We start from the raw sequence: 57545 nt of genomic DNA on the forward strand, positions 1-57545 counted from the left end.
TGAGGTAGATAGGTCCGGGGTGGAAGCGTGGCGACACGTGCAGCTGACGGATACTAATCGATCGAGGACTTAACCTAAAGCGAAATGCCGAAGCGGTCGTCTAGACGCGACAGGCATAAGACAGAATGGCGAAGCGGCGCTTTTTGCCGCACAGCCAGGCTGGCTTATGACCCGAGCGTCTGACCGCTGAGGCTGGACAGTTTTAAAGTGCACGGTTGAATGTGATGCATTCACAACAATGTCTGTTTTATCCGGTTTTGAGCGAACAAAAATAAACATTTTTGTAAAAAACGCTTGCAATTTAGGCTGGATTTGATATAATAAATCTTGTCTTGTGAAAAAAGTCTGGTGACGATAGCGAAGAGGTCACACCCGTTCCCATACCGAACACGGAAGTTAAGCTCTTCAGCGCCGATGGTAGTGGGGGATTCCCCCTGTGAGAGTAGGACGTCGCCGGGCTTGCATTCACAAAGTGAATGAAATAGGAAAACAATTACTTTCCTGAATTATTCCGCAGTAGCTCAGTGGTAGAGCAATCGGCTGTTAACCGATCGGTCGTAGGTTCGAGTCCTACCTGCGGAGCCAATTGGAGAGCTGTCCGAGTGGCCGAAGGAGCACGATTGGAAATCGTGTAGACGGTTTACGCTGTCTCAAGGGTTCAAATCCCTTGCTCTCCGCCAGATTTATCTTAGTTAGGCCCCTTGGTCAAGCGGTTAAGACACCGCCCTTTCACGGCGGTAACACGGGTTCGAATCCCGTAGGGGTCACCATTTAACTACCATTCTTACTCTAACATCGTGAATCCCGTTTAAAGTGGGAGAAGCGAGTAGAACAAGGAAGCAATACAGAGAAGGAAGAAGCGTACAAGAATACGTGACTGACTGATCGAATGAAGCTGACGCAGTAATGCGAAGCTTATCGCAACTCTCGTTAAAAGTGGGAGAAGCGAGTAGAACAAGGAAGCAATTGAGAGAAGGAAGAAGCGTACAAGAGTACGTGACTGACTGATCGAATGAAGCTGACGCAGTAATGCGAAGCTTATCGCAATTTTAACCCGGAGGATTAGCTCAGCTGGGAGAGCACCTGCCTTACAAGCAGGGGGTCGGCGGTTCGAGCCCGTCATCCTCCACCATCTTTTTAAGTGACAACTTTATAGTAAGTATTATTATTATCGCGGGGTGGAGCAGTGGCAGCTCGTCGGGCTCATAACCCGAAGGTCGCAGGTTCAAATCCTGCCCCCGCAACCAAATGGTCCCGTGGTGTAGCGGTTAACATGCCTGCCTGTCACGCAGGAGATCGCCGGTTCGATCCCGGTCGGGACCGCCATTTTTATTGTGGCTCAGTAGCTCAGTCGGTAGAGCAAAGGACTGAAAATCCTTGTGTCGGCGGTTCGATTCCGTCCTGAGCCACCATATTTATTTTTACACCGTGCCGGTGTAGCTCAACTGGTAGAGCAACTGACTTGTAATCAGTAGGTTGAGGGTTCAAGTCCTTTCGCCGGCACCATGAAATTTCCTAGGTTGGTGGGGTAGCGAAGTGGCTAAACGCGGCGGACTGTAAATCCGCTCCCTCCGGGTTCGGCGGTTCGAATCCGTCCCCCACCACCATTTTTACAGGGGCATAGTTTAACGGTAGAATAGAGGTCTCCAAAACCTTTGGTGTGGGTTCGATTCCTACTGCCCCTGCCATTACTGTTCTAATCTAATATTACGGCGGTCGTGGCGAAGTGGTTAACGCATCGGATTGTGGTTCCGACACTCGGGGGTTCGATTCCCCTCGTCCGCCCCATTCTAATCTGTTAGCAATTATAAAATATAGGTATCATGGCGGTCGTGGCGAAGTGGTTAACGCATCGGATTGTGGTTCCGACATTCGGGGGTTCGATTCCCCTCGTCCGCCCCATTTATTCTTTGGGGTATAGCCAAGCGGTAAGGCAACGGACTTTGACTCCGTCATTCGTTGGTTCGAATCCAGCTACCCCAGTTTCGCGGAAGTAGTTCAGTGGTAGAATACGACCTTGCCAAGGTCGGGGTCGCGGGTTCGAATCCCGTCTTCCGCTCCACTTTTCTAACGGCGGCATAGCCAAGCGGTAAGGCATGGGTCTGCAACACCCTTATCACCGGTTCGATTCCGGTTGCCGCCTCCAAATTTTCATATGCGTTATGTAAGTTATTATTATGCCCGAGTGGTGGAATGGCAGACACGTCGCACTCAAAATGCGATGCCGCGAGGCGTGCCGGTTCAAGTCCGGCCTCGGGTATCCACTAAAAATACAACTTCGGTTGTATTTTTTTCGTTTAGATGCTTATTGATAAGGTTGATGAAAAACGCTCCTCTCCTGTGGTTGAAGGAGGGAGCGTTTTTCTATAACTACATGTGTCACCGGACTAAATCTATATGTGGCTGACTACTTGTTAAAACGTAGGATGCTGAGTCCCCACCACTGATGCTCGTGAACATATTACCACTAGCTGTAGTGAGCTTATGAGCTTCTTCTTCACTCATGGATGGGCGAAGATATATTACTTGTAAAATTTCTGTCGTTTCTTCAGTTACAGCACATCTTATGGAATCTACATAAGGACTTCCGAAAGGGCTATATTCGTCTCTTAATAACAAGATATTGTTCAAATCATTGACTTGTCCATTTAAACCATTGTAACGGTCATCTTCTCCGCCTAGCGTCAGTTGAATGTTGCCGACAAGATCATTGAAATCGTAAATACTTGTCGGGATTTCATATTGGAGAGAGAAAAAAATGTTTAAGTCCACGGCGGTTTGGTTTGATTGATGGTAGTTCTGCTCTTTTATATTTTTATATAGGTATTCGACAGATGGCGGAGATTGATTATGATCAGAACCAAAAGCTTTCCAAGTTTCACGCCAAGATTGGATGCCAGGGAAATTCGAAAGTGGCTTTCTATCCAATTCGAAAAAGAGTTGTTCCTGGAATAGCTGCAGTCTTCCTTTTAACATTTGTGGAGATTCTGATACAGTAATATTGGTATAATGGTTAATGCCTAATTTTAATTGAGGAACAGTAGTAAATAATCCTTTATCTATTTCTATTTTCAAGTGAATCCCCCTTAGTCTTTTTTTTATCATATCATAAAGGAGGCGGAGCGTAATGAAGGTCGCTCAGGTTCAACAATCGATAAGAGAATATGCAATTTCCATCGGTATTGATAAGATTGGCTTTACGACAGCCGCTCCTTTTCTTGAGTTGAAAAACCGCCTACGACGTCAACAGGAGTTGGGTTATCAATCGGGGTTCGAAGAGAGTGATATTGAGAAGCGTACTGAGCCTATGTTGCTCTTGGATCGTGCTGAAAGCATCATTGCGATCGCTGTTGCGTATCCTTCCAAAATGGAGGATTCCCCTAAAGGAAAGAAGGGGGAGCGGCGTGGGATTTTTTGCAGAGCTTCATGGGGAACTGATTATCATATCGTTTTACGGGAAAAACTCCAACTGTTAGAAGCATTCATTGTTGAATTGGTTCCAGAGGCTAAGATGCGTTCTATGGTAGACACAGGTGAGCTGGCTGACCGTGCTGTAGCGGAACGTGCAGGGTTAGGCTGGTCGGCTAAAAATTGTTCCATCATCACTCCGGAATACGGCTCTTACGTCTATTTGGGCGAAATGATTACAAATATCCCATTTGAACCTGACACGCCGATGGAAGACCAGTGTGGAGATTGCACACTTTGTATGGATGCTTGTCCAACCGGAGCACTGATTCAAGGAGGTCAATTGAACGCCCAAAGATGTATTGCGTTCCTCACACAATCTAAAAAACCGATTCCGGAAGAGTTCCGAGCAAAAATCGGAAACCGTGTGTATGGATGCGATACGTGTCAGACCGTTTGTCCTAAAAATAAAGGCATGTACAATTTACATCAAGAAGCTTTCAAACCTCAACCAGAGTTAGCTAAACCACTTCTACTCCCGATGTTAACTTTATCAAACCGACAGTTCAAAGAGGACTATGGACATATGTCCGGTTCATGGAGAGGTAAGAATCCTATTCAAAGAAATGCTATTCTTGCCATAGCTCATTTTAAAGATGAAGCATCTGTGCCTGCGCTTGCTGAATTACTTTTGTCGGATCCACGCCCTCTAATTCGTGGAACAATTGCATGGGCACTTGGCCAGATTGACAGTAGCGAAAGTGTACAAGCAATTAAAGATGCCTATCAAACGGAGTTAGACGAAGATGTATTAAACGAAATGAAAAAAGTGTTGGATACTAAATGAAGGAAGTGCTGTAATGGCTATACATGTTGTCTTATATGAACCACTCATACCTGCAAATACAGGTAATATTGCTAGGACATGTGCAGGAACCGGTACAAAGTTGCATTTAATCAAACCGCTTGGATTCTCTACGGATGATAAAATGCTTAAGCGAGCAGGACTTGATTATTGGGAGCATGTGGATATTACATATCATGAAGGGATACAGCAATTTTTTGATGCATATCCAAGTGGTGAGTTTTATTTCATTACGAAGTTTGGAGAAAAAACGTACTCTTCCTTCGACTTTTCGGTGCCATCAAAAGATATCTTTTTCGTCTTTGGTAAAGAAACGACCGGTTTACCGGATGATATCGTACAATCCAACAAAGATACATGTCTGCGCATACCAATGAACGATCATATCCGATCGTTGAATTTGTCAAATACTGCTGCAATTCTAATCTACGAAGCATTGAGGCAACAAGAATTTCTTGACTTACAATAAAAAAAAGACAGCCATTTGACAGGCTGTCTTTTTTTTACTTAGCGCTAACTCTTTTAGTTTTACCGGGTTTGTCATCGTATCCACCTGTAAAAATAGCAGAAAGGAATGCGAAGCAGACACCCATGATAAGGATTAGTCTCATTAGATGTACCTCCTGTAAAAATCATTAGTTCTTTGTACAGTATACCCTAAACTTAAGTTAAATGAAATGTCTGTCCTATAAAATTGTGTCATTCTGATTAACAATAACGACATCACCCATTTCCAATATTAGATAAATTGGTTGTATGAATGTACAATAGGGTAATTATCATTGCGAAGGAGTGAAAGAATATGAACTATTATAATGAGACATTCAGGTTGGCAAATGGCATAGAAATGCCTCAGTTCGGACTTGGCGTATATAAGATGACGGATACGGAAGAAACGATTAAGGCAATCAGTTATGCATTAGAAGTTGGTTATAGAGCAATTGATACCGCGGCAATTTATGAGAATGAAGAGGAAACAGGGGAGGCTATACGCAACTCTGGCATTGCAAGAAGTGAATTGTTCATCACATCTAAAGTTTGGAACACCGATCAGGGATATGATGAAACGTTGCGTGCATTCGAAATATCCCTCGAAAAATTAGGAATGGATTATTTGGACTTATATTTAACCCATTGGCCCGTTGCAGATAAATTCGTCGATACGTATCGGGCGATTGAAAGATTGTATGATGAAAAATTAATTAGGGCGACAGGTGTATCCAATCATCACGAACACCATTTGAACAAGCTTTTTCAGACAGCCAATGTTAAACCAATGGTAAATCAGATTGAGCTCCATCCAAGGCTCTCACAGGAAGCTTTGCGCAACTTTTGCCAGCGTCATGATATTGCAGTGACTTCATGGTCTCCTTTAGCTAGAGGAGTTTTACTGGACGATCCAACGCTAATGGAGATAGGTGCTAAATATGGAAAATCACCTGCGCAAGTAATTATCCGTTGGCATTTGCAACATCGGTTAATCGTCATTCCAAAATCAGTGACGCCTGAGCGGATTCTTTCAAATATCGATGTGAATGATTTTGAACTGACAATACAAGATATGATGAAAATTGATTCGCTGAATCGGAATGAAAGAACAGGAACGAACCCGGAAAAGTTTGACACAATTTAAATAGTTCATAGGTATCTAGGTCTATTATCATATTAAGTATAAAATTATGATATACTAGATTTATCTATACTGTAGGGGGAATTTCTGTGTTTAGAAATAAGAAAAAAGAACTGACGGATAATCGTTTGCAAAATGAAATGGATGAACTGAAGTTGGAGTTCGATGCAAAAGAACAGAAAGAGCTATCACGTTTGCAAGGTATCCGCGAAGAGTTGACTGCGGCCGTACATCAGCATGAGAAAGTGAATTCTCAACATAATGTATTGGGACAAGCAGTCAATCAGATAGAACAGAAGTTTGAAAATGTCGGAGAACTAAGTGAGCAGACATCTAAAAAATCAGGTGAACTTTTTGATAAAGGTCGTTCTCTGGAAGAAAAGTCTCATAGGATGGTGCATGAAGCGACTGAAGGGACAAAGGAAGTGCAAACGACTGCTGATGTCATTAAGGAGCTCGGAACTCAAATTCAAGCTTCTGAGAGAAATATGTCAAATCTCAGTGATCGATCAGTTGAAATACAATCGATTGTTGGTGTAATTGAGGATATCGCTGACCAAACAAACCTTTTGGCTTTGAATGCATCTATTGAGGCTGCTCGTGCAGGTGATTCCGGAAAAGGATTTGCAGTCGTTGCACAGGAAGTGCGTAAATTAGCAGAAAGCACATCCAATAGTACAGCGAATATCCAGACACTGACGACTTCCCTACGTGAAGAGATTGAACAGGCGCTCACTGCGACTAGGAAGAGTGCAGCTCTTGTAGAAAAAGGTATTTCAGTTGGTATGGAGACTGCGTCTAAAATTGAGCGTATCCTTGGAACTGTAGAAGAGAGCAAAATGGATATTACAAACATACAGGATATGATCGAAGAACAAAAGAAGCTTTCCGAAGCAGTTAAACAGGAATTATTGGAAGCGAATAACTTATTCAAAGAAGCGCATGCATTAATTGTAGAACATATTGAAGATGCGAGAGAAGTGGATTTACGGCTTGAAAGCGGAATACGTAAATTATCCTAAATAAAACCGGAGAGATGGATTAATTCCACTTCTCCGGTTTTTATTACATTTCAATCGTTATCTGTTCAGATGTAAAAGGATGTATGAATGATACTTTCTGTGCAGTCAATCGATAGTTACCATCAGTCGTTTCGCTGCCTCCATATAATTCGTCGCCCTTAACAGGATGTCCGATATGGGAAAAGTGCACACGGATCTGATGTGTGCGGCCTGTTTCTAAGCTGGCTTCAACCAGAGTAGCGTCATCAAGCCTCTCAATCACTTTAAAACGAGTAGCCGCATCTTGTCCAGCAGGAGACACTCTTCGTCTTGTCGGATGATGTCTGTCTCGTCCAATTGGATATTGAAGTGTCCCTTTTACGCGCTTCACTTTGCCGTCCACTTCTGCTTGATAGACACGTGTAATTTCACGCTCTTCAATCATACGGTCGAACATTGCTTTTGCGATGGGATGCTTAGCGACAAGTATTATGCCTGCCGTCCCTTTGTCTAACCGATGGATATGTTCAGCATATGTCCCCTCATTCATAGCGACATGTGCCATGATGCCATTCATGAATGTGCCACCGTTATCTGTATCATCAGGATGTATAGGTACACCAGCAGGTTTCACAGCAGCTAAAATGTGTTCATCTTCGAATAAAACTAAGGGTGTAACATTCTTATCAAGCTTGTATGTCGAATGAGCATCCTTGAAATGGAATACTAACTCTGTGCCTGAAGGTAGTGGATTTCGCCATTCCAATTGTTCGCCTTCAATATCCGTCACCGCTTTGTCCATCCGCATTTGGTGAACGGTTTTCTTTCCAGCTTGCCAACGGTTACGAAGAAGCTCTTCAATCGTCAATCCTTCTTCAGGTGTAATATACGTAAAAGAGGTCATCTGTTTCCTCATTTCTCATCATATTTATCAAAGAAAGCTTGAATGTCTTCTTTTGGATTGTCTGGCAGACCTACTGTGCGGGCGACTTCTTTTCCGTCTTTGTAGTGAACGAGTGTTGGCCAACTAGTTATTCCGTAAGGCTGAGACTCCTGTGAGAACTCAAGCATATTATATTGATACACATGGATGTCGTTCTCTTTTGCAATTGGCATGAGTGTCGGTGTCATCTTCATGCAATACTGACATTCAGGAGAAAAGAAATAGGCTGTAACAGATTCACCTGATGATACTTTTTCGTATAAGTCATCTGGCATTACGATGTTGCTATAGTTTTCATCACCTATCAAATCGATCGTAGACTGTTTCAAATCATTTGTTCCATAGGGATTATCTTGTAACTTCGTTTCGTTGGCCTGCAAGTTCAAGAAGACAATTAGACCAAAAATAATGATGATAATTCCGCCAATTATTAATAGTTTTTTCATTTCATCTGGACTCCTTCTGCCATTTCATTAAGAATAGGCTTGTAATGAAAATTAATACGAATGCAATGAGAGCCATAAACGGTATCGTAATGAAACCTAGATAGTTCACATACTGTCCTGTACATGGGACAGCACCACATGCGGGTGCATTTTCTTGCAAAAAGCTGAGTTTTTGGATGCCGTAATGGTATAGTGAAATAGAACCGCCAATTACGGAGAAAATTGCTGTGGTCAATGCAATCCTTGCATTTTTCTGAAACAGAGCTATGCCTGAAATGAGAACGACAGGGTACATAAGGATTCTTTGGTACCAACATAAAGTGCAAGGCTCATACCCGCGGATTTCTGAAAAATAAAGAGAACCGAACGTGGCAATGAGGGAAATTGTGAAGATAAATACTAGACCATTTTCCGAACGTTTATTCATCATGTCAACTCCAATTTCAAAGACTCATCTATGATTATAGTGTGTGGGGAGATTCATGTAAAATAATCGAGACGAAATGATATGTAAAAGTAATTATTGGGTATTAAATATAGAAGAGGTGAATGATTTGAGTGAAGAATTTAATGATGTATCTTCTTTTGAAATGAGTATGGTTATTCGGGAACTTGAAAAAGAAGATATTAGTAAGATTTTACAAATGCAGAAAGTATGTTTCCCGGGGATGGAGCCTTGGGAAGAAAGCCAATTACTAAGCCATCTGTCCGTTTTCCCGGAGGGCCAGTTCGTCGCGGAGCTTGATGGGGAGATCATTGGATCGTGTTCGAGTCTGATCGTCAACTTTGATGAATATGACGATCGCCATACATGGGATGATATATCAGCAGAAGGTTATATTACGAATCACAATCCTGAAGGTTTTAACTTATACGGTATAGAAGTGATGGTACATCCCGATTATCGACGGATGAAAGTCGGTCAGCGGCTGTATGAAGCAAGGAAAGAACTCGCCCAAAGATTAAATTTGAAGTCGATTATAATTGGCGGCAGGATTCCGAACTATCATGTCTATGCGAATGAAATGAGTGCAAGGGAATATGTTGCTGCGGTTTCAAGGCATAAAATTTATGATCCAGTCCTGACGTTCCAAATATTGAACGATTTTACATTGATGCGTGTCAATCCGAATTATCTACCTGATGATAAAGCTTCGAGAAAATATGCGACTTTAATGGAATGGAATAATATTGATTATAAAGCGACAACAAAACGTCATTTTAAAACTAGCTATCCTGTTAGAATTTGTGTCGTGCAATATTTGATGCGTAAGATATCATCGTTCGATGAAATGGCGTCGCAATGTGAATACTTTGTAGATGTAGCATCAGATGCGAGTTCTGATTTTGTCGTCTTCCCTGAAATTTTCACAACACAACTTATGTCTTTCCTGGACGAGCCGTCACCTAGCCGAGCCGTGCGTAAAATGACGGAGTACACACCTCAATACATCGAGTTGTTTACGAACTTGGCTGTCCGCTATAACGTGAATATTATCGGAGGATCACACTTTGTTGAAGAAGAGAATGAGGAAATCTATAACATTGCCTATCTTTTCAGACGTGACGGTTCTATTGAAAAGCAATATAAAATCCATATTACGCCGAACGAACGGAAGTGGTGGGGAATTAGCGCAGGTGATTCCGTGCGGGTCTTTGATACGGACTGCGGAAAGATCGCCATTCAAATATGCTACGACATCGAGTTCCCGGAACTTGCTCGAATCGCTACCGACAAAGGTGCTAATATTATTTTCACACCGTTCTGTACGGAAGACCGTCAAGGCTATTTACGTGTACGCTATTGTGCACAGGCGCGTGCTGTAGAGAATCAGATATACACTGTCATTTCAGGTACAGTCGGCAACTTGCCTCAAACAGCCAATATGGACATCCAGTATGCGCAATCAGCGATCTTCGCACCATCAGATTTCGAGTTTGCACGTGACGGGATTGTTGGAGAAACGAATGCCAATCTTGAAACGGTATTAATCGGAGATGTGGATTTGGAGATTTTACGTAGGCAGCGAATAGACGGGACGGTCAAACAATTGAAAGATCGGCGTCATGATGTCTATCATGTGGAGTATAAAAAAGATTGACGATAAAAAGTAGAATCAAAAAAACGAACTTCAAAAAAGACATCTTCCTATTTTAGGAAGATGTCTTTTCGTTATTAGGATTCAAATTGTAAATCAGCAGTTCCATTCTCTTCTTTGTTTTCGTATTTCATCGCTTCCAAATAAAGAATATGGTGTCCTTCGACGTCCTTTACAGTGAATTCATATCCTTGTTCGATAATCTTTTCACCAGGCACGGCTTCAAATCGTTCAGACATGAACCAACCACCTATTGTATCGATGTCCTCTTCGTCAATATCTATATTTAATACGTCATTAACGTTCTCAATAAGCATCTTAGCATCTAAGATATAATGATCTTCGTTGATCATCTGGACTTCAGGTACTTCATCCGTATCGAACTCGTCTTGAATTTCTCCGACAATTTCTTCTAGAATGTCCTCGATTGTTACAAGTCCGGAAGTACCGCCATATTCGTCCATAAGGATAGCCATATGGATTCGTTCACGTTGAATTTTCAGCAACAGATCTCCAATAGCCATTGTCTCAATGACACGGATAATAGGTTGCATATGTTCATGAACAGATTGACTTCCAGCCGTTGGATCTTTGATGAATGCCGTTAAGAGGTTTTTCATGTTGATCAACCCGATGACATGGTCTTTATCGCCATCTGTTACAGGATATCTTGTATATTGTTCGACACCAGCCATTTCAAACATTTCTCGTAATGTCATATCTTTTTCGACGGTCATCATTTCTGTCCGTGGAACCATGATTTCTTTTGCGACCCGATCATCAAATTCGAAGATCTTGTTCACAAATTTATATTCTGATTGATTAATTTCTCCACCTTTTAAACTGTCTGTAAGAATCAGACGAAGTTCATCTTCGGAGTGGGCGACATCAGACTCTGAAATGGATTTAAACCCGAACATTCGGATGATGAGTCTTGCAGAACCGTTCATACCTTTAATGACAGGGTACATGAGCAGATAAAATACAATCAACGGTTTAGAGAAGCTCAGAGTAATGGACTCTGCCCGCTGGATTGCTATTGTTTTAGGTGCCAATTCGCCTACAACTACATGCAGGAAAGTTACTATCGTAAAAGCGACTATGAAAGAAATGGCAGTTGCGATATTTGGCGCAAGATCAAGATGAGTGAATACCGGTTTAAGTATCAACTTTACGGTCGGTTCACCGAGCATACCTAGCCCTAGGGCGGTAATCGTTATACCTAATTGACAGGCGGAGAGGTACTCATCCAAATTATTAATGACTTTCTTGGCGGTGACCGCCCTACGGTTTCCTTCCGCGACAAGCTGATTGATTCGCGTTGTACGTACTTTCACTATTGCAAATTCACTCGCTACAAAAAATGCGGTGAGAGCGATCAAGGCAGCAAATGCTGCCAATCGTATGGCAATTTCCAAATAAGTTTACTTTGCTCCGCACCCGAATGAGGGGTAGAACAAAGTGCACACCTCCTGTAAGATTAAAATCGTTAGTTAATATAATGATAATTTATTTGCAAGAGAAATACAAATGGTATTCATGAAAACATAAAGAAAAAAATACCAGGAGAAATCTCCTGGTAAAAAGTCGTTCAATATACGTAAATTTGCCGTGGGGTATATATTGGAAGTCTTAACCAAACATCGGGAAAACATACTTAAGCAAGAACCATAGCAAGCCAAAGAAAATAATGATGTAGGCTGCATATTTAATGAATGTAGCACCGACAAGGCTGTTATCGGTTCTCTCTTCACGTTTCACTTCAATATTCTTTCTTTCTTCCATTTGAAACATCCCCTGTCTTATTAAATACTATGTTTCTTAGATACCCACATATGCATTCTTAAAACAAATTGTTGAAATTGTGTTGACAAGGACAAAATGGCAATGGTACTGTATAATTATTCGAAAATCGAAATAATGAAGGAGGCGCGGACAATGCAAACGATCGTCATCACGGTAGAAACGAATAATTGCATAGATTGTCTGTTCCGCATCCGAACTGATATTAACGTAATTTAAACTCGGACGGGGCAAAGAATATCCGTTCTAATAGTATGAGCACACGCTTATCTTATGAAGCGTGTGCTCATTTTTTTTGGATGAATAGTCGGTATTTTCACGCTATGCGTGTGAATATATATAGTGAAAATTGAAGGAAGGAGTGCTGATGATGAACAATGTAATTCAGCAAAGGAAACTACTAAAGAAGGAATCTCTGGAAAGCGGTTAGCTGATTTACTAGCTATCGAACGATGAAGGAAGAAGGTTGAGAACATGTTTTCAGTATTATTCAAGTTGAAATGGTTTTTTAAAGAGAATCGGAAAAGGTATACGATTGCTCTTATTTTGATGACATTGGCAAATTTACTTGTCATTTTACCGCCATGGCTTATCGGTGAAGCTATCGATGCAATCTATACACAAACAATGACGACGAGACTATTAGCATTATTCATAGGTGCAATGTTGCTCATCATGGGGCTTGCCTATTTAGGGAACTTTGTATGGCAATACCAGCTGTTTGGGGGAGCGTATGTCATTGAGCGTCAATTGAGGACGCGTTTAATGCGTCATTTCTTAAAGATGACACCGTCGTTCTACGAGAAGAATAAGACAGGTGATCTGATGGCTCGCTCGACAAACGATTTGCGGGCCATTTCAGAAACAGCCGGTTTTGGTATTATGACGCTCGTCGATTCGACTGTCTATTTAGGAACACTGATCATTACGATGGGCTTCCTTGTTTCATGGAAATTGACATTGGCGGCAATTATTCCGTTGCCTATATTAGCTTTCATACTACAATATTTAGGGAAGAAAATTCACGAACGCTATATGACAGCTCAACAGGCGTTTGGAGATTTGAATGATAATGTCCTTGAAGCTGTTGCGGGAGTGAGAGTTGTCCGGGCATATGTGCAGGAGAGGGCTACTGAGCAACGTTTCGCGGATATGACAGAAGATGTTTACAAAAAAAATATGCATGTTGAAAAAATCGATGCGCTGTTCATGCCGTTTTCGAAAGCGCTGACGGCATTGACTTATATGGTAGGTCTCGGTTATGGTGCTTATCTCGTATCAATTAATGCGATCACTCTTGGAAATCTTGTAACATTCAATGTCTATCTTGGCATGATCGTCTGGCCAATGTTTGCAATAGGTGAGCTGATCAACGTCTTACAACGGGGGAATGCTTCACTGGACCGTGTTATGGAAACGTTAGACTATGAAGAAGATGTCAAAGATCCAGACACACCTGAACAGTTGACGCAACCGGAAAATGTAGGATTCAGAGATGTTAGTTTCACGTATCCGATGTCACATGCTGTGAATCTCGATAAGATCGAGCTCACGTTAGACCGTGGTCAAACGCTTGGTATCGTCGGGAAAACCGGTAGCGGAAAAACAACATTCGTTAAACAACTGCTGCGGGAATATCCTGCAGGTGAAGGAGAAATCGTGTTTTCTGATATTGCTTTGCAGTCATTTAAAAAAGATCAGGTACGTGATTGGATCGGTTATGTGCCGCAAGATCATGTGCTGTTTTCAAGGTCTGTCCGCGACAATATTCTGTTCGGTCGACCTGAAGCAACTGAAGCGGATATCGCGGAGTCCATCCGGCTTTCCTATTTTGAAAAAGATTTGCAAATGCTTCCTGCAGGTCTGGATACACTTGTCGGTGAGAAAGGTGTCGCATTATCAGGTGGACAGAAACAACGGATATCCATTGCGCGTGCACTTGTAAAAAATCCGGAGATTCTTATTTTGGATGACTCCCTTTCAGCAGTGGATGCTAAGACCGAGTCAAAAATTATTGAAAACATCCAGGCAGAGCGCTCGGGTAAAACGACCATTATTACAACGCATCGTCTATCTGCGATACAACATGCGGACTGGATCATTGTGCTGGATGACGGGCGTGTCATTGAAGAAGGAAGACATGAAGAGTTGCTTGCGAAGAACGGATGGTATAAAGAGCAATTCGACCGCCAGCAAATTGGGGAGGTTGAATAATATGGGTACCGGTAAAAGATTAGTGCAGTATGCACTTGAGTATAAGAAGTTATTAATAGCAGGTTTGGTGTTACTGGCTTTTGCTGTCGGAGCAGATTTGATGGGCCCGATGATTGCTAAAAGAATCATTGATGATCATATCGCGACATCGATTGACAGCGCGATTAATTTTACGCCGATCGCCAAGCTGCTAGCAGTGTTTTTCGGTTTGGCACTAACGACTGCAGTACTGCGTTATTTTCAGTATTTATTATTGCAGAAGGCGGCAAATAGGATTATTCAAAAAATGCGTAATGAATTGTATGCACATATTCAAACATTGCCGATCCGCTACTTTGACAATTTGCCTGCAGGTAAAGTTGTCGCAAGAATTACAAACGATACAGAAGCTATCCGTAATCTTTATGTAACGGTCGTTTCGCAGTTTGCGATAAGCGGCATGTACATGATTGGAATTTTCATAGCCTTGTTCTATCTCGATCCGCGAATGGCGGCTATTACATTGTTTGTCGTTCCTGTGCTCTACGTGTGGATGAAGCTCTATCGAAGATTCGCTTCGAAAGTGAATCATATTATCCGTAGCAAAAACAGTGAAATGAACGCGATGATTAATGAATCCATCAATGGGATGACGATCATACAGGCATTCCGCAGGGAAAAACAGATGGATGCCGAGTTCAACGAGTTGAATGAAGAGCACTACACGTATCAAGGGAAACTGTTGAAAGTCGAATCTGCCACTTCACATAACTTGGTCGATATAATGAGGTCTCTAGCTTTCGTATTTCTTATTTGGTATTTTGGTGGTGCCTCAATTACGACGGAAAGTGTCATTTCAGTCGGTATGTTGTATGCGTTCGTTGATTATATAACGCGTCTGTTCAATCCAATTACGGGTATTGTTAATCAGTTTGCCCGACTTGAGCATTCCCTAGTTGCGGCTGAACGTGTCTTTAGTTTGATGGACCGGGAAGGTGAGCCGGTTAGTGATGATAAAATTGCGCGTTATCGCGGAAATGTTCGTTTTGAAGATGTCTGGTTCGCGTATAAAGATGAGGAATATGTATTGAAAGACATCGCATTTGAAGCAAGGCAAGGGGAAACTGTTGCACTTGTTGGTCATACGGGATCCGGTAAAAGTTCGATTATGAATTTGCTGTTCCGTTTCTATGATGTGTCAAAAGGTAAGATTACGATTGACGGAACCGATATTTCTACAATGTCTCGTCAAACAGTCCGAGAACATATGGGGATTGTGCTGCAAGATCCGTATTTGTTCAGTGGTACTGTTGAGTCGAATATCAGTTTAGGTGATTCACGCATATCGAGGGACAAAGTTCAGCAGTCACTTGATGCCGTAGGTGGAGAACGGGTGTTAAAGCATTTGCCAGGTGGCATTGACGAGCCAGTTGTTGAGAAAGGAAGTACGTTATCTTCAGGACAGCGTCAGCTCATTTCATTCGCCCGTGCTTTGGCGTTCGACCCAGCGATTCTCATTTTGGATGAAGCGACATCCAATATCGATACCGAAACAGAAGAAATCATCCAGCATGCGATGGACGTCCTGAAAAAAGGACGTACGACATTCATCATTGCGCATCGTTTGTCGACGATTAAAAATGCGGATCGCATTCTTGTTTTGGACCACGGAGAAATTGTTGAACAAGGAAATCACGATGAATTGCTTGCGCTCGGCGGGCAATACGCTCAAATGTATAAACTGCAAGCGGGAACGTCAACGAATGCAGGATAATAATGTATATTGTAGGGATCGATAGGCATTGCCTATCGATTCCTTATTTTTATTGCTTTAGCTCATTGCATAATTGTTTAACAACCCGTATATTTAGAGTGACGAAACATTAATTGTATGGAAAGTTGGAAACTCGATGAAATGGGCTGGGGAATGGAAACGGCAATTCTCTTCATTCAATAGAAATGTCAGACTGTATATGCTTGGAAATGTGCTTATTCAAGTGGGGATGGGCATTTTCATGGTCATGTATAATTTGTATATTAGAGAGCTTGGCATGCCTGAAACTGTAAACGGGAAAGTGATATCGATGACTGCTTTGGCACTTGCGATCGTGCTTGTACCAGCAGGATTTTTAAGTGATAGAATCGGTCGTAAGTGGCTTATAGTCGGTGGCTCGGTATTGACAGCATGTACATTATTCTATCGCGGAATCGCTATTACTGAGACGCCAATAATCTTTGCCGCATTATTGACGGGTCTTTTTATGGCATTTGTACAAGTTTCAGGTATTCCATTTCTTGCGGAAAACTCTTCACCTGGTGAGCGTGTTCATCTGTTCAGCATAAATTTCGCCTTCGTAACGATAGCCAATGTCGTCGGTAGCTTATTAGGCGGCATCATTGCGGATATAATGGAAACAGTAGGTTCACTTTCTACTGTAGATGCAATCCGTTGCTCATTAATAGCAGGGGCTACAATTTTTACTATTGGGTTATTGCCTTTCTTTAAACTTCAGGAAAAGTCAGCTAAGCCAGCAGAGAAACGCTTAAAAAAACCTTTGACTGAAGTGAGCGGCATGGATGATACGTTGAAGAGGAATCTGATCGTCATTTTCCATTTCTCTTTCGCCAGCTTATTGATCGGATTTGGTTCTGGTCTTGTCGTGCCCTATTTAAATCTTTATTTTGCCAACCGGTTTGATGCATCTAATAGCTACATCGGATTTGTTTTATCATTAGGTTCTGCTATGACTGCTATCGCGGTAATGATTGGTCCGGCATTATCCAAGCGTGTCGGTAAAGTGAAGGCGCTCATCCTGTTTCAGATGTTGTCCATACCCTTTTTATTATTGACGGCTTATACAACGTCAATATGGCTTGCTTCTCTTGGTTTCTTGCTAAGGCAGGCATTGATGAATGCGGGTAATCCGCTTCAGAGCGCGATTGCGATGGAGGTCGTGTCAGACAAATATAAAGGCCTTGCCAATTCGATGAATCAAACTGTGTTCAATATTGGATGGGCGACGATGGGACCGGTTGCAACAGGTCTAGTCGTTGTTCAAGGGGCATATTGGGGCTATGCTTTGGCGTTCACGATAACCGCGGGACTATATGTATTATCTTCGCTTTATTATTACTTCATCTTTGGAAGACGTAAATTGGCGAGTGAGTAAAAAGAGTGCGATTTCCGTTAAGGAATCGCACTCTTTTCTATTTACGTCTCGTGAACTGGGTTTCTTTCCAAGCATTCTGCTCATTCGGTACATGACTTTTATCTTCAAATACATTTTCGGTTTTTTCGTTCTGGATTTTCATCTGTTCTTTTTCTTTCTCTAGTTGTTCAGGGGATTTCTCTTTATCCACAATACTCGCCTCCTTAGTTTCGAAGCATAGTATATGCGGAAAAGAGTTGTTCATTCATAAACGTGAAATGTCATTAGTTCATGGATCATTTTTTTGACTTGATCTTCATCAGCAGGCGTTTCACCCGTCCAGTTAATGACACCATCGGGCATGTAGTCGCCTGTATAACGTTGATTTTTGTAAAAAAACGAAAATGTCCAACCCGGAAGACTTCCACCTGCGAACATCGGTTTGAAACTAAAATGTTGTAACATTGGACTGCTCCTTTCATATGTAGAGGCCCGAGTGCATAAAGTGTAAAAAACATGCAAAGGGGTGCTGACGTGTTTGTCGATAAATTAAAACAAGCGATCGAAAGTGAATATAAAGACTATCACTTCTATAAATCGATGTATGAGCAGACGAAGGATCCGCTTTGGCGCGATTTCATCCAACATGTGTATGAAGATGAAAAAAGTCATTATGAAATGTTCCAACAGCTCTATTATATGATGACAGGTACATTTGTTCAAAATCCGAAGAAATCGATTCCTTGTTACAACTTCAAAGAGTGTGTCAAGCAAGCGCTTGTGGATGAACTGGAGGGTGTGGAACTGTACAAGGAAATGTTACTCACTATACCGATGCAACAGGCTTACAATCCGCTCTTCATCGCAATGCATGATGAAATGGAGCATGCAATACGAATGTCCACAATCTACAATTCCTTAAAGTGATTCCGAACACGTGACCATCACTCTGATGATCCCGTGTTTTTCTATTGGAATTTGCTTCGTAAATAGCCTGCTGCTTCTAATATTCGCGGACCATACCAGAACATTTCCCCATCAACTAAAATAATTTCTGTGTCAGGGAGGAAGCTTTTGAACTCCGGAATATGCTTTTCTTTATAAGGGAACGGTTCTGATGCTAACAAAAGGCAATTAAGTTCTGCTTGTTGAAACTCTTCGACGGAAACTGCAGGGTATCTTCCTTCAGAATGGATGAACGGATTAATGAACCCCATCCGATCAAGCATGGACTGTATATATGTGTCTTTTCCTACGACCATGTAAGGTTTTCTCCAAATAACGTAAGCGGTACGCATTCCTTCGATGTTAGGTAACTTTTTAAACTGTTCACGGATTGCATTGACGAGTTGAGATGCAGGCTGTATACGATCAGTCAACGCTCCCATATCTTCGATCATCTGAAAGGCGTCATCAATTGTCTGTACTTCCGCTACATAGACTGGAAAATACTGTTCCAGCTCTTCTACAATTTCTTTTGTATTCTCTTCTTTTTCAACGATGATGAGGTCGGGTTTGACGGCTTTAATCGCATCTAGATTTATGTCTTTTGTTCCGGCTACCGCTTGCACGTTCTCTACTTTTCCTTCTGGATGGATACAATATCTAGTTCTACCGACAATCTCGTCTTTAAGATCGAGTCCAAATAGCGTATCGGTTATGCCTGGACATAGTGAAACGATACGTTTTGGCGGGAACGAATATGTGACACTTCTCCCTAATTTATCAACTACTGTTTTATTCATCAGATATACCTACCTTCTTGTAAAACTGTTGTTCCAATCATACCGTTAATAAAAAGAAAAGTCAGTAGCAGTGAACAAATGAGTAGGCAACGATGATTTTGAAAGTTATATGGTAAGATGAAGGGGAGAATGAAAAATACATCACGATAATAATAGAACAAAAGGGATAGGGGAAAGTTCATATGATTAAGAGTGCAACGTTATATACGGATAAACTGAAAGCAATGAAACGTTTCTATGGAAATCTTTTAGAGCTGGACATGATTGAGTCGACTGATGAGCACTTTACTATCCGAATCGGAGAGTCACTACTGACATTCAAACATACCGAACAGCCAGCTTATTATCATTACGCGATTAATATTCCAGGGAATCAATTCTCTATGATGAAGTACTGGGTTCAAGACCGAGTCACATTTAACCGGGAAGAAGGTCGGGATGAAGTATATTTCCCTAGCTTTGACGCCGATTCAATGTATTTTGAAGATCCGGCTGGCAATGTTGTTGAGTTAATCGGAAGAAGGAAACGTGATTTATTTGGGGATTTAACAAAAGAATCATTTTTGAATATTAGTGAAATCGGTGTTGTTACACCATATGTGGCAGAAGTAGGAGACCTCTTGCAGGATATGGGTTTGCCGCTTCGTAGCGGAACGGATGTAAATCCTGATGATTTGAATTTTCTTGGACGGGGAGATACGTATATTGTTTTAGTGCCACCAGGCCGGCGTTGGTACTTCTCAAAAAAGGTATCAGAGACCTATCCGTTGGAACTCACTTGGAAGGATGCAAAGATTTCATTGGATGCAGATGGAAAACTTGAATCTTAATGGGTAGAGGTAAAAGCGAAGATAGCTAATACTTTTTCGAAATAGGACTGTTCTGTTATAATTGGAACGGAACGAAACAGGAAAAGGTGAAGCTATTGAATTTTATTTGGACATTGCTTTTCATGGCATTGATCGGAGCATTGATTGGTGGATTTACAAATCACCTCGCCATCAAAATGCTGTTCCGTCCCCATGAAGCGAAATATATTGGAAAATGGCGTCTTCCATTTACACCGGGATTAATTCCGAAAAGACGTGATGAACTTGCGGTTCAACTCGGTAAAACGGTGACAAATTACCTTGTGACACCAGATATGTTCCGTAAAAGATTGTTAACACCTGAAATGGAAACGAAAGCGGAGGCGTTCGTGCAACGGAAAATCGAAGAATACGTACTTCAATCTGATAAGACGTTGAATGAATGGATCAAGAACGCGGGCGCAACTGAACTTGTTATGAAAACAGAGCACAAGATAACTGAAACGCTGGATTCACAGCTTCAGAAAGTGAAAGTGAAATTAACTTCAGGTACAATAGCGGAAGTCGTTCCGATTGCCTGGCAAGAGCAGGCAAAGTCCCATATTCCATCCATTACGAATTATGTCGTCCAAAAAGCAGAACTTTACGTGGATTCCTACGAAGGGAAAGTGATGTTCCAGAAGCTAATTAATGATTTTCTGGAATCTAAAGGGACTTTAGGCGGCATGTTGAATATGTTTTTCGGAGACTCAAACTCATTAGTTGAAAAAGTGCAGCGGGAAGCGTTAAAATTCATCAAGGCGCCAGGGACTTCAGACTTGATCACTTCAATAATCGATAAAGAATTTGTGAAGCTTCAACGACGCCCAATGGATGAATTAGTTGGCGGCTTTGATTGGGACGGTCTATTCGCTTCGATTCATACGTATGTTAAAAGTGAGTTGGCGATTGAAAGTAGACTGGATAAAACGCTTTATGATTACTGGCCAAAAGGATCTGAATGGACTGCAGCCAACGTTACACCGAAGTTAGTGGACTTTGCTTTCATCCAAGCTGAAAAGCAGCTGGATCTTTCCTTGAAGAAATTAAAGTTAGATGAAATTGTAAAAGAGCAGGTTGATACATTCCCGGTAGCCGTATTGGAAGATCTCGTTTTAGGTATTTCAAGGCGTGAATTTAAAATGATTACCGTGCTTGGCGCCCTATTAGGTGGTGTCATCGGAATCGTACAAGGTTTAATCGTCTTTTTTACAACTATAAATTAGGGGGACTGAACGATGACAGTGAATATTTATGATGATTTGAACAAGTTGGAGTCAACTTTCAGAAAGACTGAGGAATTTGCGGAAGTGACAAAAGCGATTGAAGCGGTTAAAAATGATGAGCAAGCATCCGAGCTGTTCAAGAGTTTCCGTAAGATCCAAGTGACGTTGCAAGAAAAACAGATGCAAGGAGAAGAAATTGCACCTGAAGAACTTGAATATGCTCAAAAAACTGCACAATTAGCACAACAGAATGAAAAAATCATGGAAATGCTGCAAGCGGAAATGAAGCTTAGCGGTCTGATTGAAGAAGTGAATCGTGTGCTTATGAAGCCGATTCAAGAATTATACGAAGCTTTGTAATGTGAATATGGACGTTTATAGTTACGACTTGCCACGACTATTTCACTAAATTAGATTTTAAAATAAGTAAGAGCCCAATTCGCATTGAATTGGGCTCTTTGTTTATTGCATCTCGGACAAAGCGTGTGCAGAAGCGCTTATTTCTTCAGTACTATGCTCAAAAGATTTAATAGAAGCAAAAATCTTTTCAATATCCGTGTGAAGCTGTGCATTCCTCTCCTGCATTGTCACCATAGAGTCAACAATGGAAGCGAACGAATTGCTCGAAAGTGCTATCTGTTCATGCTCTTTATCTACGAGTAGACGGAGCTCTTCGACTTCCTTCACAATCAGGTTTGTTTTCTTTTCGGTTTCATCTAAAATGACTCCGATCTCTTCAACGGAAGCTTTAGTATTTGCCGCCAATTTACCTACTTCCCCTGCAACGACTGCAAAGCCTTTACCATGCTCACCTGCACGGGCAGCTTCAATGGAAGCGTTCAATGATAAAAGATTTGTCTGGTTTGCTATACCGGTAACGATTTCTGCAATCGATGAAATTTTCACATTCAACGTTTTTAGTTCTTCTGCACGAACACGAATGGAGTCCATATTGGATTGGATCTCAACTGACTGACTTACAGTAGAATGAAGTGCGTTTTGCTCTTTTTTGGAAGCATTTGAAATTTCATCTGCTAATACCGTATTATCATCTGCCAAACTATTGAGAGTTTCCAACACTGTCGTCATGTCATGAACTTCAGAAGTGGTTTTATCAATGACTTCATATAGGACAAGGGAACTTTGTTGAATTTCTTCCATAAGCGCGGTTTTTTTATCGTTTTCATCAATCAATTTCTGTTCGTTTTCCTGCTCATATACTTCAAGTACAAGCTGTTGTTCGAAGTTAAGGATTTTGGCGATACAATTGATAGCAATTACTTTATCCCCAGCTACTAGTGAGGACGCATCGATAACCGCAAAAAAACTATTTAGCAAATCTTGAAAAGAAGATAAGTACCATTTCGGTTCGAGGCCGATGCGCGCATGAATAACGGCGATCCGATGGCGTGCTTCCACATATTGTTTATCAATCTTTCCATCAAACATTTCAGAAATATGTTTTTCAAGTGTAATACGCAAACGATCGACTGTGCTATTGTTCGAAATAATTTTTCTTAATGACTCTTCATTTTCGAGATTGACGTAAAAATTTGATACAATAGATTCCGCATTGGTTTTAACTTCAGGAATTAAAACACGTAATATCGCTAAATCGTTTTCGGTTAAATTGCTCATCGTCAATTGTGATTTTATGTCTTTCGGCAAGTCTTTTGCAATGGTGACATTCGTAAGTTCTTGTTTTGCGCGTTCAAGCAACGGAAGTTCCGTCACGTCTCTTTTCTTTGTAAATAAAGCCAAAGTATTTCCCCCTAGAAGTAATGTAGAAAAGTTATTAGATGAAAGTTGGAATGTCTATGCAAAAAATATATATCACTGGCCATTACGAACAAGACTGGATTCGTATGTTCACACATTTGGCCAATCTTTTCTTTGAACAATCCAAGCTCGTATCGGAAGATCAAGAGGATACACTCACGGTTAAAATGGATGTAAAAAAAGACTCGGGAAATGTGCTATCGGTACATGCTCAATTGCTACATGCCGATAACATATATCATTCATCTTTTAGTGAGCACGAAATGGCGGATAGCTCCGAAAAAGAGAAAAGCCGTCAACTGAAGAGGATTTATTCACATGTATTTCTTGATGTGCTAGAACAATTTACGCACACGAACCAGTCATGGGGTATCCTTACAGGTATTCGTCCTATGAAACTCTATCATAAGTATCGGCAACTTGGGCATGATTCTGAAGGGATAACTAAACTTTTAATGAAAAAACATCGTATTTCCAAGGAAAAGGCAAATTTATTAGGTACGATTGAACAAGTGCAGTTACAGGCAATACCTGATTTACATAACCTTCAAGATGAAGTAAGTATTTATATTGGTATACCATTTTGTCCGACAAAATGTGCTTATTGTACATTTCCCGCATATGCAATACATCGTAAAAACGGCAGAGTAGAATCCTTTTTGGATGGTCTTCATGAGGAAATTAAAGAGATTGGTGCTTGGCTAAAGAAACGCAATAAGAAAATCACGACAATCTATTTTGGTGGTGGAACTCCGACTTCCATAGAGGCTGAGGAAATGGATGCACTATATAAGACGATGTATGAGTCGTTTCCTCATATGAAAGAAGTGAGGGAAGTGACAGTGGAAGCTGGACGACCTGATACAATTACGCCAGAGAAAATAGAAGTGTTGAAAAAGTGGAATATTGACCGCATTAGTGTGAATCCGCAATCGTATACGGATGAAACATTAAAAGCGATCGGCAGACATCATTCCGTACAGGAGACGATTGACAAGTTTTGGCTCTCAAGAAATATGGGCATGAAAAATATTAACATGGATTTAATTATTGGATTGCCGAATGAAGGAATGGAAGAGTTTCAGCATTCCTTGGATGAAACGGAAAAAATGCAACCTGAATCGCTTACAATCCATACGCTTTCTTTTAAAACTGCTTCTGAGATGACTAGGAACAAGGACAAATACAAAGTGGCTGACAGAGAGATTGCCGAGCAAATGATGCACCTTGGAGAATGTTGGACTAAAGAAAATGGATATTTGCCTTATTATTTATATCGTCAGAAGAATATTTTAGGTAATCTTGAAAACGTGGGCTACGCAAAACCTGGGGAAGAAAGCATCTACAACATTATCATTATGGAAGAAGTACAGACGATCATTGGAATAGGTTGTGGTGCATCTAGTAAGTTCATGGACCCCGTCACTGGCAAGATCACCCAGTTCCAAAATCCTAAAGATCCGGCGGCATATATTCTTACGTTCCAGGACTACATCGACAAGAAGATTGAACATCTTGAGAGGATTTTTCCCGACACAATTGTAGTCGACTAACAATTTCACAACACACTTGCGCTATTTCTTTTGTTAGAAAAGAAGGAGTTCCCGATCTTTCATCGAATACGTATAGAAAGTGAATGTCTATTCATTATTGAAGGGATGGGATTGTATGTATTCAACAATTGAGATGACGAAAGAAGATCGGCTTGCCCGATTGACATTAAATAGACCGGACTCCATGAACGCGATGGATGATGTCATGATGAAAGAACTTGCGGATGCGTTTGAATCATTGAAAACGGATAAGGACGTGCAAGTGTTAATTATCCAAGGTGCTGGGCGGGCATTTTCAGCTGGCGGTGACATTAAAAAGATGATGGACCCTGAGTCACCTATGGATATCGGCGAGGTGATGGTCGATGTGTCAAGACTCGCAAAGGCATTATACGAGCTCCCGCAAATTACAATTGCGTCTATTCATGGAGCGGCTGCAGGGCTCGGTTTCAGTGTAGCGTTAGGGTGTGATATCATTCTTGCTGAAGAGAACAGTAAACTAGCTATGAACTTCATAGGAATTGGGCTAGTTCCTGATGGGGCAGGTCATTTCTTTTTGAAAGAGCGTATCGGTGTTCCATTAGCGAAACAGCTAATTTGGTCAGGTGATGTTTTAAACGGTAAACTCGCTAAAGACAAAGGACTTGTAGATGAACTCGTGCCCGATGGACAAGTTGCTCAAGCTTCTGACATGCTGGCACAGAAGTTTTTAAACGCTCCAATTGCCGCGATGTTAGCTTCAAAGAAGATATTGCATACACAAAAATTGAACGAACTGGAAGATGTGTTGCGCATGGAAAGCGAACAGCAAGTCGCTATGCGAAGAACAGAAGATCATCTAGAAGGAATCACGTCCTTCGTCCAGAAGCGCAAACCTACTTTTATCGGTAAATAAGTTAAGTTAAGTTAAGTTAAGTTAAGTTAAGCTGTCGACTGTCGAAGTGGACAGCTTTTTTTCTATGGGAAATTGTCGGTTTCAAGTTTGAACTGAATGCTAAACGGTAATACTAATATGAAAAACAAAAATCTAGGGGGGACTTAGATGCAGTATATTTATCAAGACAATCAAATTAATGAATTTTTGGATAGAAACAAACAGGATTTTGAAGATGAATTATTAAGTCAAGCAGAAACTGTTAAAAGTAAAATAGATGAAATCATGGAAATTGGTAATATAGATCTTATCAATAATGCGCATAGACTCGTTTATTATGTGTTAGAAGGCAAAGAAGAGGAATTGAAAGCTTTTGCTAAACAAGAAGGCATTATATGGGCTACCCACTCCTTAACGTTATCGTTTAAACTTGAATGGGTTCAAGCAATCCGACGCACGTTATGGATTTTCATTGAGCGTTATATTGAGGAGAAAGAGATAACGATAGAGTTTTTTAGTGTTGAAAAACATGTTAATAATTATATTGATTTATTCTTAAATGCTTTTTTCATCAACTATTCGACATACAAAGATTCTTTGCTTACAGCCCAACGTAAACTGGTAGAAAACCTTTCAGTTCCAATCATTCCAATTACGCCGACGACTTGTATACTTCCCATTATCGGTGCAATGGATTATTTCCGAGCTAAGATAATGGAAGAGAAAGTTCTGATGGAAATTAGTCGATTACATATTCAGACAATGTTAATGGATTTGTCCGGTATTGCAGAAATGGAAACCCAAGTAATCGATCAGCTCATTAGTATTATGGAAGGGGCTGAATTGATGGGATGTAAAACGATTATTACTGGCCTGCGTCCGGATGTCGTCAGGAATATGATGAGACTAGGTGTCAAATTCAATCCGCATACGAAAACGTTTGGTACATTGCAGCAAGCGTTGAGCGTTCATGTAATTAAATGAAGATACAAAAGGACCCAATTCGTTTTACGAATTGAGTCCTTTTGTTTTGTATTTGTCGGCTGTGTCGCGCCAGGAAAAATACCCTTTCTCGATGGCGAGGACAAGTAATTCTGCTGTAGCAATATTGGTGGCAAGTGGAATCCCGTAGACATCACAAAGTCGAAGCAATGCACTTACATCAGGTTCATGGGGTTGAGCGGTTAGAGGATCCCTGAAAAACAAAATAAGATCCAATTCACCGGTTGCTATCATCGAACCGATTTGCTGATCGCCGCCTAAAGGGCCTGACATCATGCGTGTTATCGATAAACCTGTTTCGTCCATGATTCGTTGTCCGGTAGTCCCTGTGGCGAAAAGGTTGTACTTCGTAAAAATATGTTTATAAGCAATCGCGAAATTGACTAAGTCATCTTTTTTCTTATCGTGCGCAATGAGTGCGATATTCAATAGGGCACCTCCGTAGGGTATGTAACTGTCAGCTATAGTTTAACACTATGGTTGTAAACAGCCAAATTAATATGCGCTCTTATCGTAACTTCTGTCAAATATGGAATAGCAGTAGCTTTCCAGCAGGTGAAGCGAGTCTATGTGTCTGTTCAAGAAGGTTCTGTTCTTCAAGCATTGCATGGCCTTTTTCCTTTGCGGCATCGTCTGTTTCCGCAGTGAATGTTTCTTCAGTGATCAATTTCCCCGTTTTTTCATAAGCAGTCAGTTTGTATGTTCTCATCATTTTCATCCTCCTAGTCTTTTTATTAGTATACTATGAATTCCAAATGAATGAATAACAATTCATTTATATCTTTTTTAAAATAATGTCAAGTTTCCTTGACAATGAACATATAGTAAAGTAACCTTTACGTAAAGCGACCTTTACAATGAAAGGGGGAGCATTTAACTGAACAACTCGATTAAGGAAATGCGGACTGCCATGGGATTGACGCAAGATGATCTGGCGGAAAAGTTGGAAGTGTCCAGACAGACAATCATCTCATTGGAAAAGGGAAGATATAATCCATCGTTACTATTGGCATTCAAGATCGCGAAACTTTTCAAGCGCCGAATTGAGGATATCTTTCAACCGGAGGAGGAATAAAGGATGTATGAAGGGTTTGATATTTGGTCGTTTTTAGTAGGACTACCCCTTGGACTTACCATATGGGCAGTAATGTATTACTTCGTTTGGAAAAAAGGAAAGAAAGAACGCATCTTTGACGAACGTTATCAAAATATCCATAGACATGCCAGATCGATTTCTTGGAAAGTGATGACGGGTGCTTTATTGATCGCCTGGATCATTGTCATGATTGTGGAAGGACCTAGGTTAGCCTTCTTTATCATTACAGCATTATGGATTATCCACATGATTTCTTGGGGGATAGGTGCTTTCATTGTAAATGAAAAATATTAACTCGAGAGGAGTGGGGCAATGCTGCCTACGTTAGAAAGTATAGCTGGATTCATTACAGGTGCTGGAATCGTATTGCTACTGGCCTTTATCTATTTCAAAAAAGGGAATAAGCAACGGAAGTTCGATGAACGATACGAGCAAGTGAATGCAAAAGCGATAAAGTTTTCATGGATATCAACACTCATTGTCCTGCTTTTCATGTGGCTTGGCGTATTGATATATGAAGGGGCAAAACTTGCATTTCTTCTGTCGGTTTCTGCCTATGGTGTATTACTGATCACTTTTGGTGTAGCGCATTTCGTTTATAATAGACGACTATAATGAAACGATTAGATGGATTATTCGTAAAAGAAGGTCAGTAGATTTAGAAAAGGGGAGTTTATATGGCTTTACAACTCGAACACGTAACGAAAAGATTTGGGGAATTCACTGCTGTTGACGATTTGACACTTACACTAGAGGAAGGCATGATGTATGGTTTCCTAGGTGCAAATGGAGCAGGCAAGACGACGACATTCCGGATGATTTTAGGACTATTGAATGCAAATGAAGGGCGAATTACCTGGAACGGTAAAAAGATATCCTATTCGACAAGTCCTGAAATCGGCTATTTGCCTGAAGAACGTGGCCTGTATCCGAAAATGAAAGTGGAAGAGCAACTCGTATTTTTGGGGGAATTGAGAGGCATGAACAAGGCGGATGCGAAGAACTCTATCAGCTACTGGCTTGATCGTTTTGAAGTGCCACAATATACGTCCAAGAAAGTTGAAGAACTATCCAAAGGAAATCAGCAAAAAATACAAGTAATTGCTGCGTTAATGCATGATCCGAAACTGCTCATCCTCGACGAACCGTTTTCCGGACTCGATCCGGTCAACGTCGAGATGTTGAAGAAAGCGATTCTGGATTTCCGGAATAAGGGGGCGACGATCCTATTTTCGAGTCACCGTATGGACCATGTGGAAGAACTGTGTGAACAACTGAGCATCATGCATCATGGCAAGCAGATTGTGAGTGGTTCACTTAGAGAAGTGAAGAGGTCTTTTGGCAGGCAGAATGTTCGTATCCGCTCTGATTACGAACTTTCCGCACTTGATCATATTTCTGGAGTGCTTAATGCACACCATTCTGTGGAAGGTGCCGTATTCCAGATCGAAGATGAGGCAGTTGCCGCCCGTTTGTTGAATGGTGCATTGGAAATGGGCCCAATCCGTCATTTCGAGATTGAAGAGCCTTCACTGCAGGATATCTTCATTGCAAAGGTGGGGAAAGAACATGCGTGAATTTGGAATCATTTTCAAACAGGCATTTCTGTCGAAAGCGAAAACGAAGTCATTTGTCATTACAACTGCGATAATGATTGCCGCAATTTTCCTTTTTGCGAACATATCTAAAATCATCGATACTGTACAAACGTTAACGGGAAGTGGAGATAGCGAGCAAGTTCTCTATGTCAAAGATGATAGCGGTGAGCTGGTAGACCGGTTATCCGCACAATTAAGTGATGTGAAAGTGGAGTTGACTAATGAACCGAAGGAAACGATTCTCGACAAAGTGAAAAGCGAAGAAATCGACTCACTGTTGACAGTGTCAGTCAATCAGCAAGGAATCATTAATGCTGAATATACAACAATGAGTTTGATGGACTTTGCAATACCTATGCAAATCCAAGAGGCTTTACAGTCCATTCAGACAGAGATGAAGGCGGATGAGCTGTCATTGACCGGTGAACAGGTCCAGACGCTGTTCACACCTATCGAATTCGAGCAGACAAATGTTTCACCTTCAGCGAAATCGGAAGACGAATTGAACCAGGCGCGCGTGCTCGTCTATGTATTAATGTTTGTCATTTATCTTTCCGTTATCATGTATTCAAGTATGATCGCGATGGATGTCGCGAACGAGAAATCTTCAAGAGTCATGGAAATTCTCATTTCAAGTGTTTCACCAGTAAAGCATATGTTTGCCAAAGTGCTGGGCATCGGTTTACTTGGAATTGTACAAATTGTAATTTACGGACTGGCAGGATTTATCGCATTAAAAACATCTGCAACAGAAGTTCCGGGAGGGTTTTCAGACTTCTTCAGCTTCTCTGATCTTAATATCGGTACACTAATATATGCGGCAGTGTTTTTCTTGCTCGGTTATTTCCTATATGCGACACTTGCAGCATTACTCGGCTCACTCGTCAGTCGTGCAGAAGACGTCCAACAGATGATTATGCCGATGACGTTGCTAATTGTTGCCGCATTCATCATCGCAGCGACAGGACTTGGGAATCCGGAAATCGGTTATTTGCAATATGCATCGTACTTCCCGTTCTTTGCACCGCTCGTCATGTTTTTACGGGTTGGCATGCTCGACCTTCCGATGTGGGAACCGTTGTTGTCCATCGCTATTATGCTTGTGACGATTTTTGTTCTCGGCTGGTTTGGCGCCCGTGTCTATAAAGGCGGTGTTCTTATGTACGGACCATCACGCTCGTTAAAAGATATTAAAAAAGCCATTCAATTAGGAAAAGAATAATGGAAATCGCTGCGCTGCCAATCAAACGGCTTGTGCGGCGGTTTCTTTTTTGTTTCGTAATTTTATATACATTATGGTAAAATTAGAACAAATATTCGTTTCCTGGAATGGAGGGGATTTCTTTGTCAACAATTCGTTTTATCCATACAGCTGATTTGCATCTCGATAGTCCTTTTAAAGGAATGACAGGGCTCACTTCGGGAAGACTAGATGATCTTAGAAACAGTACATTTAATGCTTTCGATCGATTGATTGCATATGCGCTACAGTCGCGTCCTGATTTTATGCTAATCGTAGGTGACATATATGACGGGGAAGACAGAAGTCTTCGTGCGCAGCTGAAGTTCCAGAAAGCGATGGAGCGGCTACATGAAGCAGACATTCCGGTTGTCATTACGTATGGGAATCATGATCATTTGAGCGGAAGTTGGACACGTTTCGAGTTACCGACTAATGTGCATGAATTTACGGAAGAAGTCGGGGAAGTGACGTTGTCGATAAGAGGGCAGGAAGTTGTGCTCCATGGCTTTAGTTACCCACAACGACATGTACGTCATGAGATGATTAGCCGATATCCTAAAGCGATAAATCAAGAACAAATTCATATTGGTCTTCTTCATGGTAGTAAGGCGGGTGACGCGTCACATGCGGTTTATTCGCCATTCACGATAAGTGAACTTCAATCCAAACACTATGACTATTGGGCACTCGGTCATATTCATGAGCGTCAGCATTTGTCAGAATCGCCACCCATCATTTATCCCGGCAATATTCAAGGCCGCCATAAAAATGAACAAGGAGAAAAAGGCTTTTATGAAGTTGAGCTCTCGAAGTCCAATGTGTTGCTTACGTTCATACCTACGTCTGTTATTCGATTTGCTTCGTTGCCAGTTACAATTTCAACAGTCCATCATGCCAATGTCCTAGTAGATAGATGTGTAGAAGCGATTGAGGCGTTCATCACAGAAAACGGACCTGCCATCATTGAATTGGAGCTTAACTTGGATGAGGAGTCTTCTGCCCTTTATGAAGAAGTGAGCGATGCCATCTGGCTTGAAGCTATTCGTGAACTGTTGGAAGATGAGGAACAATTTGTCTGGATTCAAGATTTAAAAAGCAAGGGTACTAAAAGTCGAGTTACCACAAATAACATTCTGATTGACGCAGTCACAAATGAGATGGACAGTTGGTCAACAGAAGAGTGGACGGATGTATTAAGTGATTTATATATGCATGTTCGCTCTTCCCGTTATATAGACAATCAGTCAAAAGACCATTTGCGTAATTTGAAAGAAGACGCGAACAAACTTCTGTTACTAGAAATAGCTTCTGTGAAATGAGGTTGGCAAATGAAGATTACAAGACTCGACATCTACGGATTTGGCAAGCATGAAAATAAAATAATCGAGTTCGGTGAAAACGTCAATGTCGTATTCGGTCAAAATGAAGCAGGAAAGACGACCATCCAGCAATTCATACTTCAAATCCTATTCGGTTTCCCACAAAAAAACAGCACACTATTGCGCTATGAACCTAAATCAGGAGGGAAATACGGTGGACGGATCCATATTAATGATTGCGTATATGGCGAATGCATAATTGAGCGTGTCCGTGGGAAATCAGCCGGGGAAGTGACTGTCTACTTCAATGATGGAACACAAGGGGGAGAAGAAGAGCTAAGTGATCTCATCAGACACTATGACCGAACTTCGTTTGAATCGGTCTTTTCATTCTCTGTACTTCAATTACAAGGTTTTGAACGTATGGATGAAAATGAGTTAAGTCGTACACTTCTTGCTTCCGGAACGACAGGTGTCGATACTCTTTTGCAAGTGGAGAAGAAAATGGAGAAGGAAGCAGGGGATCTGTTCAAGAAAACGGGTAGAGTTCCTGCAATGAATGTATTGTTACAGCAGTTAAAAGAGATGGAGGACGATCTGAAAAAGGAACAGCATCGGCTTGCTGACTATGCTCCGAAAATGAAACGGATTGATGAAATTGAGCAGCGATTGGCTCGTTTAAAAAAACATTATGATGAGAGAAAAGATGAAAATCAGAATCTGTCATTACAATTGCAATCTCTTCCGTTAACTTTACGCAAAAAAACACTCCTGGATAATTTGACGATAGTTAAAAACGAACATTTTCCCTCTGATGGGATTAGACGGTACGAAACGGTCCGTAGTAAATGGACGGAAACGGACGTAAGATTACGTGGAGTGGACGAAGAAATCGTGTTCATGCGTGAACGTCTTGAACAAGCTCTTGATTTGACAACGCTTGCTGAAATGCAACGGTTGTTAGCTTTGGAACCTGAATGGCACAAGTGGCATGCAGATTTGAAAGCTGTCCGTGACAACATGGAACAACTCCACGCTAAGAAAATGCGGTTGCTTGACAGGTTAGGAGTTAAAGAGACAGATCGAATAGTAACAGCCGACGTTTCCATCCATAAAGAAGAGCAGCTTTACGAAGGGACTCAAAAGATCGCTGAACTGGACAGACAGCTTGAGTATGTCGATCGTCAACTCATAGCCCTTGAACAAGAACAACAAGGTTTGCAATCCGAGCACAATGATCTTCAACAAACCGCGCCTTCTGAAGCAAATCAGAAGCGGGTTGAACAATGGCCGGAAATGCGTGGGAAACTCGCAGAGGCACGTGCATATGTTGCGATGAGACAACAAGATAGCACAGACGGAAATAGGATGATCATGTTGTTGCTTATGATAGCTGCGATTGCCTCAGCTGTAGTAGGTTTCATAGAAAAACAATGGTTTGGAATTTTTGTCGGTTTGCTTATTGCGCTGGGAGCCGTGCTAATGATCGTCGGAAAACGCCGTCAATCGCCGGACGATAAGAGAAAAAAAATGATGCAAATCATTGAAAATGTTGGCGGACAAGAGGGTCAGATGGAACAACTTGTTGAGGAAGTAAATGACTTTAAATCTTCTCAACTTCGTCTGGAACAATTAATTGCGTCCAATGAACGAAAAATGACCCAGCTTGGCAGTGAATATGAAGCGTTTTCTCGTGAAAGAGAAGCGTTGGAAAATAACTTACTCCACTTCTTCATTTCGTATGGACTTGATAAAATACCGAATGCTGGTATTTTGCATGAGTTTTTCAGCATGGCTCGCTCGGTGCAAGAAGCAGAGCGAGAAATTATGCAAGCAATGAAGAAACAGGACATATTGACGAACGACATTTCAGAAAGAACAGCTGAGCTCAAAGCGCGTGTTACAAGTGAAATTGCGGTAGATCAGTTATATGAAGAATTGAGAAAGACGTATGTGGAATTACGAACAGCTGAGCAAGAAAACGAAAGACTGTCTAATCGATTAGATGAGTTAAAGAAAGAAAAGAGCCATTTACATGAGCTTACTGTTGCCTATAAGAAGCAAGTGGATGAACTGTTTAATGAAGCACGTGTTGCAAACGAGAACGAATTTTACGATGCTCAACGAAACTTTGAAAAGACGCAAGCATTGACACAACAATTACTCGATGTCGAATCACAACTAGCACACTTCGGTAATTTGAAAGTACGTTCTGATGTTCCTGAGCAAGTACTTAAGAGCGATTTGGCCGCAACACAAGAGCAGATGAACGAACTGGAGCACGAGTTGGAACAGTTGATAGATGAAAAAGCGACATTAAAAGCGGAGACAGATAAATTACTGTCAGACGATACGTATCAATCAAAACAACAATTCTTTGAGATGAAGAAAGCTGAATTTAATGAGATGGCCCATCAATGGTCAATCCGTCAAGCGATTGTTCAGGCGATAAAGGGTATGATGAAAGAGTTGAAAGATACAAAGTTACCAGAAGTGCTTGTACAAGCGGAAAATTTGTTTGCGACATTAACAGATGGTTTGTATACAGCAATGGAAATAACGGAGACCGGCTTATTCCGTGCAGTAGCAAGTGATGGCACTCGATATCCGATCATTGAGCTGAGCCAGGCCACAAAAGAGCAGGCGTATATTTCATTGCGGCTTTCACTCGCTATGGCGATGGAAAGCACAGCGCCATTCCCGATTTTAATGGATGACCCATTTGTTCACTTTGATAAGGAGCGTCTGTCAAGAATGATAAGCATCGTAAATCAATTAAGTGAAAAACATCAGTTCATCTACACGACTTGCCATGATAAGATAAAGGAAGAGTGGACAACTGCTACGATTATTAACGTTTCTGAAATTGGAAACGACAAGGGGGCAATCGCTACATGAAGAAGTTAATGGACTATCAAGTCGGAGAGCCGATTGAACTGTTTTTATTTATTAAACAATCGACAAAAGGAATTACTCAACAAGGGAGTCCGTTCATGTCACTAGTCCTACAAGACAAGAGCGGTGATATTGAAGCGAAGCTATGGGACACAGGTGAAGAGCATGAAAAGTTGTATGCCGCTGCGACAATTGTTAAGGTCGGTGGGGAACTGCATGAATACCGTGGCAAGAACCAACTGCGCATTAAAAGCATTCGTCCTGCCAAAGAAGATGAAGGAATTACAATTTCAGATTTGGTCCCTTCTGCTGCGAAGAGCAAAGAAGTTCTTTACGAAGAGTTACTGCAATATTTCTTTGAGATGAAAAACCCACATATTCAGCGGATTACTCGTCATTTATTAAAAAAGCACCAAGCCGCATTTCTCGTTTATCCGGCGGCTACGCGTAATCACCATGACTATGTATCCGGTTTGATCGATCACGTCGTTTCTATGTTGAAACTCGGAAAAGCAATTGCGGAATTGTATCCTACTCTAAACAAAGACCTATTATATGCGGGCATCATATTGCATGATGTCGGAAAAGTCATCGAGCTATCGGGTCCTGTTGGGACACAATATACGATTGAAGGCAATCTGCTTGGCCATATTACAATTATGGTGAATGAAATATCAAAAGCAGCAGATGAACTGGAAATTAGCGGGGAAGAAGTGATGTTGCTTCAACATATGGTGCTTTCCCATCACGGAAAAGAAGAGTGGGGAAGTCCGAAACGACCGATGCTCATGGAAGCGGAAGTTCTTCATTACATCGATAATATCGATGCGAAAATGAATATGCTAGACCGCGCCTTATCTAAAACGGCGAACGGCGAGTTTACAGAAAGAATCTTCCCTCTCGAAAATCGTTCGTTTTACAAACCTGATCTGGAATAGGAAAAAGCTGCAGAACGACGGAGCTAACCGTCTTCTGCAGCTTTTTGTCTGTTATTTTTTTGCGTCTTTTTCTTCAGATGCTGGTAAATATAAATCTAACACATGTTTGAATTCATCGGCTTTAATATCGATATCCGCTTTCTTGATCAAATCTTGAAGTTTCTCTTCAAATTGAACTTTTTTCAAACCTTCTTCGATTTCTGTCTTCAGTTCATCTTCTGTCTTATCAGTTTCCGCTTTACGTGTATCAAGCAACTCGATAATATGGTAGCCGTAGCTTGTTTTGACAGGCTCGCTCAACTCGCCTTTTTTAAGTGTGTAAGCCGCATCTTCGAATTCATGAAGCATTTTCCCTGGACCGAACCAGCCTAAATCTCCACCAGTATCCTGAGCGACAGGCTCAGTGGAATATTCTTTTGCCAACGCTTCAAAATCTCCACCGTCTTCAATCTTCTTTTTCACTTCATTAGCCGTTTTTTCGTCTGCTACAACGATATGACGCGCGTGTACTTCTGTTTTTGCACGTTCAAGACCTGTTGCAATATCTTCATCTGAAACTTTTAATGACTCGACAAGTTTCTTTTGAAGCATCTGTGATTTTACGTTTTTATCGAAGAACGCTTCAGTAATGCCTTGCTGTTGCAAGTACATGTCGAAGTTCTCTCCTAATCCTTCTTTTTGTTTCTTAACTTCTTCTTCAACTTCTTTGTCTGTTAATTTATATTCATTTTCTAAAGCTTTTTGAAGAAGTAGGTTTTCCATCACTTGTGAACCAAGTGCATCTTTCATTTCCGTATATAGATCGTCTTTAGTGATATTGCCTGCTGTTGTTGTAGCGATGACCTCGTCATCAGCTGCTTTCTGATCGTTACTGCATGCACCAAGCGCTAAAACGGATGCCGCTAAGCTCATGGCCAGGACTGTTTTTTTCATAATAGATCTCTCCTAACTGTTATGTGCAACATGTGACACTATACCATAAAAACGTTTCGTTGACAAAAAGGTTCCTTCTTTCAAAGAGCCTAAAACACTTTCAAGAAATTGCATACATTACAAAGAGAGAGGAGGTGCTCCTATGAGTGGATACAGCCACGGGCAAGGTTCTTCTGGATTCGCGTTGATTGTTGTTTTGTTCATACTATTGATCATCGTCGGAGCTGCATACCTGTACTAAAATGAAAAAAGTCCGGTGCCCTTATGAAGGGTGCCGGACTTTTCCTATTGTCTTTGTTAAACTTTCAATAGCACTTCTAAATACAATGACAAAATCAAAATAGTTACAAGTATATTTACTGTTCGGTATATTTTAGGTTGCTTCTCTTCGGGGATTTCGCGTGATTGACAGAGCGCAAATGTCATTTTATTTATCTGAAACAGATAAAACAATGAAAATACGATGGTGACAATAAGGATCAAATCCATTCCTCCTCTTTAAAGCTTACGCATATTATATCAAACTACATACCGAAATGACATTATTTCTCTTCGGCCGTTTGAAGCTCAAATGTTTTACTGGTATTTGATGGTTGGAGTTCACCATTATGCTCATCAAATGATTTATCTATACTTTGAAAGCCCCGTTCGAAAATTTCCATGAAATCTTCGCCATATATATTCCGTATGACGGACATCACTTCAAGGAACTCAGGAAACTTTCCATATATACCTTTGATCGGGAGAGAACCTTCCAAAATTCCATGACTCGAATCATAATAGTTTTCATTCATATCCTCTAATAGTAATTGGCCTTCTTCTGTCACGGAGACATATGTATTGCGACGATCATCTTCTTTTTTAAAGAAGTTCAAATAACCACGTTCCTCAAGCTTTTTGGAAAAGTTGAAAGCAGTGGATACATGCATCACGCCAAATTTTGCAACGTCTGATATAGTTGCACCTTTCAAGTGATAGGCAATCCATAAAATATGGTGCTCATTAATATTGAGGTCATAAGGTTTAATCCATTGCTGCCAATCCTTTTCAACGGCTTTCCAAAGTGCTTTAGACATTTGTGCAAGTCGTTGGCTATAAATCATTGCCTCTTTGTGGGAGAACTTTTCTTCAGTCATAGTGTACCTCCAAAAATCAAATAGTTAGTATTCTTTTAATTATAGCAGAAAAATTTAAAATAAAAAAGTTCGAATTGCAAAAATATTATTTTCATAGAATAAGTAACTTGTAACTAGCTGGACTCTACAGTTTAAAAGTAAGGCTGTATTTCAGGAAAAGCTTTTTGTGCACATTTACTATGCTAAATCAAAAAAAAGACGGAGGATATAATTATCCTCCGCTTAGTAATAAACGTGTTATTTTACTTCTGTTGATTTGCAATTGACTGTTCAAGTTCTAGAAGTGAGTTTTGAATTGCGGAAATTTCTTTTTCAAGACGTTCCTTGTTCTTTTCAGTAGAAATCTTCCATTGCTCAATAGAGCCTTTAACGTCTGAAATGGCTTCAGGAACAATTTCTTTTGCTTCTTTTGACATATTTGTAATAGAATCTGTTAGCTCAGATAACTTTCCTTTAACATCGTTAAGTTTATGCAACATGTCAGTTGAAGCGGTTTTAACAGATGAGCGGATTTCGCGCCCTGATTGAGGAGTTGAAAAAAGGACTGTAACTGCTGCAGTAACTGATCCTGTTATAAGTCCTAAAACAAAGTTTGTTGTTTTCATAGAGGACACTTCCTTTCATTTTGAATAGTATTCCTTAACCTAGTTTAATTAAAACATGACTATCGATTCTGGGCAAATGAAAAAACGCTTCACTCAACTGGAGTAAAGCGTTCAGACTGTAGACAAAAGGGTTGGAAATCTATGATTTCCAATCCTTTTGCTTAAATATTTACATGTTAACTGTCAGCAGGCTGAAATAACGTTTTGTCAGTCTAACGTTTTTGAGCCAAATTCGTAAAATAAAACAAAAGGGATTGAAATCTAATGGATTTCAATCCCTTTTGTAGTGAAGCGGTGTAAAACGTATAAGCACATGAATAGAAAAGTGTTTATCTTCTTTTTATTGCAATGTAGCACGGATTCGATCGGCAATTTCCTTAATACGTTCTTTCGGGTACTCATCCACTTTAGGATTCCAATCCGATCTGAAGCCGTCGGTCTCATCGTAGCGTGGGATGAAATGCATATGGAAATGGAACACTGCCTGACCAGCGGGAGCTCCATTATTTTGCAATAAATTCATGCCAGCTGGGGTAAACGTTTCTTTTAATAAATTTGCAAGTTTCGGAGCAACGGAAAATAGATTGCTTGCTTCCTCTTCCGTCATTTCATACAAGTTTTCCCGATGGTTTTTCGGAATTAGCAATACATGTCCTTCAGTAACAGGCATAACATCCATAAATGCGACAACGTGCTCATCTTCATAAATTTTTTCACTCGGAATCGTGCCTTCTGCAATTTGACAAAAGATACATGATGTCATTAAAATCATCCTTTCCAGTTGTATATCCCCATAAAAGAAGAGATGTATTCATTAATAAGCCAAGTGTAGCATATTTTCTGTTAACAAAGGAAAGTTGGACAAAGCATTTCTGGTCGATGTTTGGTAAAATGGTTACAAGAATGGAGGATGGTTATGGCAATTCTTGAAGTGAACGAAGTAACGGGCGGCTATACGCGAAAGCCTGTTTTACATGGATTGACATTTGAAATTGGCAAGAACGAACTTGTCGGTTTGATTGGATTGAATGGTGCAGGTAAAAGTACAACAATTAAACATATTATTGGGTTGATGAATCCCCATCAAGGTGAAATTAAAATTGGCGGTGTGACTTTTAGTGAAAGTCCAGAAGCTTATCGGAAGGCATTCTCTTATATACCCGAAACGCCGATTTTGTATGAAGAGCTGACGTTACGTGAACATCTTGAATTGACAGCAATGGCGTATGGATTGGACAAGGATGTTTTTGAAGCTCGTTCTGCAGCATTATTAAAGGAATTCATGATGGAAAAGAGATTGAACTGGTTTCCATCCCATTTCTCTAAAGGGATGCGTCAAAAAGTAATGATCATGTGCGCGTTTCTCGTAGAACCTTCCTTATATATTATTGATGAACCTTTCGTCGGCCTTGACCCGATCGGTATTCGGTCGCTACTCGAGCAGATCGAAGAGCGAAAAGCCAATGGTGCATCTGTCTTGATGTCAACACACGTCTTGCCGACAGCCGAGAAATATTGTGATCGTATTATCGTCCTTCATGAAGGAAAAGTACGTGCTCAAGGGACGATGGATGATTTACGTAAAGCTTTTAATCGCCCAAAAGCTACACTTGACGAACTCTATATTTCAATGACCGAGGAACGTGACTATGAACAACATGCGTGAAATCTGGGGAAGTAGATTCGGTCATTATATGACCGAACTGCAAAAATATATGAAATTTGTATTTACAGGACATTTGGCGATTGTCATGCTGTTTACAATTGGTGCTGGTGGATATGCCTACAGTGAATGGTTAAAAGAAGTACCAGCCACTTTCCCTGCGGCTTTGTTAACAGCAGTTATAATCGGTTTAGCATTAGCTATTGGAACGCCAGTCACATTACTGAAGCCTGCTGACATCGTTTTTTTCCTCCCGATGGAAGGCAAGCTCAAAGGCTATTTGAACAGGTCATTGCGATATTCCTTCATATCTCAATTACCACTTCCGTTTTTACTGTTCATCGTTGCAGCACCATTACTGGCAGCGACTGCAATCGCAGAAAAACCGCAAATTTACTTGACGGCATTCGTCATTTTGCTTGTGAAATGGCTCTACGTAGATATTGACTATCATTATCGACACGCCAATGACGGGCACGGTATTTGGAAAGACAGAATGGTCCGTTTCGTGCTTGGAGCAGTAATTATTTACGTGACACTCGCGAGTAATCCACTGTTCATACCAGCAGTTGGAGCCGTTATTGTTATCTATTATTTATATTGGAAGAAAAGGAGTAACGAAAAACCGTTTCCATATGAACATTTCATTATGCTTGAACAGAACAGGATGATGCGATTTTACCGCTTCGCCAATTACTTTACAGATGTGCCTCATTTAAAAGGTTCCGTCAGCAGACGGGCTTGGCTCGGTTTCCTGATGCGCCCTGCAAAGTTCGGACTTACTACTCCGCAAAGGTTCTTGCTCACTAGGACATTGATCCGAACGGATGATAACTTTTGGCTCTGGGTTAGGTTGACCGCGTTATCTGTACTAGGTATTGCGCTCATTCCGTTCCCGTTCGTCATTTATATTTTTAGTGGTGCATTGGCCTTCGCAACGTCCATTCAACTCGTTTATGCGTTGCGTGCAGGCAATGATTTCAGGATGGACAATCTATTTCCTGAAGCTAAGGATACGAGAGCTCCAGCAATCCGGAAAACCGTCAGTGCATTCCAACTTGTACAAGCGGCTGCGGTATTCGTTACAGCGGTTATCGTAACAGGTATTTCGGTTACACCGATTATCGTTACAGCTGTTGTTATCGTCGTTTCAGAAATTACAATTCGATTCTCGGATAAAAAATAAAAATAGAATATTCTCAAAAACCTTGCAACTGCTCTATTGAATTATGTATAATAGAAAAAAGGGCATCAGGGGTGAGTGAGATGGAAAATAATTATTCATATGCCGAGTTCTTAAAAGCCGTGGGAAAAAACAGTTCTTCGCTGCAAGCTGAGAAATTGTTAAATGATATTTATATGGATTTGTTCTTAAAACATATTCATCGCGAGCAGACGAAAAAACGTCTCTTGACGCTTATCGATCTTGCACTTGATGAAAAGAATGAATCTGCTTTTGTCGAGTTAACAGACGAATTGATGCGAGTAGAAGAGAAATAAATGTGTTTAACGGGCCATCTGATAGGAAACTATCAGAGTAGGCCCGTTTTTGTCGTTCTAGAATAAAAGATTTAAAACACACGTTCCCTTATTTCTTTAGACTTCAGAAAGTCTATGGTAAAATATAAATAATTCATATTAGGAGGGGCGCTTAATGGACCAAAAATTTGAACTGCAAGCACCATATGTCCCTTTAGGTGATCAGCCCGTAGCCATTTCAAAGCTCGTGGAAGGAATCCATGAAGGTAAGAAGCATCAAACATTATTAGGTGCTACGGGAACAGGGAAAACATTCACCGTTTCAAACGTCGTCACAGAAGTTAACAAACCAACCCTTGTCATTGCGCATAATAAGACGTTGGCGGGTCAATTATATAGCGAGTTTAAAGAGTTTTTTCCAAACAATGCAGTAGAGTATTTTGTAAGTTTCTATGACTATTACCAGCCTGAAGCTTACGTACCGCAGACAGATACGTTTATCGAAAAAGATGCAACAATCAATGATGAAATAGACAAGTTGCGTCACTCAGCCACATCTTCTTTGTTTGAAAGAAATGATGTACTTATCGTAGCTTCTGTATCATGCATATATGGTCTGGGTTCTCCGGAAGAATACGGCAAGCACGTCGTTTCATTAAGAAGCGGTATGGAGATTGGAAGAAACGAACTGCTTAGGCTGTTTGTCGATAACCAATATTCCAGAAATGACATTAGCTTTACACGCGGGACATTCCGCGTCAGAGGAGATGTCGTCGAAATTTTCCCGGCTTCTCAAGATGAACATTGCATAAGAATCGAGTTTTTCGGCGATGAAATCGATCGTTTACGAGAAGTGGATGCATTGACAGGAGAAATACTTGGTGAGCGGACACACGTCGCCATCTATCCGAACTCCCACTTTGTAACGGGTGATGAGAAACTTCAAAAAGCGATTGCAAATATTGAAATCGAGTTGGAAGAGCGACTAAAAGTACTTCGAAACGAAGACAAGCTGCTCGAAGCACAACGGTTAGAACAGAGGACTCGTTATGACTTGGAAATGATGCGGGAAATGGGCTTTTGCTCAGGAATTGAGAACTACTCACGCCATCTGACTTTACAAGCGCCAGGAGCGACCCCTTTCACATTGCTCGACTACTTCCCAGATGACTTCCTTCTTGTCGTCGATGAAAGTCATGTGACACTACCTCAAATACGCGGTATGTACAATGGTGACCAAGCGAGAAAAAAAGTATTAGTTGAACACGGCTTCCGTCTTCCGTCCGCTCTGGATAACCGTCCGCTCATGTTCGAAGAGTTCGAGCGCTACATACATGAAGCGATTTATGTATCTGCAACACCAGGTCCTTATGAAATTGAACATACTCCCGAAATGGTCGAACAGATTATTCGTCCAACCGGCTTGCTGGATCCGATTATTGAAGTACGCCCGATTGAAGGACAAATTGATGACCTGATCGGTGAGATTAACGAGCGTACAAAGCGTAACGAACGGGTATTGATAACTACTTTAACGAAAAAGATGTCCGAGGATCTGACAGACTATCTGAAGGATGTAGGAATTAAAGTACAATATCTCCATTCTGAAATAAAGACTCTCGAGAGAATTGAAATCATTCGTGATCTCCGACTCGGTACATACGATGTATTGATCGGCATCAACTTGCTGCGAGAAGGTCTTGATATACCGGAAGTGTCACTTGTGACAATATTGGACGCCGATAAAGAAGGGTTCCTTCGTTCTGAAAGAGCTTTGATCCAAACAATTGGACGAGCTGCCCGAAACTCTGAAGGTCGCGTCATCATGTACGCAGATCGTTACACAGATTCGATGAAAAAAGCAATTGATGAAACGGAAAGGCGCCGAGAGATTCAGCATGCCTACAACGTAAAACATGGCATTACGCCAACGACAATTAAGAAAAAAGTTCGTGAAGTTATACGTGCTACGCAAGTTGCTGAAGAGGAAGTATCCATTCTCGATAAAGTTACAAAAGGTAGGAAGTTAACAAAAGACGACAAAACAAAACTTCTTGCAACTTTGGAAAAAGAGATGAAAGCAGCTGCAAAAGCGCTCGACTTCGAAAGAGCAGCCCAGTTGCGCGATACGCTATTAGAATTGAAGGCTGAAGGGTGAACAGACAATGAAAAATACTGAAATAGTTATACAAGGAGCTAGAGCGCATAACTTAAAAGATATCGACGTGAAAATACCACGCGATAAGCTTGTCGTTATGACGGGGTTGTCAGGTTCTGGTAAATCGTCCCTAGCTTTTGACACAATTTATGCAGAAGGTCAGAGAAGGTATGTTGAATCACTGTCGGCATATGCCCGACAGTTCCTCGGTCAAATGGACAAGCCGGATGTCGATGTCATTGAAGGATTATCACCCGCAATCTCCATCGATCAGAAAACAACGAGCCGAAATCCAAGATCTACTGTTGGAACGGTGACGGAGATTTCCGATTACTTGCGCCTGCTTTTTGCGAGAATCGGTAAACCGATTTGTCCAATTCACGGAACGGAAATCACCTCACAAACAATTGAGCAAATGGTGGACCGCATCATGCAATTGCCAGAACGGTCAAGGCTTCAAATTCTTGCGCCAGTTATTTCAGGCAGAAAAGGTACGCATGTGAAATTGCTGGAAGAAATTAAAAAGCAAGGGTTTGTAAGAGTTCGAGTAAATGGTGAAGTCATTGACCTCGATGACAACATCGATTTAAACAAAAATAAGAAGCATACTATTGAAGTCGTCATCGACCGTGTTGTTGTGAAGGAAGGTATCGAAGCGCGACTTAGTGATTCGTTGGAATCAGCACTAAGGCTGGCAGATGGTACAGTACTCGTTGATGTAATTGACGTGGAAGAATTGTTGTTCAGTGAACACCATGCGTGTCCACTTTGCGGCTTTTCAATCGGTGAACTAGAGCCACGGATGTTTTCGTTCAACAGCCCGTTTGGTGCTTGTCCAGAATGTGACGGCCTCGGCACAAAACTTGAAGTCGATCCTGACCTCGTCATACCTGACATGTCTGTATCTCTAAAAGATGGGGCAATTGTTCCGTGGATTCCGACTAGTTCACAATATTATCCAGAGTTGCTGAAAACAGTTTGCAAACATTTTAAAATACCGATGAATGTCCCAGTTAGTGAATTGTCTGATGAAGATCTTGCAATTATTTTACACGGATCAAAGGACGAGATGATTAAATTCAAATATACGAATGAATTTGGCAGTACCCGCGTTAATAATATTTATTTTGAAGGTGTTCTGGCAAATGTTGAACGAAGATTCAAAGAAACATCTTCCGATTATATTCGCGAACAGATGGAGAAATATATGGGTAGGCGACCATGTCCAAGTTGTGATGGCTTTAGACTAAAAGAAGAGACTTTAGCGGTAAAAGTAAATGGTGTCCATATTGGACAAGTAAGCGATTTATCGATTACGGAAGCGGAAAGTTTCTTTGAAAACCTGGTGTTATCGGAGAAGGATATGCAAATTGCGAGATTAATTTTGCGGGAAATTGGTGAACGGATCGGGTTTCTCATTAATGTCGGACTTGATTATTTAACATTATCGCGCGCGGCAGGAACGTTGTCTGGTGGAGAAGCGCAGCGGATTCGACTGGCAACTCAGATTGGATCTCGTCTAACGGGTGTCCTCTATATATTAGATGAGCCGTCTATTGGATTACATCAACGTGATAATGACCGTCTTATCGGAACGCTTCAAAGCATGCGTGATATCGGTAATACGCTCATCGTTGTCGAACATGATGAAGACACGATGATGGCAGCGGATTATTTAATTGATATAGGTCCTGGTGCGGGTGCTGCAGGCGGACAAATTGTTTCCGCCGGAACTCCTGACGAGGTGATGAACGATCCCAATTCATTGACTGGCGAGTATTTAAGCGGCAAGAAATTCATACCGCTACCAATCGAACGTAGACAATCGGATGGTCGTATAATTTCGATAAAAGGCGCAACAGAAAATAACTTGAAGAATGTCAGTGTCGATTTCCCGTTAGGCCAATTTATCGCAGTGACTGGCGTTTCAGGTTCAGGAAAAAGTACATTGGTGAATGAAGTACTCTATAAAGTACTAGCTCAAAAACTTAACCGTTCTAAACAGAAACCAGGCAGATTTGAATCTGTGAGTGGTCTCGAAGAATTGGAAAAGGTTATTGAAATCGATCAATCGCCGATCGGTAGGACGCCGAGGTCCAATCCTGCAACATATACAAGCTTGTTCGATGATGTGAGGGATGTCTATGCGATGACGAATGAAGCGAAAGTACGTGGTTATAAAAAAGGCCGGTTCAGCTTCAACGTCAAAGGTGGAAGGTGTGAAGCATGCCACGGTGACGGAATTATTAAGATTGAAATGCATTTCTTACCTGATGTCTACGTTCCGTGTGAAGTTTGTCATGGGAAACGGTATAACCGCGAAACGTTAGAAGTGACGTATAAAGGAAAAAATATCGCAGATGTCTTATCGATGACGGTGGAAGATGCATTAGTGTTCTTTGAAAATATACCGAAAATTAGTCGTAAGCTCCAAACTATTGTCGATGTCGGTCTTGGCTATGTCCAACTAGGGCAGCCGGCAACGACCTTATCAGGTGGCGAAGCACAACGAGTGAAGCTGGCGTCTGAATTGCATAAGCGTTCGAACGGCAAATCGTTTTATATATTGGACGAACCGACAACGGGGTTGCATGTCCACGATATCGAAAAGCTTCTACAAGTATTACAGCGCCTTGTCGATTCGGGCAATACAGTTCTTGTCATTGAGCACAATCTGGACGTCATTAAGACCGTCGATCATATTATCGATTTAGGTCCTGAAGGTGGAGACAAAGGCGGACAAATCATTGCAACTGGCACACCTGAAAAAGTTGCGAAATCTAAAAAGTCCTATACTGGACATTATTTGAAACCGATTCTAGAGCGTGACAAACAGCGGATGAAAGATAAGATCCAGAAGGCGGAATCTTGAAGTTTTTGAAACTTTATTGCAAACCGTTCGTATATATAGATATGGATTGTGAGAGCCCGAGCAGAATGTAGGCTCTCGCAATATAGAAAGCCAAAGCATACAAATTAGGAGGCGGAATAATGCAAAACGAACGCAAACGTATTTTGACCATGCTCGAGAACGGCACAATTTCTATGGACGAAGCCTTGACATTATTAGAAAAGTTGGATGTAAATAAGAAAACTGTCACTGAGAATGTAGAATTTAGACAGAAGCAATCCGATGAAAGTCATTCAGCAGACAACAAACAGACTTATGCGGGAGAAGAAGATAGTCGCTCTACAGGAAAGAATGATGAGACTCCTCCAGTGGATGAATTCATTGAAGATATCAGGAAGGATTTCGTAACAGTTGGCGACCGATTTATGCAATTCATGCAAACGGCTGTAACTAAAATGAAAGACTTCGACTTTGACTCGCCATTTGGCAACAGTACGACGTTCCAGCATACGGTTACGAAACAGGTTGAACAGTTGGATGAAATTCTCATCGACATCGATAACGGAAGTGTAATCTTGCAACCGACGGATACAAAAGAAATTCGTGCAGAGTTCACAGTGAAGTCTTACAATAGTAAATCTGAAGAAGAAGCGAAAAAAGAATTTCTGAATAAGATGATTTGCGTCGTTGATGAAGGCAAGCTTCGTGTGTTGAGTGATCTCAAATTCAATCAAGTCAATGTCGATCTGTTCATTCCTAAACAGCAATTTGATAAAATCTCTGTACGCTTGCTAAACGGTAATTTCAATTTGCAAGATGCGTCTGTCGATCGACTGTACGCGAAAACAGCAAATGGAAAAGTGGATATTGAGCGAGTACAATTCAAAGATGCAGAGCTGGAGACTGGAAATGGCTCTATTCGTTTAAATGATAGCGACGGTGAAATGGTTGAAGCTGAAACGATAAATGGCCGTGTTTATCTATCAGGTAAGTTGAAAGATGTAGAAGCGAAATCATTGAACGGACATGTAGTTGTTACTACGACAGATCAAGCTGCACAAAAGATCAATGCAAAAACGGTAAGTGGTTCAGTAGAACTTTACCTTCCACCCAATGTAGCTTTGGAAGGTGACATTTCAACAAACATGGGTCGCTTGGATTTACAGTTGCGAGACATTACAAAAACTGTTGAGCAAGAACAGTTTTTGCAGCGTACTGTTCGATTCAACAAATCTGTTGAAGGTTCTTCACTGCCGCTTCACGTTCAAGGTGAAGCAAAAACGGGTTCAGTAATTGTTTGTTATACCGTAGATCATAGCTGAATGGAACCTTAACCGAAAAATAACTAAAAAGGATCCCACGCCAATATAATTGGAGTGGGACCCTTTTCGTTTTCATACATCATTTTACATAAAGCCAATTTGTTATGCCGAATGCAATGGCTTGTCCGCATTGGAAACGGTATGCCCTATCAAGTAGCAGTGCAGCTTCTTGTCGATTTGTCATGAAGCCGCATTCCACTAGAACTGCCGGCATTTTTGTATCCCTTAACACAGCGAAGTTAGCTGTTTTGAGTCCGCGGTTTTTCCCATTGGTCGCAAGTAGCAAAGAGTCATGTAACTGTTTTCCGAGCGATTTAGTTGTAGCGCCAGCGGTAGGATAAATGTACGTTTCAATTCCTGCCGCTTCGTTCCATTGTGTTCCAAATGCATTCGCATGGATGGAAACGAACAGAGACGCATTCACTCTATTTGCTAGCGCAGTACGTTCTTTTAATGGAACGTCCCTTGTTGCATCGTGAGAAAACAATACGTTAAAGCCTTTGGAAACGAGAATTCCTTTTGCAATGCTTGCGACCTCACTATTAAAGTGAAATTCTCTTAACAGTCCATCAGTTGACCTTTTGCCAGCTGTTTCTGGACCGTGTCCAGCGTCCAATATGATTGTCATGCACTCACCTCCTCGTAACATATATAGAGGAAAGATAGGAGTAAGTGGACAGCTCCGGACAGAATTAATTTCAAATGAAACGGTTCGTGGTAAAATGGTGCATAGTTAACATGAAAGTACAGGGAGGCGGCGAACAAATGTCTATTGTGACAGTGAAAGACGTTCAAGAGCGTTTTGGTCTTGAATTACTCGGAGGGCAAGCAGGGATCGATCGAAATATCGTTACAAGTGACATTTCACGGCCAGGTTTGGAGATGGCTGGCTATTTTGATTTTTATCCCGCATCGCGTGTTCAGCTCCTTGGAAAAACAGAAATATCTTTCTTCAATAAAATGACACCAGAAGACCGGATGGATCGGATGGACAGACTTTGTTCAGCTGAAACACCGGCATTCATTATCGCGCACCAGATCGATTGTCCTACCGAACTGCTACAACTATCAGAGGAGCGTAATATAACAGTCCTTCAAACGGAAAGTCCGACGACGAGATTTTCAGGAATGTTAACAAACTTTCTCGAAGGACGTTTAGCTCCTATGACAACCGTGCATGGTGTCCTTGTCGATGTGTACGGTATTGGCGTCCTGATTACAGGGAAAAGCGGTGTTGGGAAAAGCGAAACAGCTTTGGAACTTGTGAAACGTGGACACCGACTCGTAGCGGACGACGCGGTTGAAATTAGGCAAGTGGCTAAAAACATTCTGATTGGCAATGCACCTAAAATTTTACGACATATGTTGGAAATTCGGGGAGTTGGCATCATTGATATGATGACGCTATTTGGAGCGAGTGCTGTTAAGGATGATAAAAGATTGCTCATGGTCGTGGATTTGGAAGTGTGGGATCCCGAGAAAGTGTACGATCGATTGGGCATTGATGAAGAAAAGATGAAGATCATCGATTCGGAAATTACGAAGCTAACCGTTCCTGTTAGGCCAGGTCGGAACTTATCGGTCATAATTGAAGTGGCTGCAATGGATTATCGAATGAAAAAGTTAGGGATTAACGCGGCAGAAACATTTTCAAAAAAATTGGATTTAGCAATTAGAGAAGGACAAGATGAATCCACTACAGAGGGGATAGAGTGAACTGATGTTTGATTTACTAGCAATTAACCCGACGGCTTTCCAATTGGGACCGATCCCGATCAGATGGTATGGAATTTTGATTACTACGGGGATTATACTAGCATTTATTGTCGTTCAAAAAGAAATGGTTAAACGGGGGATGCATCCAGATTTCCTGACAGATCTTCTTATTTGGGCGGTGCCGATTTCCATTATCAGCGCCAGGATTTATTATGTACTCTTTTCATGGAGCTCTTATAAGGATAATCCGATTGATGTAATTAAAATTTGGGAAGGCGGAATCGCCATTCATGGAGCATTGATTGGTGCATTCCTTACGACTTATATTTATACGAAACGACGTGGAATCTCCTTTTGGAAAGTGGCAGATATTGCTGCTCCAGGGCTTCTTATCGGGCAGATTATTGGCAGATGGGGAAATTTCATTAACCAAGAAGCGCACGGGGGACCGGTTTCTGAGAAGTTTCTTGAAAGTACATTCATTCCGGATTGGATTATGAATCAGATGACGATAAAGGGTGTAACGTATCATCCGACTTTCTTGTATGAATCTCTATGGAATGTCGTTGGTCTTGTCATAATTCTTTTATTACGTAAAGTGATATTAAAACGAGGAGAAATGTTCCTGTTTTACTTGACGTGGTATTCAATTGGACGCTTTTTCATCGAAGGAATGCGTACGGACAGTTTGTATGGCGGTGATTTAAGGGCTGCACAAATTGTTTCGATTGTAACTATTATAGTAGCAGTAACAACTTTCATTTACAGAAGATATATCCAAAAAGTGAAAGTGAATTACCAAGATAAATAAGAAAAGGGATGGGGAAATGCATACGTTGCAAAATGGGACGAAGGCGGGCTTGAAAACGACATGGACATTGGGGAAGATCATCTTTCCGATTACATTGTTTCTCGTTATTTTGCAACATACGCCTGTGTTGCCTTGGATCGTAAAACTTGTTTCGCCGATTATGGGGATATTCGGTTTAAGTGGTGAAGCAGCTATTCCTTTAGTGCTCGGGAATGCCTTGAATTTATATGCTGGGATTGCTGGCATACTCTCACTCGATCTGACTGTCAAAGAGGTGTTTATACTTGCTGTCATGCTCAGTTTCGCACACAATATTTTCATTGAAACCGGAGTCGCTTTAAAAGTAGGAGTGAAGCTGTGGGTAGTATTAGTCGTCAGGTTTGGTTTGGCGGCTTTTTCCGGTATTATCATCAATCTTTTTTGGAGTGGTGGAGGGGAAATTGCACAGTATGGCATGGCGCCAGAAGTTGTCTCTGCACCAGAAGGGTGGCTTGCAATCGGATTGCTTGGCTTGCAAAAGGCATCATTTGGTGTGTTGCAACTCGCAATGATTGTCATCCCTTTAATGATTTTTGTTCAGTTTTTGAAAGATCGACAGTATTTACAGAAGTTCTCTGAAAAACTTGCACCTTTTACGAAAGTGATTGGTGTTCAACCCAATGCGTCAATGACTTTGGTGGCAGGTCTTGTCATCGGATTAGCTTACGGAGCGGGTGTGATGATTCAAGCAGTTCAAGAAGACGGGGTTAGCAAGAAGGATGCGACATTGGTGTTCATTTTCCTTATTGCCTGTCACGCCGTAGTGGAAGATACACTTATCTTCCTACCGCTTGGCATACCTATCCTGCCGTTACTCATCATAAGGCTAGTTACAGCATTTGTTTTGACGATAGCGGTTGCTTTTGTATGGAAACAGCATGAACGAAGAAAGGAAAAGGAGGTCGTCTTGCACAATGGCTAAAACGACTACATTATTGTTCGATTTCGACGGTACATTGCTAGATACGAATGAGTTGATCATTCAATCATTTCAGTTCGTCCTAGATGCGCATTACCCGGGAAAGTTCACAAGAGCGCATATTTTACCTTTCATGGGTCCGACGCTAAGGGAGTCATTCCTGAGCGTCGATCCATCGAAAACAGATCAGCTCATCGAAGAGTACAGAAGTTGGAATTTAGAAAATCATGATCGTCTATGTACAGAATTTGACGGTGTGAAAGAAACGTTGCGCAAGTTGAAAAAACGCGGACTGAAAATGGCGATTGTATCGACGAAGAGAAATAACATGGTTTGGAAAGGGTTGGATTTACTCAATATCGGTGACCTTTTCGATACAGTCATCGGTTTGGATGATGTGAAAAATCCTAAACCAGATCCTGAACCGATCTTACTTGCACTCGAACGGTTAGGATCCACTCCGGAAGAATCCATTATGATTGGCGATAATTATCATGATATCGTTGGCGGGAAAAATGCAGGCGTTCGCACCGCTGGGGTTGCATGGTCATTGAAAGGCGAAGCGTTCATGAGGGAACTTGAGCCGGATTACATATTGCAGCATATCTCAGATTTACTGCCAATGACGACGGGGAACGTAGAGTGAGACGTACGGAGCGGTTTCCCGCTAAAGGAGATGCGAACTCTCTATGGCATATTTATAAGACGGTATCCTTTTTTAAAGTGGCGAAAAACTTCTTTTTCATCCAAGTTGGCAGGTATACGCCTTTCATTCCGATGAAGAACTTCATCTACCGGACATTTCTTCGTATGAAAATCGGTGAGAAGACGGCGTTCGCACTAATGGTGATGCCGGATACGATGTTTCCGGAACGTATCTCTGTCGGGAATAATTCAATCATTGGCTTTAATACGACGATCCTTGCTCATGAATACTTGATTGATGAATATCGGATAGGGGACGTTATTATTGGTGACCGTGTGATGATTGGTGCGAATACGACGATCCTCCCTGGTGTTGAAATCGGAGACGGTGCAATTGTCTCAGCAGCCTCCCTTGTCAATCGAGACATCCCAGCAGGTGCACTTGCTGGAGGAAATCCCGTAAGAATCATCTACACTGCGGAGCAGATGGAAATGCGTAGACAGGCCGACTTATCCCGGACAACTGAGAATTAAGGATGACGGACTGAAAAGTTGTGCTATAATGATAATAACTTACGGAAGGGACGTTTTAGCGTTCCTTCTCCTTTTTTCGGAGGAATTTGATTGGACAAAAAGCATAAAAACATAGATAAAAAAATAATCTCATTTATCCCTGACGGTGAATTCTACTATCAAAAAGGTGTCAAGGCTATGCAAAGAGACCGTTTGGACGAGGCGCATAAATACTTGCAAAGGGCGGTCGAACTAAGTCCGAATGACCCACTCATCCTCATGCAATACGGCATTCTTATAATGGAAGAGGGCATGTTTGAAGAGGCGTACGAAATCCTGACGTCTGCCCATGGTCTAGATCCAGCAGAAGAGGATATCATTTTCTATTTGGCAGAAGTTCATGCGCATTTAGGGCTTCTTAGAGATGCGAAAGTTTATGCGGAGAAATACATTTCTTTAGCACCGGATGGTCCTTTGGCAGATGACTCGATGGAAATTATTGATTTTGCTGAACAAGAAGAAGCCTTTTTCCAAGATGATGAAATGCCTGATAGTGAAGTATATTTTCTTCAGGAAAAAGCACGCAGAATGATGGAGTCCGGAGAATTCGAAGATGCGATTGAAATCCTAGAAGCCATCATTATAGATTATCCGGATTTTTGGGCTGCACATAATAATTTGGCACTCGCTTATTTCTATATCGGTCGAATCAAATCGGCTAAAGAGCTTTTATACGATGTATTGGACAAAAACAAAGGGAATATCCATGCTTTGTGTAATCTTGCCGTCTTTTACTACTATGAAAAAGAGAAGGATGAGCTGGAAGAAATGCTCGAACTTCTACTAAAGATAAAACCTTATCAATTTGTTCACCGCTACAAATTAGGTGCGACATTCGCTTTGGTCGGTAAGCACAAAGAAGCGTACGGTTGGTTAAGAAGCTTGCAAAGAAGAGGCTTTGAAGGTGATGCGGGCTATTATTTCTGGCTTGCTCATTCTGCCTACTTCTCGGGTAATGAAACGGTTGCGAAAGAATCATATAAACGACTTGTTGAACTGGATCCGACGAAAGAAGGACTGGAGCCTTGGAAAAATGTAGACGAAGCAAGCAAATTGGAGTCTTACGAGCAAGACAGGGATTTTCTGCTAAGCAAAATTGCAAATAAATATCGGAGCGAAAGGCTGCTAGGGTATTATCTGTTAGGGAAATCGGCTCATAAGCAAGAAATTATTTCCCATCCTACAATCATTGATATAGAAAAGCTGAGTGTCATTGAGCAACTGTTCTTGGCTCAAAGTTTGAACTATGATTTTAAAGTGGAGAATGAGTTCGATCATTCATTCATGCGCGCAGTTGAAACGACAGACCTGATCTATAACAATTATAAGCCGCTGAATAAGCAAGGGACGCATTTGTTTCAAATGTGGTTTACGCTTTGTGAAATGGCACTGCTACGTTCCTATCCGTTTCGAAATCCGGCTGCATTGGCCGCGGCAACGGATTATATGTTCCAATCTTCCCGTTACAAAGGTGTCACAAAGAAGTCCGTTGCTGCAACGTATGGCATATCAGTCGCTACTTTGACGAAATATGTCGGAGAACTAATCGAGTTTTTGCCTCATTTTAATGATTAAAGTAGGAGAAAATCCTATTCAAGCAGGCAAAAAGATTGATTGGAAACTTGAAATCTTATACGATTTGAACAGTATTATATGAAGTGTAATGAAGGAGGAAATACAATGACAACTGAGACGGAGAAAATATATGATGTCATTATTATCGGTGCTGGACCAGCAGGAATGACTGCTGCAGTTTATACCTCAAGAGCAAACTTATCGACATTAATGTTAGAGCGTGGTATCGCTGGCGGTCAGATGGCGAACACTGAAGAAATTGAAAACTATCCTGGATTTGAGACAATCTTAGGACCTGACTTATCGAAAAAAATGTACGATCATGCAAAATTGTTCGGTGCTGAATATGCTTACGGAGACGTTTCCGAAATCATTGACGGTGAGAGCTATAAAACGATCATTTCAGGAAGAAAAGAATATAAAGCACGTGCTATCATCATCACAACAGGTGCAGAATACCGAAAAATGGGTATTCCAGGCGAAAAAGAACTTACTGGACGCGGCGTCAGCTATTGTGCAGTATGTGACGGTGCATTCTTTAAAAACAAAGAGATCGTCGTCGTTGGGGGCGGAGACTCAGCAGTTGAAGAAGGTTCTTATTTGACGCGTTTCGCGAAAAAAGTGACAATCATTCACAGACGCGATGAGTTGCGTGCACAAAAAATCCTTCAAGACCGTGCTTTCGCTAATGACAAGATCGATTTCATCTGGAACTCAACTGTTAAACAAGTGAACGATAAAGATGGTAAAATCGGATCGGTCACTCTCCTTTCAACAGTGGATGGAACAGAGAAAGTAATGGAAACGGAAGGTATGTTCATCTATATCGGTATGGATCCTTTAACGAAGCCATTTGAAAAGCTTGGCATCTTGGATGAAAACGGATATATTCTTACGAATGAAGATATGGAAACGACAGTACCTGGTATTTACGCAGCTGGTGACGTTCGCCAAAAAATGCTTCGCCAAGTTGTTACAGCAACTGGTGACGGTAGTATTGCAGCGCAAGCATGCCAGAAATACATCGAAGAACTTGCTGAGAAATTAGCAACTGAAGTTTAAATGACAAAAAAAGAACGGCTTTCGCTGTTCTTTTTTTGTTATAGACAACTCCTTAATAAGAAAAAATCTCCTAATTAACATAACTTTAATAAACCTGTAACCGTAATGCAATATATTACGGTTATAGTAGAAGTATCAATTGACCCCCCTTTTGATATAGCAACAGTTTAAAGACGATCTGCCGATTCATTTCGGTAGGTGGTCTTCTTTTTTTGTCGTTTGCTTTAGAAACATTGTATAATGGTTGTATACGTTCTGAAAAAGAGAGAGGAATCGAGATGCAAAGAATTGCTAATTTACTTGTCATCAAAGACAATTATGTTCTTTTACTGAAAAAGCCAAGACGTAATTGGTACGTTGCGCCAGGCGGTAAAATGGATTCAGGAGAATCCGTCTATGAAGCTGCTGTACGGGAATTTAAAGAAGAAACGGGTGCAACTCCAGTTGAGCCAAAAGTTAAAGGGATTTATACAATGATGATCATGGAACCCGAAACGAAAGAGGTACTCGATGAATGGATGCTCTATACGTTTGTAGCTAAAGATCTGATCGGTACACCTTATGAATCCAACCGTGAAGGCTTACTTGAGTGGCATCCAGTGGAAAGTTTACAAACGCTGCCGATGGCGGAAGGTGACAGGTCAAACTTATTATTTGCAGTCTCCCAATCCGGCGTCCAATATGGTACATTCTATTATACAGAAGAATTCGAACTATTAGAGGAGCGTTTGCAAAATTCAACGGAAGGTGATTTGAATTAATGGAAAATGTAACCCAAAAAAGTGATGTTGAACTGGTCATCATAACAGGAATGTCAGGGGCCGGAAAAACGGTTGCTATGCAAAGTTTCGAAGATCTCGGTTTTTATTGTATTGATAACTTACCACCGGAACTCTTGGTTACATTCCTGGATCTGATGATGAAATCAGAGAACAAAATGAGAAGAATAGCCGCTGTAATGGATACTAGAGGAGGAGACCTCTTCGATTCGTTAATAGGTGCTTTGGATGACATGATTCAAATGGATGGGGTTTCTACTAAACTTCTGTTCCTTGAAGCTGATGATGAAACACTAGTGAGAAGGTACAAGGAGTCCAGACGCTCACACCCACTCGCTGAAGGCGGTCTTCCGCTGTCGGGGATACGCAAAGAACGTGCCCTTCTATCTGAGCTAAGAGGGCGTGCTCGATCGATTTACAATACATCCGAACTAAAACCACGGGCGTTACGCGAAAAAATCATGTCGACATTCTCTTCAAAGGATGACACTGCGTTCACTTTGAATTTCATTTCATTCGGCTTTAAACATGGCATGCCGATTGATGCAGATGTCGTGTTCGATGTACGATTTTTGCCGAACCCATTTTACATTGATGAGTTGAAACCGCTGACTGGGCTAGACAAAGACGTTTCGGAGTATGTGTTAAAATGGAACGATACACAAATGCTTATAGAAAAACTGACAGACTTGTTCAAGTTTCTAATCCCTCAATATAAAAATGAAGGAAAGTCCCAAGTAGTCATCGCTTTTGGCTGCACGGGCGGTCAACATCGATCAGTCACGTTGGCAGAGTTTTTTGGAAGTCGTTTTAAAGAAGAATATAAGACCCTAATCACACATCGTGATTTGGACAAGAGGAAGGGTTGAGGTTATGTTGCAATCCGGCGGAAAGAGAAAAATAGTCGTCTTTGGAGGCGGGACCGGATTGTCTACATTGCTTCGAGGATTGAAATCATATGATGTCGATCTGACCGCAATCGTAACTGTTGCGGACGATGGAGGCAGTTCCGGCAGATTGCTGGATCAGTACAATATTCCACCGCCTGGTGATATTAGACAGGTCATGGCAGCGCTTTCAGATGTGGAGCCACTCATTGAGGAGATGTTTCAATACCGATTTTCGACGTCAGATGACTTAAAAGGCCATTCACTCGGCAATCTGATGCTCGCTGCACTAACGGACATAACAGGAGATTTTGCTGGTGCCATCGAGAAGATGGGGCAGGTTTTGAAGATTAAAGGGAAAGTATTACCTGCTGCAAATCAAAGGATCACCTTGCATGCGGAGCTAGATGATGGCACAATTGTAACCGGTGAGTCTAAAATACCTGTATATGGCCGAAAAATAAGGAAAGTCTATGTTTCACCACAAGAAGTCGAGCCGCTCCCTGAAACAATCAAAGCGATTGAAGATGCAGATCTAATCATTTTAGGACCAGGAAGCTTATACACAAGCATTTTACCGACATTACTTGTTAGAGCGATTAAAGATGCAGTTCTCGCTTGTAGAGCGCAGAAAGTGTATATTAATAATTTGACGATGCAACCTGGAGAGACATTGCAGTACACGGCTTCCGAACATGTCAAAGCACTTTATAGTCATGTAGGAACCGAATTCATCGAT

The 57545-nt window shown here is 41.3% G+C and carries 58 protein-coding genes, 16 tRNA genes and 1 rRNA gene (1 of these 75 running past the window's edge); 57 read left to right on the top strand and 18 right to left on the bottom strand.

The window, feature by feature from the left end:
* Positions 1–344: 344 nt before the first annotated feature.
* The 17 genes from rrf (at position 345) to H9649_RS14755 (ending at position 2260) form a co-directional block, all read left to right on the top strand.
* Positions 345–459 (top strand): 5S ribosomal RNA (gene rrf / locus H9649_RS14675).
* Positions 460–510: 51 nt separating this feature from the next.
* Positions 511–585, top strand: a tRNA-Asn gene (locus H9649_RS14680).
* 3 nt (positions 586–588) lie between these two features.
* Positions 589–680 (top strand) — tRNA-Ser (locus H9649_RS14685).
* A 15-nt stretch (positions 681–695) separates the two neighbouring features.
* A tRNA-Glu gene (locus tag H9649_RS14690) sits at positions 696–770 on the top strand.
* A gap of 286 nt (positions 771–1056) precedes the next feature.
* A tRNA-Val gene (locus H9649_RS14695) sits at positions 1057–1132 on the top strand.
* 40 nt (positions 1133–1172) lie between these two features.
* Positions 1173–1247 (top strand) — tRNA-Met (locus H9649_RS14700).
* Positions 1248–1250: 3 nt separating this feature from the next.
* A tRNA-Asp gene (locus H9649_RS14705) sits at positions 1251–1326 on the top strand.
* A 10-nt stretch (positions 1327–1336) separates the two neighbouring features.
* Positions 1337–1412 (top strand) — tRNA-Phe (locus tag H9649_RS14710).
* 18 nt (positions 1413–1430) lie between these two features.
* Positions 1431–1506 (top strand) — tRNA-Thr (locus tag H9649_RS14715).
* A gap of 16 nt (positions 1507–1522) precedes the next feature.
* Positions 1523–1607, top strand: a tRNA-Tyr gene (locus tag H9649_RS14720).
* Between the two features lie 7 nt (positions 1608–1614).
* Positions 1615–1688, top strand: a tRNA-Trp gene (locus H9649_RS14725).
* Positions 1689–1712: 24 nt separating this feature from the next.
* Positions 1713–1788, top strand: a tRNA-His gene (locus H9649_RS14730).
* A gap of 38 nt (positions 1789–1826) precedes the next feature.
* Positions 1827–1902, top strand: a tRNA-His gene (locus H9649_RS14735).
* A gap of 9 nt (positions 1903–1911) precedes the next feature.
* Positions 1912–1983 (top strand) — tRNA-Gln (locus tag H9649_RS14740).
* A 4-nt stretch (positions 1984–1987) separates the two neighbouring features.
* A tRNA-Gly gene (locus tag H9649_RS14745) sits at positions 1988–2062 on the top strand.
* Between the two features lie 10 nt (positions 2063–2072).
* Positions 2073–2146 (top strand) — tRNA-Cys (locus tag H9649_RS14750).
* 33 nt (positions 2147–2179) lie between these two features.
* Positions 2180–2260, top strand: a tRNA-Leu gene (locus H9649_RS14755).
* Positions 2261–2379: 119 nt separating this feature from the next.
* On the opposite strand, the gene H9649_RS14760 is transcribed toward H9649_RS14755, so the two are convergent.
* The gene (locus H9649_RS14760) at positions 2380–3075 is read right to left on the bottom strand and encodes a B3/B4 domain-containing protein (protein WP_191695661.1); all 696 of its coding nucleotides are present in this window, start codon (positions 3073–3075) and stop codon (positions 2380–2382) included.
* 52 nt (positions 3076–3127) lie between these two features.
* Here H9649_RS14760 and queG point away from each other — a divergent pair, with 52 nt between their 5' ends.
* The 4 genes from queG (at position 3128) to H9649_RS14780 (ending at position 6925) form a co-directional block, all read left to right on the top strand.
* The gene (gene queG / locus H9649_RS14765) at positions 3128–4255 is read left to right on the top strand and encodes a tRNA epoxyqueuosine(34) reductase QueG (protein ID WP_191695662.1); all 1128 of its coding nucleotides are present in this window, start codon (positions 3128–3130) and stop codon (positions 4253–4255) included.
* A 13-nt stretch (positions 4256–4268) separates the two neighbouring features.
* A complete protein-coding gene (gene trmL, locus H9649_RS14770) occupies positions 4269–4742 on the top strand; it encodes a tRNA (uridine(34)/cytosine(34)/5-carboxymethylaminomethyluridine(34)-2'-O)-methyltransferase TrmL (protein ID WP_191695663.1) in 474 nt (157 codons plus the stop codon).
* Positions 4743–5075: 333 nt separating this feature from the next.
* Positions 5076–5906, top strand: a complete 831-nt coding sequence (locus tag H9649_RS14775; protein WP_191695664.1) for an aldo/keto reductase — start codon at positions 5076–5078, stop codon at positions 5904–5906.
* Positions 5907–5992: 86 nt separating this feature from the next.
* The gene (locus tag H9649_RS14780; protein WP_318241703.1) at positions 5993–6925 is read left to right on the top strand and encodes a methyl-accepting chemotaxis protein; all 933 of its coding nucleotides are present in this window, start codon (positions 5993–5995) and stop codon (positions 6923–6925) included.
* Between the two features lie 43 nt (positions 6926–6968).
* Here H9649_RS14780 and H9649_RS14785 read toward each other — a convergent pair whose 3' ends face one another.
* Genes H9649_RS14785 through H9649_RS14795 form a run of 3 tightly spaced genes read right to left on the bottom strand, consistent with a single transcriptional unit; the run spans position 6969 to position 8720 of the window.
* Positions 6969–7808 (bottom strand): RluA family pseudouridine synthase, encoded by an 840-nt coding sequence (locus H9649_RS14785; protein ID WP_191695665.1) that lies wholly within the window; start codon positions 7806–7808, stop codon positions 6969–6971.
* A gap of 8 nt (positions 7809–7816) precedes the next feature.
* The gene (locus tag H9649_RS14790) at positions 7817–8293 is read right to left on the bottom strand and encodes a thioredoxin family protein (protein ID WP_191695666.1); all 477 of its coding nucleotides are present in this window, start codon (positions 8291–8293) and stop codon (positions 7817–7819) included.
* A gap of 1 nt (position 8294) precedes the next feature.
* A complete protein-coding gene (locus tag H9649_RS14795; protein ID WP_191695667.1) occupies positions 8295–8720 on the bottom strand; it encodes a disulfide oxidoreductase in 426 nt (141 codons plus the stop codon).
* Between the two features lie 127 nt (positions 8721–8847).
* Between H9649_RS14795 and H9649_RS14800 the strand changes: the two genes are divergently transcribed.
* Positions 8848–10395: a carbon-nitrogen hydrolase family protein gene (locus H9649_RS14800; protein ID WP_191695668.1), complete on the top strand. Its 1548-nt coding sequence runs from the start codon at positions 8848–8850 to the stop codon at positions 10393–10395.
* 74 nt (positions 10396–10469) lie between these two features.
* Here the strand turns inward: H9649_RS14800 and H9649_RS14805 are convergent, their stop codons facing one another.
* Together H9649_RS14805 and H9649_RS14810 are read right to left on the bottom strand one after the other, a co-directional pair.
* Complete coding sequence (locus H9649_RS14805) at positions 10470–11810, bottom strand: hemolysin family protein (RefSeq protein ID WP_191695669.1); 1341 nt, start codon at positions 11808–11810, stop codon at positions 10470–10472.
* Between the two features lie 214 nt (positions 11811–12024).
* The gene (locus tag H9649_RS14810) at positions 12025–12177 is read right to left on the bottom strand and encodes a hypothetical protein (RefSeq protein ID WP_191695670.1); all 153 of its coding nucleotides are present in this window, start codon (positions 12175–12177) and stop codon (positions 12025–12027) included.
* 492 nt (positions 12178–12669) lie between these two features.
* On the opposite strand from H9649_RS14810, the gene H9649_RS14815 reads away from it, so the two are divergent.
* From H9649_RS14815 to H9649_RS14825, 3 genes are all read left to right on the top strand, one after another.
* Positions 12670–14409: an ABC transporter ATP-binding protein gene (locus H9649_RS14815; RefSeq protein ID WP_191695671.1), complete on the top strand. Its 1740-nt coding sequence runs from the start codon at positions 12670–12672 to the stop codon at positions 14407–14409.
* Between the two features lies 1 nt (position 14410).
* Positions 14411–16162, top strand: coding sequence for an ABC transporter ATP-binding protein (locus tag H9649_RS14820; protein ID WP_191695672.1), 1752 nt, complete (start codon positions 14411–14413; stop codon positions 16160–16162).
* A gap of 136 nt (positions 16163–16298) precedes the next feature.
* On the top strand, positions 16299–17558 hold the full coding sequence (locus tag H9649_RS14825; RefSeq protein WP_191695673.1) for an MFS transporter: 1260 nt from the start codon (positions 16299–16301) through the stop codon (positions 17556–17558).
* Positions 17559–17595: 37 nt separating this feature from the next.
* Here the strand turns inward: H9649_RS14825 and H9649_RS14830 are convergent, their stop codons facing one another.
* Together H9649_RS14830 and H9649_RS14835 are read right to left on the bottom strand one after the other, a co-directional pair.
* On the bottom strand, positions 17596–17748 hold the full coding sequence (locus tag H9649_RS14830) for a hypothetical protein (RefSeq protein ID WP_191695674.1): 153 nt from the start codon (positions 17746–17748) through the stop codon (positions 17596–17598).
* A gap of 50 nt (positions 17749–17798) precedes the next feature.
* On the bottom strand, positions 17799–18002 hold the full coding sequence (locus H9649_RS14835) for a YheE family protein (protein WP_191695675.1): 204 nt from the start codon (positions 18000–18002) through the stop codon (positions 17799–17801).
* Positions 18003–18071: 69 nt separating this feature from the next.
* Between H9649_RS14835 and H9649_RS14840 the strand changes: the two genes are divergently transcribed.
* Complete coding sequence (locus H9649_RS14840; protein WP_191695676.1) at positions 18072–18464, top strand: ferritin family protein; 393 nt, start codon at positions 18072–18074, stop codon at positions 18462–18464.
* A gap of 41 nt (positions 18465–18505) precedes the next feature.
* Here H9649_RS14840 and H9649_RS14845 read toward each other — a convergent pair whose 3' ends face one another.
* On the bottom strand, positions 18506–19282 hold the full coding sequence (locus tag H9649_RS14845; protein ID WP_191695677.1) for a helical backbone metal receptor: 777 nt from the start codon (positions 19280–19282) through the stop codon (positions 18506–18508).
* 182 nt (positions 19283–19464) lie between these two features.
* Between H9649_RS14845 and H9649_RS14850 the strand changes: the two genes are divergently transcribed.
* From H9649_RS14850 to H9649_RS14860, 3 genes are all read left to right on the top strand, one after another.
* Complete coding sequence (locus tag H9649_RS14850; RefSeq protein ID WP_191695678.1) at positions 19465–20112, top strand: hypothetical protein; 648 nt, start codon at positions 19465–19467, stop codon at positions 20110–20112.
* Positions 20113–20198: 86 nt separating this feature from the next.
* Positions 20199–21356: a DUF445 domain-containing protein gene (locus tag H9649_RS14855; protein WP_318241704.1), complete on the top strand. Its 1158-nt coding sequence runs from the start codon at positions 20199–20201 to the stop codon at positions 21354–21356.
* Positions 21357–21368: 12 nt separating this feature from the next.
* Complete coding sequence (locus H9649_RS14860) at positions 21369–21716, top strand: YlbF family regulator (protein ID WP_191695679.1); 348 nt, start codon at positions 21369–21371, stop codon at positions 21714–21716.
* A 102-nt stretch (positions 21717–21818) separates the two neighbouring features.
* Here the strand turns inward: H9649_RS14860 and H9649_RS14865 are convergent, their stop codons facing one another.
* Positions 21819–23117: a globin-coupled sensor protein gene (locus H9649_RS14865; RefSeq protein WP_191695680.1), complete on the bottom strand. Its 1299-nt coding sequence runs from the start codon at positions 23115–23117 to the stop codon at positions 21819–21821.
* Between the two features lie 56 nt (positions 23118–23173).
* On the opposite strand from H9649_RS14865, the gene H9649_RS14870 reads away from it, so the two are divergent.
* The 3 genes from H9649_RS14870 (at position 23174) to H9649_RS14880 (ending at position 26546) form a co-directional block, all read left to right on the top strand.
* Positions 23174–24688 (top strand): coproporphyrinogen III oxidase, encoded by a 1515-nt coding sequence (locus H9649_RS14870; protein WP_191695681.1) that lies wholly within the window; start codon positions 23174–23176, stop codon positions 24686–24688.
* Between the two features lie 115 nt (positions 24689–24803).
* On the top strand, positions 24804–25583 hold the full coding sequence (locus tag H9649_RS14875) for an enoyl-CoA hydratase (RefSeq protein WP_191695682.1): 780 nt from the start codon (positions 24804–24806) through the stop codon (positions 25581–25583).
* A 147-nt stretch (positions 25584–25730) separates the two neighbouring features.
* A complete protein-coding gene (locus H9649_RS14880) occupies positions 25731–26546 on the top strand; it encodes an STAS domain-containing protein (RefSeq protein ID WP_191695683.1) in 816 nt (271 codons plus the stop codon).
* A 24-nt stretch (positions 26547–26570) separates the two neighbouring features.
* Here H9649_RS14880 and mgsA read toward each other — a convergent pair whose 3' ends face one another.
* Both mgsA and H9649_RS14890 read right to left on the bottom strand, forming a co-directional pair.
* On the bottom strand, positions 26571–26993 hold the full coding sequence (mgsA, locus tag H9649_RS14885; RefSeq protein WP_191695684.1) for a methylglyoxal synthase: 423 nt from the start codon (positions 26991–26993) through the stop codon (positions 26571–26573).
* 94 nt (positions 26994–27087) lie between these two features.
* The gene (locus tag H9649_RS14890) at positions 27088–27273 is read right to left on the bottom strand and encodes a YhzD family protein (protein ID WP_191695720.1); all 186 of its coding nucleotides are present in this window, start codon (positions 27271–27273) and stop codon (positions 27088–27090) included.
* Positions 27274–27462: 189 nt separating this feature from the next.
* Between H9649_RS14890 and H9649_RS14895 the strand changes: the two genes are divergently transcribed.
* The 8 genes from H9649_RS14895 (at position 27463) to yhaM (ending at position 35653) form a co-directional block, all read left to right on the top strand.
* Positions 27463–27639, top strand: a complete 177-nt coding sequence (locus H9649_RS14895; RefSeq protein WP_404828772.1) for a helix-turn-helix transcriptional regulator — start codon at positions 27463–27465, stop codon at positions 27637–27639.
* A gap of 3 nt (positions 27640–27642) precedes the next feature.
* A complete protein-coding gene (locus H9649_RS14900) occupies positions 27643–27954 on the top strand; it encodes a DUF3796 domain-containing protein (RefSeq protein WP_191695685.1) in 312 nt (103 codons plus the stop codon).
* A gap of 18 nt (positions 27955–27972) precedes the next feature.
* Positions 27973–28275 (top strand): DUF3796 domain-containing protein, encoded by a 303-nt coding sequence (locus H9649_RS14905; RefSeq protein WP_191695686.1) that lies wholly within the window; start codon positions 27973–27975, stop codon positions 28273–28275.
* 62 nt (positions 28276–28337) lie between these two features.
* On the top strand, positions 28338–29237 hold the full coding sequence (locus H9649_RS14910; protein WP_191695687.1) for an ABC transporter ATP-binding protein: 900 nt from the start codon (positions 28338–28340) through the stop codon (positions 29235–29237).
* Complete coding sequence (locus H9649_RS14915) at positions 29230–30480, top strand: ABC transporter permease (protein WP_191695688.1); 1251 nt, start codon at positions 29230–29232, stop codon at positions 30478–30480. The genes H9649_RS14910 and H9649_RS14915 overlap by 8 nt, the downstream gene beginning before the upstream one ends.
* Before the next feature lie 122 nt (positions 30481–30602).
* Positions 30603–31820, top strand: a complete 1218-nt coding sequence (locus H9649_RS14920) for a metallophosphoesterase family protein (RefSeq protein WP_191695689.1) — start codon at positions 30603–30605, stop codon at positions 31818–31820.
* A gap of 9 nt (positions 31821–31829) precedes the next feature.
* A complete protein-coding gene (locus tag H9649_RS14925) occupies positions 31830–34718 on the top strand; it encodes an ATP-binding protein (RefSeq protein ID WP_191695690.1) in 2889 nt (962 codons plus the stop codon).
* Positions 34715–35653 (top strand): 3'-5' exoribonuclease YhaM, encoded by a 939-nt coding sequence (yhaM, locus tag H9649_RS14930; RefSeq protein WP_191695691.1) that lies wholly within the window; start codon positions 34715–34717, stop codon positions 35651–35653. The genes H9649_RS14925 and yhaM overlap by 4 nt, the downstream gene beginning before the upstream one ends.
* Positions 35654–35704: 51 nt before the next feature.
* Here the strand turns inward: yhaM and H9649_RS14935 are convergent, their stop codons facing one another.
* Complete coding sequence (locus tag H9649_RS14935; RefSeq protein ID WP_191695692.1) at positions 35705–36586, bottom strand: peptidylprolyl isomerase; 882 nt, start codon at positions 36584–36586, stop codon at positions 35705–35707.
* 142 nt (positions 36587–36728) lie between these two features.
* Here H9649_RS14935 and H9649_RS14940 point away from each other — a divergent pair, with 142 nt between their 5' ends.
* Complete coding sequence (locus H9649_RS14940) at positions 36729–36827, top strand: YjcZ family sporulation protein (RefSeq protein ID WP_191695693.1); 99 nt, start codon at positions 36729–36731, stop codon at positions 36825–36827.
* A gap of 56 nt (positions 36828–36883) precedes the next feature.
* Here H9649_RS14940 and H9649_RS17895 read toward each other — a convergent pair whose 3' ends face one another.
* The 4 genes from H9649_RS17895 to H9649_RS14955 all read right to left on the bottom strand — a co-directional run bounded on the left by H9649_RS17895 (position 36884) and on the right by H9649_RS14955 (position 39090).
* Entirely contained in the window at positions 36884–37075 is a 192-nt protein-coding gene (locus H9649_RS17895) for a hypothetical protein (RefSeq protein WP_404828773.1), read from the bottom strand.
* Between the two features lie 53 nt (positions 37076–37128).
* Positions 37129–37722, bottom strand: a complete 594-nt coding sequence (locus H9649_RS14945) for an HTH-type transcriptional regulator Hpr (protein WP_191695694.1) — start codon at positions 37720–37722, stop codon at positions 37129–37131.
* Positions 37723–37964: 242 nt separating this feature from the next.
* Positions 37965–38327, bottom strand: a complete 363-nt coding sequence (locus tag H9649_RS14950) for a YtxH domain-containing protein (RefSeq protein ID WP_191695695.1) — start codon at positions 38325–38327, stop codon at positions 37965–37967.
* A gap of 340 nt (positions 38328–38667) precedes the next feature.
* A complete protein-coding gene (locus tag H9649_RS14955) occupies positions 38668–39090 on the bottom strand; it encodes an HIT family protein (RefSeq protein WP_191695696.1) in 423 nt (140 codons plus the stop codon).
* A 153-nt stretch (positions 39091–39243) separates the two neighbouring features.
* Here H9649_RS14955 and H9649_RS14960 point away from each other — a divergent pair, with 153 nt between their 5' ends.
* The 6 genes from H9649_RS14960 (at position 39244) to H9649_RS14985 (ending at position 47800) form a co-directional block, all read left to right on the top strand.
* Positions 39244–39993 (top strand): ABC transporter ATP-binding protein, encoded by a 750-nt coding sequence (locus H9649_RS14960; protein WP_191695697.1) that lies wholly within the window; start codon positions 39244–39246, stop codon positions 39991–39993.
* The gene (locus H9649_RS14965) at positions 39977–41176 is read left to right on the top strand and encodes an ABC transporter permease (protein ID WP_191695698.1); all 1200 of its coding nucleotides are present in this window, start codon (positions 39977–39979) and stop codon (positions 41174–41176) included. Before H9649_RS14960 ends, H9649_RS14965 begins: the two co-directional genes overlap by 17 nt.
* 80 nt (positions 41177–41256) lie before the next feature.
* Complete coding sequence (locus H9649_RS14970) at positions 41257–41490, top strand: IDEAL domain-containing protein (RefSeq protein WP_191695699.1); 234 nt, start codon at positions 41257–41259, stop codon at positions 41488–41490.
* Positions 41491–41644: 154 nt separating this feature from the next.
* Positions 41645–43627 carry an excinuclease ABC subunit UvrB gene (gene uvrB / locus H9649_RS14975; RefSeq protein ID WP_191695700.1) on the top strand — a complete coding sequence of 661 codons (1983 nt, stop codon included), beginning with the start codon at positions 41645–41647 and terminating at the stop codon, positions 43625–43627.
* 7 nt (positions 43628–43634) lie between these two features.
* Positions 43635–46499: an excinuclease ABC subunit UvrA gene (gene uvrA, locus H9649_RS14980; protein WP_191695701.1), complete on the top strand. Its 2865-nt coding sequence runs from the start codon at positions 43635–43637 to the stop codon at positions 46497–46499.
* A 119-nt stretch (positions 46500–46618) separates the two neighbouring features.
* Positions 46619–47800: a DUF4097 family beta strand repeat-containing protein gene (locus tag H9649_RS14985; RefSeq protein ID WP_191695702.1), complete on the top strand. Its 1182-nt coding sequence runs from the start codon at positions 46619–46621 to the stop codon at positions 47798–47800.
* 79 nt (positions 47801–47879) lie between these two features.
* Here H9649_RS14985 and H9649_RS14990 read toward each other — a convergent pair whose 3' ends face one another.
* Positions 47880–48428: an N-acetylmuramoyl-L-alanine amidase family protein gene (locus H9649_RS14990; RefSeq protein WP_191695703.1), complete on the bottom strand. Its 549-nt coding sequence runs from the start codon at positions 48426–48428 to the stop codon at positions 47880–47882.
* A gap of 137 nt (positions 48429–48565) precedes the next feature.
* On the opposite strand from H9649_RS14990, the gene hprK reads away from it, so the two are divergent.
* The 10 genes from hprK to H9649_RS15040 all read left to right on the top strand — a co-directional run.
* Entirely contained in the window at positions 48566–49516 is a 951-nt protein-coding gene (hprK, locus tag H9649_RS14995; RefSeq protein WP_191695704.1) for an HPr(Ser) kinase/phosphatase, read from the top strand.
* A 4-nt stretch (positions 49517–49520) separates the two neighbouring features.
* The gene (lgt, locus tag H9649_RS15000; protein ID WP_191695705.1) at positions 49521–50327 is read left to right on the top strand and encodes a prolipoprotein diacylglyceryl transferase; all 807 of its coding nucleotides are present in this window, start codon (positions 49521–49523) and stop codon (positions 50325–50327) included.
* Positions 50328–50343: 16 nt separating this feature from the next.
* Positions 50344–51288, top strand: a complete 945-nt coding sequence (locus H9649_RS15005; RefSeq protein ID WP_191695706.1) for a nucleoside recognition domain-containing protein — start codon at positions 50344–50346, stop codon at positions 51286–51288.
* Entirely contained in the window at positions 51281–51931 is a 651-nt protein-coding gene (gene ppaX, locus H9649_RS15010; RefSeq protein ID WP_191695707.1) for a pyrophosphatase PpaX, read from the top strand. The genes H9649_RS15005 and ppaX overlap by 8 nt, the downstream gene beginning before the upstream one ends.
* Entirely contained in the window at positions 51928–52464 is a 537-nt protein-coding gene (locus H9649_RS15015) for an acyltransferase (RefSeq protein WP_191695708.1), read from the top strand. The genes ppaX and H9649_RS15015 overlap by 4 nt, the downstream gene beginning before the upstream one ends.
* A gap of 90 nt (positions 52465–52554) precedes the next feature.
* Positions 52555–54078, top strand: a complete 1524-nt coding sequence (locus tag H9649_RS15020) for a tetratricopeptide repeat protein (protein ID WP_191695709.1) — start codon at positions 52555–52557, stop codon at positions 54076–54078.
* 105 nt (positions 54079–54183) lie between these two features.
* A complete protein-coding gene (gene trxB, locus H9649_RS15025; RefSeq protein WP_191695710.1) occupies positions 54184–55140 on the top strand; it encodes a thioredoxin-disulfide reductase in 957 nt (318 codons plus the stop codon).
* A gap of 278 nt (positions 55141–55418) precedes the next feature.
* Entirely contained in the window at positions 55419–55901 is a 483-nt protein-coding gene (locus tag H9649_RS15030) for an NUDIX hydrolase (protein ID WP_191695722.1), read from the top strand.
* Entirely contained in the window at positions 55901–56788 is an 888-nt protein-coding gene (gene rapZ / locus H9649_RS15035) for an RNase adapter RapZ (protein ID WP_191695711.1), read from the top strand. Before H9649_RS15030 ends, rapZ begins: the two co-directional genes overlap by 1 nt.
* Before the next feature lie 4 nt (positions 56789–56792).
* A protein-coding gene (locus H9649_RS15040) for a gluconeogenesis factor YvcK family protein (RefSeq protein ID WP_191695712.1) crosses the window boundary here: on the top strand, positions 56793–57545 show its 5' portion. 225 nt of this gene lie beyond the right edge of the window; the window shows 753 of its 978 coding nt (coding positions 1–753); the start codon lies at positions 56793–56795; its stop codon lies beyond the right edge, outside the window.

It is taken from the genome of Sporosarcina quadrami (assembly GCF_014836615.1).
Lineage (GTDB): Bacteria > Bacillota > Bacilli > Bacillales_A > Planococcaceae > Sporosarcina > Sporosarcina quadrami.

Excerpts from the sequence above, each read along its gene's own strand:
- queG (WP_191695662.1), top strand. The coding sequence starts at position 3,128 with ATGAAGGTCGCTCAGGTTCAACAATCGATAAGAGAATATGCAATTTCC.
- trmL (WP_191695663.1), top strand. The coding sequence starts at position 4,269 with ATGGCTATACATGTTGTCTTATATGAACCACTCATACCTGCAAATACA.
- H9649_RS14775 (WP_191695664.1), top strand. The coding sequence starts at position 5,076 with ATGAACTATTATAATGAGACATTCAGGTTGGCAAATGGCATAGAAATG.
- H9649_RS14785 (WP_191695665.1), bottom strand. The coding sequence starts at position 7,808 with ATGACCTCTTTTACGTATATTACACCTGAAGAAGGATTGACGATTGAA.
- H9649_RS14790 (WP_191695666.1), bottom strand. The coding sequence starts at position 8,293 with ATGAAAAAACTATTAATAATTGGCGGAATTATCATCATTATTTTTGGT.
- H9649_RS14795 (WP_191695667.1), bottom strand. The coding sequence starts at position 8,720 with ATGAATAAACGTTCGGAAAATGGTCTAGTATTTATCTTCACAATTTCC.
- H9649_RS14810 (WP_191695670.1), bottom strand. The coding sequence starts at position 12,177 with ATGGAAGAAAGAAAGAATATTGAAGTGAAACGTGAAGAGAGAACCGAT.
- H9649_RS14815 (WP_191695671.1), top strand. The coding sequence starts at position 12,670 with ATGTTTTCAGTATTATTCAAGTTGAAATGGTTTTTTAAAGAGAATCGG.
- H9649_RS14820 (WP_191695672.1), top strand. The coding sequence starts at position 14,411 with ATGGGTACCGGTAAAAGATTAGTGCAGTATGCACTTGAGTATAAGAAG.
- H9649_RS14825 (WP_191695673.1), top strand. The coding sequence starts at position 16,299 with ATGAAATGGGCTGGGGAATGGAAACGGCAATTCTCTTCATTCAATAGA.
- H9649_RS14835 (WP_191695675.1), bottom strand. The coding sequence starts at position 18,002 with ATGTTACAACATTTTAGTTTCAAACCGATGTTCGCAGGTGGAAGTCTT.
- H9649_RS14845 (WP_191695677.1), bottom strand. The coding sequence starts at position 19,282 with ATGAATAAAACAGTAGTTGATAAATTAGGGAGAAGTGTCACATATTCG.
- H9649_RS14850 (WP_191695678.1), top strand. The coding sequence starts at position 19,465 with ATGATTAAGAGTGCAACGTTATATACGGATAAACTGAAAGCAATGAAA.
- H9649_RS14860 (WP_191695679.1), top strand. The coding sequence starts at position 21,369 with ATGACAGTGAATATTTATGATGATTTGAACAAGTTGGAGTCAACTTTC.
- H9649_RS14870 (WP_191695681.1), top strand. The coding sequence starts at position 23,174 with ATGCAAAAAATATATATCACTGGCCATTACGAACAAGACTGGATTCGT.
- H9649_RS14875 (WP_191695682.1), top strand. The coding sequence starts at position 24,804 with ATGTATTCAACAATTGAGATGACGAAAGAAGATCGGCTTGCCCGATTG.
- H9649_RS14880 (WP_191695683.1), top strand. The coding sequence starts at position 25,731 with ATGCAGTATATTTATCAAGACAATCAAATTAATGAATTTTTGGATAGA.
- H9649_RS14890 (WP_191695720.1), bottom strand. The coding sequence starts at position 27,273 with ATGAGAACATACAAACTGACTGCTTATGAAAAAACGGGGAAATTGATC.
- H9649_RS14895 (WP_404828772.1), top strand. The coding sequence starts at position 27,463 with ATGCGGACTGCCATGGGATTGACGCAAGATGATCTGGCGGAAAAGTTG.
- H9649_RS14900 (WP_191695685.1), top strand. The coding sequence starts at position 27,643 with ATGTATGAAGGGTTTGATATTTGGTCGTTTTTAGTAGGACTACCCCTT.
- H9649_RS14905 (WP_191695686.1), top strand. The coding sequence starts at position 27,973 with ATGCTGCCTACGTTAGAAAGTATAGCTGGATTCATTACAGGTGCTGGA.
- H9649_RS14910 (WP_191695687.1), top strand. The coding sequence starts at position 28,338 with ATGGCTTTACAACTCGAACACGTAACGAAAAGATTTGGGGAATTCACT.
- H9649_RS14915 (WP_191695688.1), top strand. The coding sequence starts at position 29,230 with ATGCGTGAATTTGGAATCATTTTCAAACAGGCATTTCTGTCGAAAGCG.
- H9649_RS14925 (WP_191695690.1), top strand. The coding sequence starts at position 31,830 with ATGAAGATTACAAGACTCGACATCTACGGATTTGGCAAGCATGAAAAT.
- yhaM (WP_191695691.1), top strand. The coding sequence starts at position 34,715 with ATGAAGAAGTTAATGGACTATCAAGTCGGAGAGCCGATTGAACTGTTT.
- H9649_RS14935 (WP_191695692.1), bottom strand. The coding sequence starts at position 36,586 with ATGAAAAAAACAGTCCTGGCCATGAGCTTAGCGGCATCCGTTTTAGCG.
- H9649_RS14940 (WP_191695693.1), top strand. The coding sequence starts at position 36,729 with ATGAGTGGATACAGCCACGGGCAAGGTTCTTCTGGATTCGCGTTGATT.
- H9649_RS17895 (WP_404828773.1), bottom strand. The coding sequence starts at position 37,075 with ATGGATTTGATCCTTATTGTCACCATCGTATTTTCATTGTTTTATCTG.
- H9649_RS14945 (WP_191695694.1), bottom strand. The coding sequence starts at position 37,722 with ATGACTGAAGAAAAGTTCTCCCACAAAGAGGCAATGATTTATAGCCAA.
- H9649_RS14950 (WP_191695695.1), bottom strand. The coding sequence starts at position 38,327 with ATGAAAACAACAAACTTTGTTTTAGGACTTATAACAGGATCAGTTACT.
- H9649_RS14955 (WP_191695696.1), bottom strand. The coding sequence starts at position 39,090 with ATGACATCATGTATCTTTTGTCAAATTGCAGAAGGCACGATTCCGAGT.
- H9649_RS14960 (WP_191695697.1), top strand. The coding sequence starts at position 39,244 with ATGGCAATTCTTGAAGTGAACGAAGTAACGGGCGGCTATACGCGAAAG.
- H9649_RS14965 (WP_191695698.1), top strand. The coding sequence starts at position 39,977 with ATGAACAACATGCGTGAAATCTGGGGAAGTAGATTCGGTCATTATATG.
- H9649_RS14970 (WP_191695699.1), top strand. The coding sequence starts at position 41,257 with ATGGAAAATAATTATTCATATGCCGAGTTCTTAAAAGCCGTGGGAAAA.
- uvrB (WP_191695700.1), top strand. The coding sequence starts at position 41,645 with ATGGACCAAAAATTTGAACTGCAAGCACCATATGTCCCTTTAGGTGAT.
- uvrA (WP_191695701.1), top strand. The coding sequence starts at position 43,635 with ATGAAAAATACTGAAATAGTTATACAAGGAGCTAGAGCGCATAACTTA.
- H9649_RS14985 (WP_191695702.1), top strand. The coding sequence starts at position 46,619 with ATGCAAAACGAACGCAAACGTATTTTGACCATGCTCGAGAACGGCACA.
- H9649_RS14990 (WP_191695703.1), bottom strand. The coding sequence starts at position 48,428 with ATGACAATCATATTGGACGCTGGACACGGTCCAGAAACAGCTGGCAAA.
- hprK (WP_191695704.1), top strand. The coding sequence starts at position 48,566 with ATGTCTATTGTGACAGTGAAAGACGTTCAAGAGCGTTTTGGTCTTGAA.
- lgt (WP_191695705.1), top strand. The coding sequence starts at position 49,521 with ATGTTTGATTTACTAGCAATTAACCCGACGGCTTTCCAATTGGGACCG.
- H9649_RS15005 (WP_191695706.1), top strand. The coding sequence starts at position 50,344 with ATGCATACGTTGCAAAATGGGACGAAGGCGGGCTTGAAAACGACATGG.
- ppaX (WP_191695707.1), top strand. The coding sequence starts at position 51,281 with ATGGCTAAAACGACTACATTATTGTTCGATTTCGACGGTACATTGCTA.
- trxB (WP_191695710.1), top strand. The coding sequence starts at position 54,184 with ATGACAACTGAGACGGAGAAAATATATGATGTCATTATTATCGGTGCT.
- H9649_RS15030 (WP_191695722.1), top strand. The coding sequence starts at position 55,419 with ATGCAAAGAATTGCTAATTTACTTGTCATCAAAGACAATTATGTTCTT.
- rapZ (WP_191695711.1), top strand. The coding sequence starts at position 55,901 with ATGGAAAATGTAACCCAAAAAAGTGATGTTGAACTGGTCATCATAACA.